Source organism: Brevibacillus sp. Leaf182 (genome assembly GCF_001423865.2).
In the GTDB taxonomy this organism is placed as follows: Bacteria; Bacillota; Bacilli; order Brevibacillales; family Brevibacillaceae; genus Brevibacillus; species Brevibacillus brevis_C.
Genome location: NZ_LMPN02000019.1, coordinates 57672 through 115342 on the forward strand (window position 1 = coordinate 57672; position 57671 = coordinate 115342).

Here is a 57671-nt window from a genome sequence, read left to right on the forward strand (position 1 = left end):
TTTTTTGGATTTCTGTTAAGTTGGTATTTATTTTTTTGTCAATCTGTTCTATTGGTGGTGAAATACTCATTTTCATTTTTTCCAGCTCCTAAATATAGTATGGGGACTTCTTTTTTAAACAAGAACAGGTACTTCTTAAAAGCTGGTTCAAAAACAAACTTAGGAAACTACCGACTCATAACCATTTGCTCTGCTTTTTTATCTGTTTTTATTTTGAGATCATCATCAGTATATTCAGACCAAGAATCCAATATCATTCTAGGCTCAGACTCAATAATATTTTTAACATTTTCTAAGTTCCCTTGCTTAAATAAATCAATGATTTCTATAAGATCTTTTCGGTCAAGTAATTTTACATAATTAACTCCAGCAAGAGTTTCACATGAACCTGTAAAAGTTGAGGAGGTAATGACAATAGATTTTTTCGCTTTGTAATATCTCATAGAAGAATAGACTTCTTGTACAGCACTAATACCGACAGGATTCTCGATGCTATACCGTTTAGCCTGAATTACATTACGTGTTCCCGAGCGATCAATAAAGACTAGATCAGCTCCGAAATCTCTACTTCCAACCGTTTTAAAAACTCCTTTGTAGCCTAATTCTAAAAGCAAGCGATAAAGATACATCTCAAATTCGGAGCCATCATCCATTTTATCTATATCACTGATGTCGAAAAATAAAGGATCAATTTCGCTTTTCTTTATTGGAATGGTAGCATTTTGTAGAGTATTCCTGCTGTGGAATATCAATGTGAGAATTAATGCTAGTATGATAATACTAGTTAAAATGTATATCATTTATTTCTCCTTTAATAAGTTATCAATATGTCTAATAAAGATTGTATTCCAAATTTGAGTAATTTTTTCGGGAACACATCGTCCAAGTTTTGAATGTCAGCATCCGTTAGCTCAATTAGATTAAATACGATTTAAACGTCTCGATTAGGCTTTTATTATTTAGAATAGTTTCTGGCCAAGTTACATAAGATATTCCGTTTTTTTCATACTCTAATTGTTTTCCTCCAATACTTTCACCTAACTTTGTCAATATCCAACCTTTTTTCTCCCTCTCTAACCAGCCTAGTTCGGAAAGAATCGGGTTAATACGCAATTTGGATACCTTAAGGATTTGACTTAATACAGTGGCGTTTAAATATTTACTATTCGTCGCCTTTGAGTCTTTCATAGATTCAAGTTCTCGGATTACTGTATCAGCCAAATAACCCAAGTTCCCCGTAGCGAATCAGATCTAACTTGCCCACATTAGTTTTTTCCTATATCCGTTAGTGTCCAAGAATTATAAACCCTTTCCATCCATCCAATATCGCTTAAGCATAAAAAATGTTCACTTGTAGAAACGTTCATCAACTTAGAGTGTGCCGTTATAGAGACGTATTTCTGATTGCTCATATTTCCCTCCTACGATACGAGTCTATATTAGTGTTTTTATATCCTAAGTAAATAAAAAGTGTAGTTCGAATTACCTTATTTGACTTAAAAGCATCAAAAACCTCCAAATTAGGACAAAAAAAGAAACCTACAGTATCTAGGTTTTATAAGTGGAGTTTAATTTTAAAAATACAGCTTAAAGGTTGATCCGTACATGATTTACTTTACCAACTAATTCAATAGAATTATCTGTTGCAATTATTGATCATAATTTAGCTTTTCACTAAGCAATACGATCTGTTCATCGATGAATAAACAAAGTCGTATCACAAAAGTATTGTCGTCAATTTTTGCAAGTATGATGTCAACTGATTTTAGATGCTCAAGTCCAACTAAACCTAGGTTGGTTCCTTTTGGTATTCGAGGTTCCATCGAATCATCATTCATTGTTACCCCATATACTAGATATGTTTGGTATTCATCTGTTTCACCATTAATTTTTTTCATAGAATAGATTTCTGCTTTTAAGTTAGGTAAGTCATCATTAGTCTTTTTTGTAAGCCTAAATATTTCTATATAGTCATGTTATTTAAATCTGATTCTATTCTCTGTAAATCTTCTATCCGGCAAAAGAAGCATATGAAAGAGGAACACAATCTGATATGGTGTGTAGTTTGTAAAACATTCCATGAGATGAACAATACTCATTAGAAAATGGAGGATTGCATATTATTATTCACTTATCGAGAGAGCAAGCATCTTTTTTTGAAACCATGATGGATCTAAATTATGAAATTGAGCTTGAACTGCTTATTTTAGCCTACCATGATATTTTACGTCTTGATTTTTCTTTACTTAGTGACAAAGACGTAACTAGCAGTGCAAAGCATCTAATAAAGCATTACGAAGCATTGGGCAAGGCTGTCGACCTATACGATATGAGGTGGGCAATTTTGGAGAAATTAGATTTAGATTATGCGGAATGGGAGTATTTGGGTTTATACAATAGAAGGGAGCTTTTATATGAGAGAGATGTTATTTGAAACAAGTGAAAGACATATAGGCTCATCGGGATATCAACTCAACCAACCAATGCTCAGCGAGGTTCGTAAGCAAAAAAGGTCATTTCTGGCGTCGAATGTGGTCAACGGCTATTTTCTTCCTAAATTGATCATCAAATGAAAAGGCTAAACACCCTATTTTATCAAGGGGTTTTAGCCTTTTCTCATACAACTATTTCAACGTCAACAAAGCCACCGACTCCACGTGCCCCGTATGCGGAAACATATCCACCGGCTGCACTTCCTTCACCTCATACCTCTCAGCCAGCACCTTCAAATCCCTCGCCAACGTAGAAGGATTACACGAAACATAAACCACTCTCTCCGGCTGCATCTCCAAAATCGTCGTCAACAACGCCTCATCACAGCCTTTGCGCGGCGGGTCAACGACAATCACATCCGCCCGTATGCCCTTCTCTTTCCAAGCAGGAATGACAACCTCCGCAGGCCCTGCCTCAAACGTCGCATTCTCCACGCCATTCAACTGCGCATTCCGATTCGCATCCGCAATCGCTTCCGGCACAATCTCCACACCGTATACATGCTTGGACTTCTGCGCCAAAAACAGCGAAATCGTCCCGATGCCGCAATACGCATCAATCACCGTCTCCGTCCCAGTCGCACCCGCATACTCCAACGTCTTGTTGTACAGCACCTCTGTCTGCGCAGGATTGACCTGATAAAACGAACGCGCCGAAATGGCAAATTTGATCGGACCGATATAATCGTAAATCACATCACTGCCCCAGAGCGTCACGGTCTTTTTGCCAAAAATGACATTGGTCTTGTCCCGGTTGATGTTCTGCACGATACTCGTCACGCCAGCTACCTGTGCACGAATCGCTTCCACCAACTGATCGCGCTGCGGAATCTGCTCCTCAGTCGTCACAAGCACAACCATGACTTCACCCGTCTTGACCCCTACCTTGACTACCACATGGCGGAGTAATCCGGTATTGCGTACCTCATCATATGCCGTGATATTCAGCTTGGTAGCCGCCTGCTTCACGGCTGCCACTGCTTCATCATTCGCCTGATGCTGGATGAGGCATTCGTTCATGTCGATGATCGAGTGGGATTTCTCCGCGTAAAAGCCGCCGACTAACGCCCCGTTTTCCTCGCCAATCGGTACTTGTGCTTTGTTGCGATAGCGCCATGGATCACTCATGCCAAGTGTCGGATGAACGGTAATCGCCCCTTCCCCCTCGACTTGGAAACCGCCAATGCGCCGCAGGTTGTCCCGCACGATTTGCTGCTTGTGACGCAGTTGTTCCTCGTATGCGAGATGCTGCAACGAACAGCCACCGCAACGGTCGTACAGCGGACAGGGCGGCTGGAATCGGTGGGTACTCGCTTCTACTACTTCTGTCAGCTTGGCAAAGCCGAAGTTTTTCTTCACATGGTCGACGCGCGCATGAACTCGCTCTCCTGCAAGCGCGCCATCTACGAACAGCGTATATCCTTCAATCCGACCGACTCCTGCTCCTTCGTGGTTCAGTCCGGTTATCTCCACTTCCACGGTTTGTCCGACACGTACAGGGACGTCCAGCTCCACTTTGGCTGTCGGGTGCGGACCGCGCCGCTTCTTTGTTGTCTTCGCCACTATCTATTGCTCCTTTTATCTTGCTCTATAGGTTTTCGTTTTCGCTCCTGGAAGCATGCAGGGATGCACAGCGAAAAGCGGCATCCCCACGGCTATTGCTATTCATTTTACTATCTTCTTACGGGACGAACAACTCGATATGCCCCGGCAATGCTTCCACCACGCAAGGCAACTGTCCGCCCAGCTCTCCGTCCAGATTGAGCTGAACCGTCTCTCCGCCCGGCGAAGTGGCTTTGATGTAATCTGCTTGGAAATACAGGATGTTCGGGTCCTTTAAGTGCTCGCCGCGAACTGCCTGTGTTGCCAAACGAATAAACTCCGCAATATTCATCTTCTTCACAACGATGACATCCAGCTTGCCGTCCGTTAGGTCTGCATCTGGGGCGAGCCTGTCGAAGCCGCCTACGGATCGGCTATTGGCGATGAGGAACACCATGATTTCTTCATCCAACAGCACCTCTTTGCGGCTCTCCAAACGAACACGGATCGGGTGCAGCGATGGCAGCTTCTCCAAACCTTTGACGTAATACGCCATTTGTCCGATTAGCGTTTTCAGCTTGCTCGGGACCTCGTAGGTCAAATTCGTCAGCGAGCCGCCACCCGCGATATTCATAAAATAGCGGTTGTTGATGCGCCCCAGGTCAATGCGTTTCTTCTTGCCCTTGGCGACAATCTCCGTTGCACGCGTGATCGATTTCGGTATACCGACCGCCCGGGCAAAATCATTACTTGTTCCGCAGGGGATTATTCCAAGAGATGGACGTGCTTTATGCTCTGCCATCCCATTGACTACTTCATATATGGTTCCATCTCCACCAGCGGCCAGGATGACGTCAAAACCGCGAGCTACTGCACGAGCAGCTTCTTCTGTCGCATCATCTTCCCCTCTGGTCGCATGGCATGAAGTTTCATATCCGGCCGACTCCATTAAATCGAGGATTTCCGGCAATCGCCGACGCACGATCTCCCGGCCGGAGCTTGGATTGTAGATTAATCTGGCTCGTTTCAAGGCAGATCCCTTCTTCCTTCCCTCGCTCAAGGGGGTACTCTCTTCCATCATATCCTGTATAGCCATTTTTGGGAATCGCTATGCTCCATATCGCGTGATAAGATAGAAAAAGATGGAAATCAAGGAGATAGGGGAGACGCTTGTGAAGAAGATCATCGTGGGAGTAGATGTGGGTGGCACTGCAATCAAGATGGCTTTGATTACGCCAGACGGCGAGCTGGTTACAAAAACGCAAGAACCGACGCCTGTTGCGGACGGCGAGGATGGGATTTTGCAAAAAATCGTAGACATGTCTCATGATCTTCTTGCGCAGCATGACTATTCTCTTTCACAAGTCTGCGGAATCGGTGTGGGAGTACCTGGCCCCGTCGATGGCGAGAAGGGAATCGTCTTCCAAGCGGTGAATCTTCACTGGCGCCAACCCGTTTTATTAAAAGAAAAATTGGAAGCCCTTACAGGTCTGCCAGTCGCGGTCGACAACGATGCCAATGTCGCAGCTCTCGGAGAAATGTGGCAAGGTGCAGGCCAAGGTGCACAAGACCTCGTTCTGATTACACTCGGCACCGGTGTAGGAGGAGGCGTCATTTTGAATGGAAAGGTCATCCATGGCATCAACGGTGTTGGAGGCGAAATCGGGCACATCACCATGACCCCGGATAGCGGTGCCCCCTGCAATTGCGGCAAAACAGGTTGCCTCGAAACATATACGTCTGCGACTGCTATCATTCGTGAAGGGCGATTTGCAGCTACAAATGGATCAAGCCCGGCGCTTGCCGCTGTACTAGCCGCCAAAGGAAACATTGCCGCCAAGGATGTCCTCGAAGCAGCCGTAGCAGGAGACGCAGCGGCTCTCGCGATTATCGATCAAGTGGCGCTCTATCTCGGTCTCGCTCTCTCTCATTTGGCGAATGTACTGAATCCCGCGAAGTTTATGATCGGTGGAGGCGTGGCTGCAGCCGGTGATTTCCTCTTTTCCCGAATTCGTGAATCATTCAAACGCTTTGTTCCATTCACCTACGTCGTCGAGTCCACAGAGATCGTTCCGGCCGAACTCGGCAATGATGCGGGTGTGTACGGTGCGGGCTGGTTAATCCGTTCACAGATGAACGAATCCTGATCAGGCCACATAAAAAAAGAAAATGGCGCTCCTGCACGTGAAGCCTCACAGCAAGAGCGTCTTTTTGGTATAGCTTTATGAAGAAGCCTGCCTGGGTACCACCTCTGGCTCCCCGCCTTTTCCCGAAACAATCAGCGCGGCACCGACGAGCACTGCACATCCTCCCAACAGTTGAAGCAAGCTAAAGGCTTCGCCAAACAACAACGCCGAAAACCCAAACGTGACAACAGGCTCCAGCGTGCTTAGCACAGACGCTTTGGTTGACCCGATCAGTTGCAAGCCGCGGAAGAAAAAACTGATGGCGACCACCGTAGAAAAAACCACGATCCCCAGCAGCGCCCACCACCCTTGTACCGCAAAAGACAGATCAACACCTCCGTCTTTTAGCGCAATGAAAAAAGTAGAAATGGTAGCAAACAGGGCGATGTACGCAGATGTTACATAGGACGAAACGCCTTTTACCACTCGATTCCCCACGACAATATAAACGGAGTAAAACAACGCCGCAGCAAGAGCCAACAATACGCCAACTGGCTGAATCCCGCCAAATGACAAGCCGAGCACCAGTCCAAGTCCGACGAGTGTAATCAGCATGGCGATGACAGTCTTTTTCGTCAACCGCTCCTTCTCGACGAAGTAGCTCAATATGGCAACAAACACCGGAAATGTGTACAGCAGCAAAGCCGCCATGGAGGTCGGGATGTACTGCACCGCCGAGAAAAAGCTAAGGGATTGCAGCGTGTACAAAATCCCGCCGAGACAAAACATCGCGAGCACCTGTCTTTTCTCCAAGCGAAGCGACTCCTTGCGCCAGAGCAACAAACCAAAAAACAGGGCAGTCGCCAATAAAAACCGCAAAAACAAGAGCGTCGAAACAGACACACCTGCATCGTAGGCGTACACAGCGAAAATAGACATGACACCAAAGCCAGCAGCCGATCCGAAAATATATAACACACCGACATACAGCGGATTCACAACATTTCACCAGCTTTCTCGAAATGACAGCGACCAAAGAAGCAACAAGGCAGGTTCATTTCCGTGTTCAGTGCTTTAACCCCGCTCCTTCTCTGCGGAATATGCGCGACGCGAGAAAAATAGTGAAAACCACATAGACAAGCAAGGAACCAATCCCCAAGAGCGCATGCATCGGGTCGACCTTGCCATAAAACACTTCCTTGGACAGTGCGACACCGTTGAACACAGGCATCACGTAGTAATGCGCAGGGATGTCGACCGGACTGACTGGCATCAGCATATACGACGGAACCATTGCCAAAAATAGGACAGCACTCATGTACGTCTGCCCCTCTTTAAAAGACTTGGCAATCGTACTCAAAACAAGCTCCAATCCTGCAAAAAGCGCCGCCAACAACAAAATCGTCACGATGAGCACCAACAAAGTGACAGGTGAGAAGAAGGCGAGTGTAAAATGATCTCCTTCCGTCCCCATTGGTCCCAGACGCATGGCCAGTGTGACAGAAATCAGCGACGCTACTGCCCCCATGGTACTCATCGTCATGACAGCTAACAGCTTTGCCGTGAGGATGTGCTGGGCTGCAATCGGCGCCGTCAACAGCGATTCGAGCGTTCCCCGCTCTTTCTCACCAGCGACGAGATCATTCGCTGCTGCCATTCCTGCGGATGCGAGTGAGACCACCAACATTAACGGAATGATGCCAGCCAGCATCCCTCCCGACTTCCTTTCCTCAGAGGCTGCATTTTGAAAGGTGGAGACAATCGGTTGAATCGTCTGCTCGGACAAGCCCGCTTGGTTCAACCTTTTCGCTACGACATCTTTGCTGTAAGCCTCTACTGTCTGCTCGATCAACGTACGGGCATAGACAGACTTTTGATTAGTCGAGTCATAGGCAACCGATAACTGTGCTGTCTTTCCCGCCGCGATCTCCTCATCGAAGCCAGCAGGAATTGTCAAAACAGCGCGTAGCTGACCTGCTTGCAGTGCTTGCTCTAGATTGGATGGTTCCAGGATTTGAACGGCAGGATTTTTTTGCAAAACCGTAATCAATGAGGATGATCCTTGAACAGCTAACGGGATGTACTCCCTCGCTTCTTTTTCCACATTGCTATAGGACGTTCCTAGCAAAAAGAAGACGAACGGAATGACGAGCAATGGCACTAGAAGCGTCCCCATCCACGCCTTGCGATCGCGAAACAAGTCCATCAGTTCTTTTTTCAATACGGTCCAAACGACATGCGAGCCCATCAGCCTTCGCTCCCCTCCACGACAGCCATGAAAATGTCGTCCAGATCCTCTGTCCCAAACTGCTCGCGTAAAGCATCCAATCCCCCCGCGAACCGCAGTTTACCGTTGTGAATGAGCGCAACCCTTTTGCACAGCTTGTTAATCTCGCCCATGTTGTGACTGGAGAACAGAATCGTCTTCCCCTCTTCTTGCAGCTTTCTGACCATTCTTCGAAAGATGGTAGCAGCCGTTACATCCAATCCTGTTGTCGGTTCATCCAACAAAATGACATCCGGATCGTGTACGAGCGTCCGGGCAATCGCTACCTTTTGCTTCATTCCCCGGGAAAAGGCCCCCACTCGCCTGTCGATAAAATCTTCCATCTCAAGCATCCGGCTCAGATTGTGAATCCTCTCTTCAAGCCTCGCTTGCTCTAATCCGTATAGGCGACCGAAGTACGCGATATTTTCCCTCGCTGTCAAACGGCTGTAAAGACCCACATCTCCCCCGAACAAGATGCCGATTCTGCGGCGCACTTCAAGCGGTTGCTGTCGAACGGAAAACCCACTAATCTCGATGTCTCCCTCAGTCGGGGTCAAAACCGTCGCCATCATGCGCATCGTCGTTGTCTTACCCGCACCGTTTTCGCCGAGAAGTCCATATACCTCGCCTGCCTCGACCCGAAACGATACATGCTGGACCGCTGCGATCTCCTTGAATCGCTTGCTAACATTCTTGACCTCAATCAACAGCAGCCCCTCCTCTCCCGTTTTTCTCTAGAATCGTACCTTCAGCAAGTACGACGCCCGCTTTTTTCCCGTAAACGTCACCTGTACGACACCCGTCCGCCCGCGCAAAACCCGGGGTATGGCGCCAGTGACATGAAATTCCCGCCGCTTCTCATCGACTCGCGCGACAGACACGGATCCTGGGGGCGAAAAGACCTTGTCGCCTTCCAGTGTGTAAAACGAAAGGGTGATTTCTCCCGCTTGCCCGTGGGCCTCTCCCGAAAAACGGATGATCTCCATCATTCCTGACACCGCTGACACTTCCGTGAGATCAAAAAGCGGGTGACGCAGGTTCGCAAGCGTCTGCCCTTCTTTCCAGTCCTGCAAAAACGCATCAAACTCCTGTACAGCTACCATCCACGCCGCCGAGGAAGTCATAGTCGCAGGGACATGCGAAGATATGGCACCAAACACAAGCGCAGAAGATGTCATCACCAGTGGCAGCCAAATAGAAAACATGCTAATTCCCTCCAATAATTGGTTGCCCTTAGCATGCCCTCACAAAAGTTACCCGTATGTGTCGTTGGCGAATCAGAATCTTTTGACTTTAAAAACGGTAACGCTCGTATCCTACAGCGGATAACGCTCTTTCCACTTAGTCAGGGAAAAGCCTTCAAACAGCGCGACGAAAGCCTCCGTATCGTTAATATAATGACGGGTTTCTTTTACCTCTGGATGCTTTTCTAGAAACAGCGTCGCTACCAAATGGCTGACAGGAACACCTTCTGCCTCTTGATCGTAAATGCCCCGCTCAGCGAGTACTTTGCCAAAATAACGTACATAGGTGACGGTTATGGTTTTTTCTTGACCGTTTTCTTGCCACGTAGCAATGGAACGATCAAATGTATCAGACGGTGATCCACCTTTTCCAGGTGCCACACTTTCTCCTGCAACAGAAACGAGCTTCATGTACTTCCATCCTCCTTTTTATTCCTGTACGTTCATTATAGGGGAGAGTGGAAATTGTTACAAATTGCTTTGTTGCCTGACGTACAGGCCCCCGACTATAGCCGAGCCGTTTTTTGACACACAACCACGATGGAGTAGCAATCGGGATTCAACGGTTTCTCTTCCCAGCCGTCAAAACAGTGAAGCAGCTTGAAACCGTTCAGCGCTAATGTTTTTTCGATTTCCTGCGGGTACGTATAGCGCAAATCGATTGTCGTTACCTTTTCTTCTTGCAGCTCCTCCTGCTGATAGAAACGGCGAATCGTCTTGTAATGCTGGATTTGATTGATCGGATCGTATTCCATTTTGTAAGAAACTTTCACATTCCGATTGTTTTGATCCACAAACGTATGGTCATGCTGCTCTTCCACTGGCTGTAATAATTCGACCACAGATGGAAAGGAACTCAGGAGCCCCATCGTTTTCAATGTCGTAGAGTAACGGGTCTTCATATTCTTCCAAACTCCATGGAACACGCATAAGCCGCTCCCCTTTCTATTCTCAAACTCCTTTCATTTTACATGGTCAGCGAACCTATTTCCATTTTCTGCATTCCCCTGCAACATTGGAAAAACCACTGCCTTTATTTGTCTGATACACTAAACAAAACGGTTAAAAAAACTCCGAAATTTTTTCGCATCCCGTGTCAGAAAATCCGTGAACCCCAAGTCTACACAGTACATCAACAAATCACGAGGAGTTTTTGCGATGGATCACTTGATAATCAGGCCCAAGACTCATGAGGAACACACCCAGATCAAAGACGAGACTCTGGTAGAACAGGCAAAAGCCGGAGATCAGGAGGCGTTTAGCGAGCTAGTCAGGCGTCATCGCTCCAAAGTATACGGCTATGCACGGTCGTACACACAAGAAGCCTTTCTTGCCGAAGACATCGTTCAGGATGCTCTTATTCGCGCCTTTTTGCACCTTGGAACGCTGGTGGACAGCCGCCGTTTCCTTCCCTGGCTGCATCGAATTGTGCGCAATCAGGCGTACACACGACTTTCGAAGGGTTCGCAAAAAAGGGAAACCGTTTTCTCAAGTCTGGGCAAACAAACGCAGGAGCAGGAACCGACTGACTGGGAGGACCTCGACAGTATTCTGCACAGGCTGGGACGGTCCTGGTCACACTCTGCGCAGAACACTAATCCCGAAGAGGTCATGGTGCGGCGTGAACTGTTTGAGACGATCAGGAGCCTGTTGCACTGCCTCAATCCTCGGGAGAGGCGCATTGTGGAATCTCACTTTTTTGATCATTTGGCCCCTCATGAGATCGCCCACATGTTCCAGATGTCCCAGGCGAATGTCTACCAAGTGCTATCGCGTTCTCGCAAAAAACTGATTCAGGAAAAAACTCGTGTCGTTGTTGATCAATACATGAAGACGAGAAAGGTTGCAGGGAGTATGAAACAAGCAGTATTGAATAAGCCAGAAGCATTCACGATGCCTACTTGGGTTACTTGCGCAGCGGCACTATACGGATTGGTAGAATCGACCGAACGAAAAATGTCTTTGCCGATGATACTTGGCCTGAGCGGCCACGCCTTTCGCTTGACGATCGTTCCTGGAAATATCCATATTGCAGGTCCGACGATGTTTCACTTTCAGCGCGTCTTGCAGCAGGGTTTGAAAAACATGGGCTTTGAATCTCGTGCCGTCACCTCGTATCATCTTTCCTGTGAACCAACCATTAATGCCAATCAAGTTGCTCCCTCGCTATTGAGCCCGGAGGCACGCGAAAAACGCCAGTTGTCTGTCCTCCTGCCAGAAGCATTGGAGCTGGTACACCGCTCCATCGACAAAGGGCATCCTGTGCTTGCTTGGGACCTGTTCATGCCAGAGTTCGGATTGATCTACGGCTATGATGATGAAAAAAGAGTGTTTTACGCAGGAGACAACTGCCGAAACGACAGTACCATTCCCTATGAAAGCTTGGGGCGGGGTATCCTCGAGGAGTTGTTTGTCCTTGCCATCGATCATGCGATTCCGATCGATCAACGCACGATGCTCGCAAATGCTCTCCAATCTGCACTCGTTCATTATCGTGGAGAAGAACCGCAGGACCCGAGCTGCGCCAATGGTCTAGCTGCCTATGCTGCTTGGCAGGAAGCCTATGAAAAGGGAACGGTAGAGCCGAATGGCAACGCGTATACGACCGTGATAAACGGAGATGCACGTCGCTACGCCTCTCTTTTCTGGAGCGAAGTCGTTGATACGTGGACAGATTCTGTGTTTGATGAGGTTCGTCCGCTGATGAAAGAAGCAGCTAGCTTGTACGGAGCGATTGCCGATGACTTTGACAAGCTAAGCAAGCTCTTCCCGTTCCCGGCTGGAGGCGAGCCGAACGATGCGGAGCAGGGTAAGCAGGCAATTGCGTTGTTGCAGGCGATTGAGCGAAATGAGCGCGAGGCTGTATCCGTCCTGGAACAAATTCAGGCGGGGCTTGAGAATAAAGCAGGAAAGTAAACCGAAAGAAGTAAGGCGATTTATGGTCGCCTTACTTCTTTTAGGTTATTGCTCCATTCAAACTTCCCGCTTACTGCATCTACGGTTGGCCAGCCCTTATAAGTATCAATTGTATAGACGAGCTGAAGATAAGGAGATTTTTTGCCATTGTAGGTTGGCCAGAAGTAGGACAGCTTGAGCGGAAGATTCTTTGCTGCCAAATCAGCAGCTTGCTGTGCAGTCACAGATGGTTTAAGTACTGGAAGTCCGCCTTCCTCGTTCGGTATAGTTGGAGAGAAATATACGACTTGGCCGCTCTTCATTTCGATCACGACCCAATAATTGTGATCGAGCACAGGCAGACCATTTTGGAGCCTATGAAACATGAATGAATAATTATCTGTATGTCTTTCCTTAACCTTATTTAATTCCATCATCCAGTCGGCCAACACTGCAGGTTTATATGGATCGAATATCTCTACTTGCCATTCATTAGCCGAATTCGAAGCATACGATTCAAGGACGGCAATCGCTTTTTTTAGTGCTTCTTCCCTCGTCAATGGAATAGATAGGTTTTCCTTTCGTGTCCAATCCATAGCATGGATAACCTGTCCAGTAGATTCGTCCACCTTAAGGAGAATATCCACCCCACCACGATCTGTCCAAGAATAAACGAAGTCTCCCCAACTATTCCTTGCATCATAGGGCATATTCGTGAACTTTTTATCTGTTCCAAACAAATTCGTAACAATTTTCTCTGCATCAGCCCGGTTTGAGACAATAAGTGAGTTCTCTTTTGGAGTGATCGTAATGTTCTTCACATTGACAGGATTTCGTTTTCCATCGTCTATGATCCCTAATCCGCTAGGCGCTTCAATCTGCTTTCCTGTTACAGCATCTATCAATGGTGAAGTTCTCCATGCATATTGTATACTCGGTTTGCCGCCGCTCCCTTCCTGAACATATCCGTAGTCGAAATGATCGGGGGTGAATAACTGCTCTGTGACGGCTTTTGGTGTCAATGCCGATTTTGGATCAGGAACCTTGGTATCTTCCAAATCAAGTGGATGAAAAGACAAACTTACAAGATGACCTTCGTAATCCGTAATCATGTATATGCCTGTCAGGATCCCTCTATCTACTTCCAAACCATTCAGCATAGCAGGATATTCTATGTACCGAAATCGGACTATCTCGGGACGCTTCTCCTCCATTTGCGATAATTTAGGAGTACCTGTTATTTTCCGTTTATCTGACCATTGTACGGCGAGAAAAAGTTTTTCTGCACGCTGCAATAAAACCTCGTCCGTTACTCTCCCTTTAGCATTCCAAATTTCCAGGGCTGCGTTATAGCTGAGCATTTCCCCGGTTTCCCTATCAAAAACGAGAGAGGCTCCAACGTACTCATCTTTTGGATGGCTCATGTACAAGACTACTTCATTACCCGTCCTCAGTTTAACGGTTCGCACTGTCAACGTTTTTAATTCGGGCTCCAGCTCTTCTAAAGCAGCCACGATTTGAGCGGCGCCTTCCGGGAGGTTGATTTCTTCTGGAGCTGGGGCTGCTGTGCTTTTCAGGAGGATTTCAGGGCTTGCAGCCAATGCCGGTCCACTTGTTCCAAAGAGTATCGTTGCTACTGTTAGAACAATTGATAAGCCTTTTATCAACATGTTGATCAAGCCTTTCTCTCTTCCTGTCTCGTATTTCTATACGGGCTACTATTCCTCGGACTCACTCCATTTGAACGATCCGTTTACAGCATCTACGGTTGGCCAACCTTTGCTGGTATCGAGTTTGTAGGCAAGAATAGGAGCATCATAATCACTGGATGTCGGCCAGATGTAAGTCAGCTTTACCGGTACCTGTTTGGCGAAAATTTCAGCAACCTGCTGGTCTGTTACGGATGGTTTGAGCACAGGATATTTGCGATCCTCTGTGGGAACTGAGGCTAGGAACTCTGCGACTTGTCCTTTCATTGGATCAATAACTACTCCATAGGAATACTCCATGACTGGTATACCGTTTTGTTTCTCAAAAAATAAAAAGCCATACTGCTCGATAGATTTCTTTTCTTCTGTCTCTTGCTTGTTATCCTTATTCGATAGAATCTTCATAGCCAGTGGATCTTCTGGTTTGATCTGTTCGTACATTTCCACTTGCCATTCGGATGTTTTAGCATAAGGCTCCAAGAAAGCAATCGCTTTTTGTAACGACTGTTCTTTGGTGAGCGGAGCAGGAAGGTCTGCGATATGTGTCCAATTCAGATAACCGCCAATCTCTCCTGTCATTTTGTCCTCCACTACCGAAGCGTAATTCACTTCAACATAGTTCGCCCAATAATGATTGAGTATGCCGTCCTGCTCTTCCTTTCGATAGGTCGAATACGTCTTCTTCGTATCAATTCCAAACAACCGCTCTAAAATTTGTGTATCCGTAGCATTTTTCTCAATGAATGGCTTTGTCTGAGGCTTCAAGGAAATATTTTTTAGATCGTCAGCATTTACCTTGCCTTCCCCGTTTTCTTCCCCCCATCCATCAACGATCTGCTTGCCTGTCAGTGCATCAAATACTGGAGATGTTCTTAGCTTATACGCTAATTCAGGCTTACCTTCACTGCCTTCCCACACATAACCATACTGGATCCGTTCAGGTGTAAAAATCTGCTTCTGGATCGCCTCTTTTGTGACAGCTTTTTTCGGGTCAGCAACCTGAACCCCCTTCAAATCGAGCGGTTCAAACGAGACTCCGATTAAATGACCGGCGGAATCCATGTCTACGTCTATGCCAAAACGCATTCCTTCTATTTCCAGACCATTTAACAGAATCGGATAATAGACATTTCGGAATTCAAACGGCTCTTCCTGATCTTCCACGAATGTTGACAATTGTGGGGCATCCGTCATGCTCCGTTTCTTCGATCCAAGCAACTCCTCAACGGCTTTATCGGCTTTTTGCAAAATGGCCTTATCTGTTGCTTTTTCTTTTTGATCCCAAATGATGGTGGCAGCCTCGAAACTAACCATTTCACCGCTATTGCGATCAAAAAGGATATACGCATCCTCGTGTATGTTGTCTGGATGGTTCATCGCCAGGACCACTTGATTTTCATCACTCTCGGAAATGAACACTTCCCGAACCGTCAAAGCTTTTAGGGCAGGCTCCAGCTTCTCCAATGCAGCGACAATCTCTACCGCACGAGCAGGCAGTTTGATTTGGTCTTCAGATGGAGTTCCTGCATTTTTCAAGATCATTTCCGGGCTTGCAGCAAATGCCTGGGAACCTGTTCCCAATAGCATCGTTGTTACTGCAAAAGCAGCCGTCGCACTTTTCCATTTTTGTGTCATGAACATTTCTCCTAATCAATTATGATAATAGCTACGCATTCTATCTTACTTTTTTTCCACTATTTAGCATAGATAACCGTACAAAAAAAAAGCACTTCCTCTACAGAGAAAGTGCTGTCGTATGTTTTGCCCTACAGGCTGTTCAATACTTCCTGAATCAACTTGTTGACCATTCCCGGGTTTGCCTTACCTTTGGTTTGCTTCATGACCTGTCCAACAAAGAAAGCAGCTGCTTTTTCGTTTCCGGCCTTGAAGTCTGCCACGGCTTGCGGGTTGGAATTGACCGCATCGACGACGACTTGACGAAGAGCGCCTTCATCGCTGATTTGGACGAGTCCTTTTTCTTCGACGACCTGCTTCGGCTCTTTGCCGGTCTCGACCATCTCTTTGAAGACGGTTTTGGCGATTTTGGAGGAAATGGTTCCGTCCCCGATCAGCTTGATCATCTCACCCAAGCCTTTTGGTGTCATTTTCACATCAGCAAACACCAGGTTGTTGGCGTTGAGGTGTGCCAACAGGTCAACCATCAGCCAGTTCGCTACTGACTTTGGCTCTGCTCCTGTTTTCACAGTCTCATCAAAGAAATCAGCCGTCTCCTTGGAGATCGTAATGACTCCAGCATCATCCTTTGACAAGCCAAACTCGTTCACATAGCGCGCCTGACGAGCGTCTGGCAGCTCTGGAATGGTTGCGCGAACCGCTTCAATCCACTCCTCGGAAATCTGCATGCGAACCAGGTCCGGGTCTGGGAAGTAACGATAGTCGTGCGCTTCCTCTTTGGAACGCATGGTCAAGGTCTTCTTGTTCGCTTCGTCCCAACGACGAGTTTCCTGAACGACCTTGCCACCGGAAGAAACAACCTCCGTCTGACGCTGTACCTCGTACTCCAAGCCCATTTGCACGTTGCGGAAGGAGTTCATGTTTTTCAGCTCAGCCTTGGTTCCGAATTCTTCTTGACCATACGGGCGGATGGAAACGTTAGCGTCGCAACGCAGGGAGCCTTGTTCCATGCGAACGTCAGATACTTCCGTGTACTGAATGATCGCTTTCAGCTTTTCCAGATACGCACGCGCTTCTTCCGGTGTGCGGATGTCTGGCTCAGAAACGATCTCCACGAGTGGTACCCCGACGCGGTTGAAGTCTACCAAAGACTCTCCGCCAAAATCGCTGTGCGTCAGCTTGCCTGCATCCTCTTCCAAATGCAGACGAGTGATCCCAATGCGCTTCGTCTCACCGTTTACTTCGATGTCGATCCATCCATTGTAGCCGATCGGCTGGTCAAACTGCGAAATTTGGTACGCTTTTGGCGAGTCTGGATAAAAGTAGTTTTTGCGGTCGAACTTGGTCTCGCGGGAAATCTCGCAGTTGAGGGCGAGTGCTGCTTTCATCGCGAATTCTACCGCTTGCTTGTTCGTTACAGGCAGTACACCTGGATGTCCCAAGCAGATTGGGCATGTATGTGTATTCGGCGGTGCACCAAATTCAGTCGGGCAGCCGCAAAAGATTTTACTGTTGGTCGATAGCTCGGCGTGAACCTCCAAGCCGATGACGGTTTCGTACTTGCTCATGCTCTTACCCCCTCACCCATTCCGGTTTGCGCCCGTAGAAGCCCGCTGTTTGCTCATACGCATGGGCTACACGCAATACGGTGGATTCGTCAAATGCACGACCTACGATCTGCAAGCCGATCGGCAGACCGTTTTTGGAGAATCCGCACGGCACGCTGATTGCTGGCAGACCAGCCAAGTTTACAGGAACGGTACAAATATCCTCCAGATACATTTTCACCGGATCATCTACGTTTTCGCCTACTTTGAAAGCCGTAGAAGGCGTGGTTGGGTGCAGGATGACATCGTAGTCAGCAAAAATGTTGTTGAAGTCCTGAATGATCAAGGTGCGTACTTGCTGCGCCTTTTTGTAGTAAGCATCGTAATAGCCAGACGAGAGCGCGTAGGTTCCGAGCATGATGCGGCGCTTCACTTCTGGGCCAAAGCCTTGGCTGCGAGATTCCTTGTACAGCTCAATCAGGTTTGCCGCATTGTCTGCACGCACACCATAACGTACGCCGTCAAAACGAGCCAGGTTGGACGAAGCTTCAGACGAAGACAAGAGGTAGTAAGCTGGCACTGCGTATTCTGTATGCGGCATGGAAACCTCGCTCCATGTAGCACCCATGCTCTCCAACTGCTTCAATGCTGCCAGAACAGCATCGCGAACCTCAGGGTCAATCCCTTCTCCGATCAACTCTTTCGGTACCCCGATACGCAGTCCTTTTACATCTCCAGTTAATGCGGACAAGTAATCCGGTACGTCCACATTGGCAGAGGTAGAGTCGTATTCATCATGTCCCGCAATTGCTTGCAGCACATAGGCGGAATCCTCTACGTTTTTCGTCACCGGCCCGATTTGATCCAGCGAGGACGCGAACGCAACCAGACCGAAACGGGATACACGTCCATACGTAGGCTTCAAGCCGACAACGCCACAAAAAGCAGCAGGCTGACGGATGGAGCCACCTGTATCAGAGCCTAGAGTGAAATAAAAATGACGCGCAGCCATTGCCGCCGCTGAGCCACCGGAGGAGCCTCCCGGAACGTAGTCGGTGTTCCACGGGTTTTTCGCTGGGAAAAAGCCGGAATTTTCGTTGGAGCCGCCCATCGCAAACTCGTCCATGTTCAGCTTCGCAACGATGACCGCATCGGCATCCTTCACCTTTTTGGAAACAGTTCCGTCATGGACAGGATCGTAGTTCGCCAAAAATTTGCTCGCGCAAGTCGTGCGAACATCTTTTGTAACCAGGTTGTCCTTCAGTCCGGCAGGCAAGCCGTAGAGAAGACCCAGCTCCTCATTTCCCTTGACCAGACGCTCGTCCAATTGACGGGCATGAGCCAAGGCTCCCTCTTCATCTACATGCAGGACGGATTTGATTTCTCCGTCATGCTCCTTGATGCTAGCGATGGAAGCCTGCACCAGATCCGTTACCGAAATCTCTTTTGCGCGCAGGGCGCTATGTATCTCAGACAATCGCTTGTCAAACAGCGACACAGTGGGTTCCTCCCTTCTCGTTATCCAGTAAGTAGGTTATTCGAATACAGCCGGTACTTTAAACTGTCCGTCTTCGTGATCTGGTGCGTTTTTCAGCACGTCTTCACGCGGCAGGGACGGTCTGTTTACGTCTTCGCGCATGACGTTTTTCACATCTGTCGCATGGCTGGTTGGCTCAATATTGGATGTATCGAGCTCATTCAGCTTGGCTGCAAAATCAAGAATCGCATTCAGGTCTTTTGTGTACCGCTCCGCTTCTTCCTCAGTGAGCTGCAAACGGGCCAAATTAGCTACGTGTTCTACTTCTTTGCGAGTAATGGCACTCATTCTTTCCACCTCCGAATCGTATCACATAACTTTGATCTTACTTGAAAAGAGCAGGTTCAGTCAATTTTCACAGGGATTTCGCCAGGGAAAACAAATAATGTTCTCGACCAAAAAAAGTTGATCGATTATTAGACAATTAAAAACTTCGTCCGGCTGTTGTGGTGGGGAGGAAACAGGAGAAAACGCTCAGCTTCTAGGTACACCCGCTGTGGGATTGACTGCCCGTCTCCATGAAAAAAAGCGAAACCCGCGTCCAAAGTCGTCCATTCAGGGGGTATCTCAGAGGTGGACGCTAAGGGCTTGTTTCTCTTTTTTTCATTGCGCCTCGGTCGGTGTCCCTAAGATCTTCGCTTATTTCTCCTGTTTCCTCTACGAGCTTTCCGTGTTATTCGATGTTTTAATGCTTTATAAAGATGAAAGAATGTGAGCAGTTACGCTAGAGAAGAATATTTCCAGACGTAGCGACTTGTGGAGTCCTACCGAGCGGAGAAGGGATTTGCGGGAAAAAGAAACGCAACGTGCACCCGCGACGAAGCGGCTACCACTTTTGCGTTTCCCCGCAAGTCCCTTCGGAGCGGGCAGTCTAACCCACAGCAGGACGGAGCCTGGAGCCTAGACTGGAAATATTCTTCTCCCCACCACAGTCGCATCTTCAACTACTAAGAAAAAACAAGTCCAAGGCATTTGCCCTGGACTGTAATCTCTTCTGTCGTTTGTTATTCTGGCTTCTTTTTCGCGAGCGCCTGCCCCATCAAGAGAGACTTGCCTTTTTCAATGCCTGTTGCCCATTCGAGCTCGTTGGACTCCAACAGCAAAATGACGGTTGATCCAAATTCGAACCAACCCAGCTCCGCCCCTTTTTCATAACGAGGTGTCCCAGCAATCTTCTCGTGGGTTTGGCGACCGTGCTTGATATTCGTGGTAGCTGTGTTGTAGCAAACCTTCACACTGCCTACAAACAAGGCTCCTACTTTGACCAAAGCCATGTCGCCCAGGCTATCTGTTTTGATGTGAGTTACCAAACGTTCATTGCGGGCAAACAAACGGTCTACGTTTTCAATCCCGAGTTGGTTGACTGGATAGAGTCTGCCAGGCAAATAGCAGTAACAGCTCAAATCGCCCGTTACTGGCATATGAATCCGGTGGTAGTCCCTTGGACTCAAATAAATGGTGATAAATTTACCACCATAGTAACGCTTGGCCTCTTCCTCCGAACCGCCCAACAGCTCAATCACATTGAACTCTTTTCCCTTTGCTTGAATCAAGGTACCTTCGCAAATATCTCCCAACTGCGAAACGGTTCCATCTACCGGGCTGACGATGGTATCTGGGCCAGGTGCAATCGGTCTCGCTGCGGGCTTCAGGCGCCGGGAAAAAAACTCCTTCAGCGTGCGGTATTCCGAAGCTGGCTTTTCTATGATGGACGTATCAATTTGATAGTGCTTTATGTATCGTTGAATGGCTAATCGACTAAAGGGAGTAGCGGTAATTTTGCCCATCGTCCGTGACATCGCGTTTTGTGGCAAGCGATGAATGAGACCTGGGAGCAGCTTTTTGCCCATAAGAAATGCTCCTTCGTAAAACAACAATACCCTTACTTTACCACTTCTGCTAACAGCCAGTAAACCCCGCACTATTACCAGAGGTTCATCATTTTCTTCGAGAGTCTTGCTATACTATAATCATTCTAAGAAGCCACTTATCAGGAGATATCGGTTATGGTGAAGAAACTCGATATTACTACACTTATCAGTCAACATGGTGATATCCTAACCAGTCTATTCGATCATATGTCGGACATGTTCTTTCTCATGGCTGTCGAACAAGATGCGGAAGAGGAGTATCAGTTTCGCTATGTCTTGATGAATCCATCCGCTATGCACGTCGCCCAATTGTGCGAGGAAGCATACGGAAAAACGTTTGAGGACGTGTATCCTCATGAAAAAGCCAGCTTATTACAGCACATGTACACACAGGCAGTAAAAAGCGGGAGTCCGATCCACTTTACTGCGAATGGTGACATCATTGGCGAATCCATTCTTTCTCCTGTCTATGATAACAATGGGGTATGCACGCATGTCTTTTCCATTACCCGCGATGTTACCGAGCGCACAAACCTGGAGTCTCAATTGGCCTATATGGCGTATCATGATGTGCTCACAGGATTGCCGAACAGACGCCTACTCTCCGAAAAGCTTCAGCAAGCTCTACGTGCAGCCCAATCAAAAGAGGAGATGGTCGCTGCCCTCTATCTGGACTGTGACCGCTTTAAGGAAATTAACGATACGTGGGGTCATGACACCGGAGATTTGTTTTTGCAAATGCTAGCTACACGCCTCAAGTCATCCGTTCGAGATGGAGATATCGTCGCACGTTTGGGTGGAGACGAGTTTGTCATCGTCCTGACCGGCATACACTCCGAACGTCAGGTTGAAAAAATTGCGAATCGTATCCTGCTTGCGACTCAAGAGCCGTGGATGATCGAGGAGCGAGCCATCCCGTTTTCGACGAGCATAGGCATTGCCCTCTACCCGGCATCTGCAAGCGAAGCCGAACAACTGTTGAGCAATGCAGACAAAGCACTTTATCAAGCCAAAAATACAGGGCGCAATCGATTCTTTTTCTTTGACCACATTTGATTATTGACTGTAAAACAAAAACACTGCCAAGACGGAGAACAGCAAACTCACCACATATAGAATGATGACCGTCTGCTTCGTAGACAACCCCCGGGACATGAGCCGATGATGAACATGTCGACGATCCGCTTGGTACATGGGGGAACCTGCCAAAAGCCGACTGATCATGACCTGTACAGTGTCTATAATGGGTAAGCCTACTGCCAGCACAGTCACAACTAATGAAATGAGCGTAGCCCCTTTCATCGTTCCTTCCAACGAAATCACGCCGAGAGCGAATCCCAAAAACATCGATCCCGCATCACCCATAAAAATTTTCGCCGGATAGAAATTAAAGCGTAGAAAAGCGAGTGCAGCACCTGCCAGTGCAACTGCCAATAATGCCGTTAATTCTTGACCCTTGAGCATCGACAAAAAGAACAAGGTCACCGCTGAGATCACCGTAGCACCGGCAGCAAGGCCGTCCACCCCATCCAAAAAATTCACCATATTGATCAAGCCGACGATCCACAGCACGGTCATCAGCAGGGAAACCAGGATTGGAAATGAGACATACATCCCTTCCTCTCCCCCCAGCCACATGAAATTAATTCCCCGAAAGCGAATATCCATGAGGAATGTCATCGTCGCTACCAATAACTGCACCATCAGCTTCGGTAGTGCCGGAAACTCTTTTTTCTTCGACTTGTAGGTATCGTCTACCCATCCAATGACCACCAGTATAGCCCCTCCAACTGCCAAAACTGCAACGGTTTTTTGCGCCCCTGCAAAAAAAGTTGACACCAACAAGAGACCGACGAACATCGCCAAACCACCAGATAATGGGATTGGTCGGTTATGTCCCTTTCTCCCCTTGGGCATATCCAGCAGCTTTGTTTTCCAAGCTAACCAATTTGCTACTGGCATTAACAAATACACAACAAAAAACGAGGAGAGTCCTGACACGATATAAGTAAACAGCTACCCTCACCTGCTTTGCCCTTTCATTTTGTCCTTAGTGTGGACAAAATGGGAACAAAAAAGCCGCCTCTGTAAAAGAGGCAGCTTTTTTATTGCGTAGCTTACAGTTTTTCGGAAACCATTTTTGCTTGTGTGAAGAGCAGGAGGTAGTCTGGTCCACCCGCTTTGGAGTCAGTACCGGACATGTTGAAGCCTCCGAATGGATGTACGCCCACCAAAGCGCCTGTGCACTTGCGGTTGAAGTACAGGTTACCTACGTGGAACTCTTCGCGAGCGCGCTCCAGGTTCTCACGGTTGCGGCTGATAACAGCGCCAGTCAAGCCGTACTCGGTGTTGTTCGCGATTTCCATTGCATGATCGAAATCGTTGGCTTTCGCGAACGCTACCACTGGGCCAAAGATTTCTTCTTGCATGATGCGAGCTTGTGGATCTACATCTGCAAATACAGTTGGCATGATGAAGTAGCCAGATTCTGGACCTTTTTCGCCACCCGCAACCAGTTTGCCTTCTGTTTTACCAATCTCGATGTACTCGAGGATTTTGTTGTATGCTTTCTCGTCAACCACAGGACCTGTGTAGAAATCGTTGGTTCTGATGTCGCCCACAGTCAGTTGTTTGGTCAGCTCTACTACGCGGCCCAGTACTTGGTCGTACACGTCTTGGTGAACGATAGCACGGGAGCAAGCGGAACATTTTTGACCGGAGAAACCGAATGCAGAAGCCACGATGGACTGTGCAGCCAACTCGATATCGCAGTCGTTGTCAACAACGATGGAGTCTTTACCGCCCATTTCAGCAACCAGACGCTTCATCCATTTTTGACCTGGACGATGTTTCGCAGCCAGTTCGTTGATACGCAGACCTACGTCACGGGAACCTGTGAAGCTGATGAAACGAGTCAGGTTGTGCTCTACGAGGTAATCTCCTATTTGGCTACCGGAACCTGGTACGAAGTTTACAACACCAGCCGGTACGCCAGCGTCTTCGAGAATCTCCATGAATTTCGCAGCGATTACTGGAGTGGTAGAAGCAGGCTTCAATACGACAGTGTTACCCGCTACGAGAGCTGCTGTCGTCATACCAACCATGATCGCCAGAGGGAAGTTCCAAGGCGGGATAACGATACCTACACCGAGTGGAACGTAGTACAATTCGTTGTCCTCATCCGGGATACGTGGCAAGTCATGGCGCTGGGACAGCTTATCCATTTGACGGCCATAGTATTCCATGAAGTCGATTGCTTCTGCTGTGTCAGCGTCAGCCTCTGCCCAGCTTTTTCCTGCTTCTTTTACGAGCCAAGCAGAGAACTCATGCTTACGGCGACGCAGGATTGCTGCTGCTTTATACAGATAGCGTGAACGTGCTTGTGCAGGCACCTTTTTCCATGTTTCGAAAGTGCTAGCAGCTGTTTGGATCGCTTTCTCAGCCAGTGCTTGGTCAGCCTGGGAAACAACGCCCACTACTTGTTCTTTATTAGAAGGGTTGAAGGAGTTGGATTTCTTTTCAGTTGTGATGCGTTCTCCGCCGATGATAAGCGGATACTCACGGCCAAGCTCACTTTCTACCTTAGCGAGCGCTTCTTCAAATGCCTTTTTATTTTCTGGCAGACTAAAATTGGTAAACGCCTCGTTTTTGAATTCCACTTGCATCTGTGACGCCTCCTTATCGATATCTTCCATGTTCGGATCACTCATAAAACATATGCAAGGATCATACCAACAAAACCATTAAAGGCTCGACTCTATTAGTGTTTGCATTTTTGCAGAAAAATCACCGACAAGTTTCAAGAAGTATTCCGAACACTTTTGTACACACATCGTTCAACATTTCACACATTTGTTCAAACCACTATCTTTTGTGTACAAAAAAACACCCGACCTCCTCACCTTCTCAGGCGATCATTCGGGTGTTTGATGTTTGATGCTTTTCCTTATTGTCTGTAAATATGCATATACGGCTCACCACTTGTCGGTCGAATGTAAAGCGACAATGGTTTGTTCATCGACTGTACGTACAGGTTCACGTGAACGCTTTTGTCGAAGAGCTGATTAATGCTTCCTGCTGCAAATTGCGTAAACTGCAATACCTCTGTTCTGGAATCATACTCTGCCGTGGCGGTAATCGTGATTTCCGTGAGCTTGCCGTCCATGAAACGTCCCAGACCCGTCATCCCGATATATTCAGGGAAATAGCCCTTGGATTGGCGCATCAGCTTGTCGTACTGCAACGACTGCTCTGGGTATTTCTGCTCAACCTCTGGACTTGGGAACAGGAAATATTCCTCTTCGATCGGCAGCCACTTTGAGATCGCTGCTTCATTCGCCCCTACTGTTCCTGACATGATGAAGTGCCCCGGCACCAGAGTAGAATTCGCCTCCGGTACTTGATACATCAAAACCAGGATCGGGACTTCCGGACTGGTACCGCGCACAGACTGCACGATACGAGCTGCGACCTGCTGGCCTTTTGCTTGCAGTTCTTGCGTCGTGTACACCTTGTCCTGGCCGGTTGCATCCTGATAGTTCGGCGAAAGCGACAAGCCCAACACCATGCCAGCCAGGCTCTTATCCTTCTTGCTCAGGTAATCATGCTCCAATACGTGCACGAGAATTCCGTTTTTCTTTTTCCCGTTAGCCCCAGCCGTCTTTTCCTGTGCGATCCACTGGGTGACTTGCTCTTTTTTAATCACTTGACCTTCTTGGAAATAATAATCGGACGTCGGGAATGTCTCCCGAGCGAACTCCATTAGGCCTAATTCAAGGTGGCTGAAATCGATGCGATATTTCGTATCAGCAAGCATTCCTCGTGTCTGGTTTGGCTGGTACGGAGTAATGCTGCCGTAGTAATCCTCGGATACTTCCACTACCTCCGACAAGGACGGTGTAGTAGGCTCAGGAGCTTTGTCCTTGCCCCCAGGTATCAACGAGCAGCCAGTCAATGCCATCACAAGAAGTACAGCTGTCAAGAACCTGCATCCTGTCAAAAACTTCACTTTCATAGATTACTCCTTTTCGTATCCAAAAGTGGGCGATGTACAAATCATTCGTTCCACTTGATCCATCGATTGTCTTCGAGTTTGTAGATCAATGCCGATTCGCCAATTCCCACCCATTTTGTATCCTCGCCACCTGAAGCAAGGACAATCAGCTTTTCCGGTGAACGAGCATCAAGCAAACGCCATTCGCCCTTGATTTTCTCATAGATACCTTTTTCGGTTGCGACAGCGAGAGTGCCAGTTCGTCTGTTAATGGCGAGCGAATAGATCTGCTCTGCTCCGGGAATCTCCTCTGTCTTCCACTGCCCCTCTTCATTATAGAGCAAGCTGAATTGGGCCGCTACATAGAGTCGGTCTTGTTCGGGATCAAAGTCCATGGCAAATACTTCCTGATCCATCGGCTGCCACAGGCTCCAAGATTGGGCCTCGTCCGTCGATTGATAAATGCCTTCACCCGAGACAAAGGCAAACAGACGTACTTCGTCTCCTTGGCGACTCCCCACAAAGCTGCTGATATTCGCAGGCTCTGGCAACCCGTTGTTGACAGTAGCCCACTTTTTACCGCCATCTGTCGAATGAAGAACCCCATCAATCCCACCGACAAATATTTGCTTCGGATCATCCGGGTCCACAAACCAACCTTCGATCGTATACTGCTGTAAATCTGTCGAGAGAGATCCCCACGATCCACCCCCAACCGAGCTATACAGCCCTGAATTGGTACCAACCCATATTTGCTTATCATCATCGGTCATCATCAGATTGTGGATGGTTGCTCCCTGCTCCAATACGTCCTGATAGGTCAAGTTCCCTTGTAGAGCAGCAGCTGTAACTGTTTGAGGATTCGTATTGGATTGTTCACTGCCAGTACTGCTGTTATTTCCACAGCCAACCAATTGCAGCATGGCTATTACACCGATTCCCCATTTCAGGAAGCTATTCATGCTCTTCACGTCCCTTCCCTTACTCATCCGTTGTCGCCACCGTTTTCTTAGGCGTTGCTCTCCAATACTTGCAGGAAGCCTGCTTCGTCCATAACAGCCACGCCTAGTTTTTCTGCCTTCTCCAGCTTGGAGCCGGCTTTTTCGCCTGCAATCACCAGGTCTGTCTTCTTGCTGACGCTGCCTGTTACCTTGCCACCCAAGCGCGCAATCGCTTCCTCTGCTTCCTGTCGCGACATTTGCGTCAAGGTGCCGGTCAAAACGATTGTTTTTCCTGAGAATGGAAGGTCTGCGCCACTTTCAATGCGGATTCCTTTGTACTCCATGTTCACTCCGGCCGCTCGCAGTCTCTCAATAACTGCCTGAGCCTGCGGCTGTGCGAAGTAGTTCACGAGACTCGCAGCCATTTTCGGCCCGATCTCATCGATTTGCGTAATTTCTTCTTCGGATGCCTGCATAATGGCATCGATAGTGCCAAAATGCTCCGCGAGAACGCGTGCCGCTTTGGCTCCGACCAAGCGAATACCAAGACCGAACAATACGCGCTCCAGCGAGTTCTCCTTGCTCGCTTCGATAGCCGCAAGCAAATTATCTACGGACTTTTCACCCATGCGCTCCATGCCCAGTAGAACATCGCGCTGCTGGTGCAAATAATACAGGTCAGCGACACTGTGGATAATATCGTCACGATACAGCTGGGCTACGACTTTTTCTCCCAAGCCGTCAATGTTCATGGCCGTGCGGGACACGAAATGAATCATGCCTTCACGGATTAGTGCCGGACACATTGGATTGATGCAGCGCAGTGCCACTTCTTCCTCCAAGCGTACCAGCTCACTCCCACATTCGGGGCAATGCGTTGGCATGGCAAACGGTACTTCATCTCCAGTACGACGCTCAGGCAAGACCGCGATAATCTCCGGGATAATGTCCCCGGCTTTTTTGACGACAACATGATCGCCGATAAGAAGACCTTTTTCCCGAATAATGTCTTCATTGTGCAAGGAAGCTCGCTTCACGGTCGTACCTGCCAAACTGACTGGCTTCAATAAAGCAGTCGGGGTGACATTGCCTGTGCGCCCCACAGATACTTCAATACCTTCGAGAATCGTAACTGCTTCTTCGGCAGGGAACTTGTATGCGATAGCCCAACGCGGACTTTTCGCAGTAAATCCTAGCTCCTCCTGCTGAGCGTAACTGTCGACCTTGATTACCATGCCGTCGATTTCATAAGGCAAATGAGGGCGCTTCTCTGTCCAGCCCGCAATAAAAGCGAGCAATTCATCAACGTCGTTGAATACACGTCGCTCCTGATTCACCATGAAGCCGAGCGTCTCCAGCAAATCAAGCCCTTCACTGTGAGATTCTACTGTCTCCCCTTGCAAATCACCAATGCCATAAATAAACGTATCCAGTTGACGGGATGCGGCAATTTTCGGATCGAGCTGTCGGAGCGAGCCTGCCGCGGAATTGCGCGGATTGGCAAATAACGCTTCTCCTCGCTCCTCGCGCTCTTTGTTCAGCTTTTCAAATGCTCCCTTGGACATGTAAGCCTCACCGCGAACCTCCAAGGTTAACGGCTTCGTCAGCCGCAAAGGAATGGAACGAATCGTTTTCAGGTTTTGTGTGATGTCTTCGCCTGTTGTTCCATCTCCACGGGTAGCCCCGCGAACGAACAGCCCATTTTCATAATGAAGTGACACGGCCAGACCATCAATTTTCAGTTCAGCTACATAGCGGACAGCCTGACTGCCAACGGCCTGACGCACCCGGCGGTCAAAATCCCTGATGTCCTCCTCATTAAAGGCGTTGCCGAGACTGAGCATCGGTGTCTTATGAACAACCTTTTCAAAGAAGGGCAACGGTTCTCCCCCTACACGCAAGGAAGGAGAATCAGGAGACTGCAAATCAGGGAAGCTTGTTTCTAGCTCCTTTAGCTCCCGCATCAATTGATCGTATTCCTGGTCAGAAATCTCAGGTCGATCCTCTTCATGGTAAAGACGATTATGCCGCTCAATTCGTTTCGCTAATTCTTTAATTTTTGTTTCCGCCGTCAATCGATCCATTTCGTTCATCCTTTACTTTTGCGATTGGCTGTATTGCACATTATCCTTTTTGAATAGGAGCGAACTTCGCTAATAGCTTTTTAATGCCAGTCGGACTTGGGAAAGCAATGTCGAGCTCCATGTCGTCACCCGTTCCTTTTACTTTGACGACCGTACCGTTCCCCCATTTTCCATGCGCCACTCTGTCGCCAACCTTCCAATCAACACCTGCTCCTTGACCATGTCCAGGCAGTTTTTCACCCGCCGGACGAGTAAACGTAGCAGGTGTGCTGCCCGCGGTTCGCTGACCCATGCCAAATTTCGGAGCAGAGCCTGCTTGTGAGGAGGACGCTCCAAACGGTCTCGCTCCTGTGTCACGTCCGAATGCACTGCCATCCCGCTGTCCAAACGCACTGCTGCGTCCACCGCCAAAGCTTCGGTCCGCTGCCGCTGGATTTCCTTCCAACAACTCAGCCGGAATTTCTTGCAGGAAGCGAGACGGCGCATTCACATTGGTCCGTCCAAACAACGTCCGCATACGGGCACATGTCATGTACAGACGCTCCTCCGCCCGTGTAATTCCCACGTAAGCCAGTCGACGCTCTTCCTCCATCTCGGCATCGTCAAACAAAGAGCGGCTATGCGGGAAGACACCTTCCTCACAACCAACCAGGAACACGACAGGGAACTCCAGCCCTTTGGCGCTGTGCAAGGTCATTAATACAACCTGTCCCTCTGCCGATACTTCCTCCTGGGCACCGTCGTCTCCCAAGGAATCGATGTCTGCCACCAGCGCGAGGTCGGTCAGGAAGGCCAGCAAGCTCTTGTCTTCATTTTTGCGCTCGAACTCCTGGGTTACAGACAGGAACTCCTCGATATTCTCCAGACGAGCCTGTGCTTCCAGCGTTTTTTCTTCTTTTAAAGAATCTCGGTATCCAGAGCGCTTCAGCACTTCTTCCACCAGCTCTGTCACACTCAAGTAATCAGTCATTTGCATCAAGTTCGAGATGAGATCATTAAAGGACAGGATCGCATTCGTCGTACGTGAAGGCAGCCCCATATAAGCCGTCTCCTGAATCGCTTGGAAAAGGGACTGACCATTTGCGTTCGCATACGCTTGTAGCTTGTCTACTGTCGTATCCCCGATATTACGCTTCGGTACGTTGATGATGCGCTGCAAGCTGATATCGTCATCCGGGTTGGAGATGAGACGCAAATAAGCCAAGATGTCCTTGATCTCTTTGCGATCGTAGAACTTGGTTCCGCCGACGATGGTGTACGGCATATTCGATTTGATGAAAACTTCCTCGACCACACGAGACTGTGCATTCGTCCGATACAGGATTGCGAATTTGTCATAGCGCTTGTACTGTGCCATCTGCTTGCGGATCGTATCGACGATAAAATACGCCTCATCGTGCTCGGAATCACCCTGGAAGCACATGATCCTGTCGCCGCCCGGATTCTCCGTCCAGAGCTTCTTTTCCTTGCGCAACTTGTTGTTGGCAATGACCTGGTTCGCCGCCTGCAAAATCGTCTTGGTAGAGCGATAGTTTTGCTCGAGCTTAATGAGCTTGGCTTCAGGATAGTCTTTTTCAAAGTTTAAAATGATCGAGATGTCGGCACCGCGCCATTTATAAATACTTTGGTCAGCATCCCCCACGCAGCATACATTTCGATACTTGTCTGCCAGCATGGAAATCAAAAGGTATTGCGCCCGGTTCGTATCCTGATACTCGTCAACGTGTATATAGCGGAATTTCTTTTGATAAAACTCCAATACTTCCGGCACTTCTTTAAACAGACGAACCGTCGTCATGATCAGATCGTCGAAGTCCAGCGACTGGTTGTTTCTCAGCTTTTTCTGATAAGCCGTGTAAACCTTTGCTGCCACTTGTGCAAAGGGATCGCCCGCCAGACGCGTATAGGTTTCTGGATCGGTCAGCTCGTTTTTCGCTCCGCTGATCGCAGCCAAAATCGAACGCGGCTCATACTGCTTCGGATCGATGTTCAACTCTTTTAAACATTGCTTGACGACAGACAACTGGTCACCCGCATCCAAAATGGAAAAGCTGCGATTGATACCGAGTCGGTCGATATCCCTGCGCAAAATCCGCACACACAAGGAGTGAAACGTCGACAGCCATGCATCCTGCGCTGCCGCTCCGCCAATAATGGCAGCCACACGGTTTTGCATCTCCCGCGCTGCCTTGTTGGTGAAGGTGATCGCCAAAATGCTCCAAGGCGCTACCTGTTTTGCACTGATCAGGTATGCGATGCGCTGAGTCAGTACTTTGGTCTTGCCGCTACCCGCACCGGCCAAAATCAAGACGGGGCCTTCTGTTGTAAGGACTGCTTCCCGCTGCTCCGGGTTCAGTCCTGCTGTGATACGATCTGCAAAAGACATATGTATAAATCCACCTTTCCACGTTCCCTAGACGAAAGCATATGTTCCTATTTTCGCACAGATCGCAGTGGAGTTCCAGTTCGTATCCCGAACAGGAAACATCATCCTTTCGGTAACAATGGCTCGTACATCAAATAAGCCCGATTCTGCGTCAGCCATTCTTGCTCCACCCATTCTCCTTCCAGCGTATAAACGTCACGATACAATTCATTCTTCCGTTCATACCCTCCCCAAATCGATGGATGTATCTCATGTTCTTTCTCGATAATGACATACGTCCGTGTCGGTGGCATGTCTGACCGCCATTCCCCTACCAAATGCGTATCGGTCAGGTAGACATGCAGTTGAAAGGGTTGGGTCGTCCGGTTGGCGATTTGCAAATCCAGATAATTATAGAAACAAGTCGCTCCACTTCCGAACGGCTGTGTCCGATTCGAATCAGGAAAAACATCGTAGCTATGACGATGTCGTTCCGTGATTGTCAATGGTGTATGCAGGGTCATCCAGTACAGCAGATTCGAGAGCTGACAAAGCCCTCCGCCAACTCCGGCCGTGACGCGTCCCTGCGAGAGCAGCATACCCTCTACATAGCCTTTGCTACGGGTCGGCTTGCCAATCTGCTTCCAGTACGAAAAGGTTTTTCCAGGATGGATGAGCAATCCGTTTAGTCGTGCAATGGCCAGACGCAAATTGATCACTTTGTTGTGCTGCATCCACATTTCCACGTTCTGTAATGGGCGTAACAAAATCGTTTGGTGAGAATAATGGACATAACGCAACAAATCGCTTCTTTTCTCCTGAGCGAACCTCGTGTGACCAAATGTCCATTGTACATACCTTTTCCAACGAAAATAGGCCATGCCTGCTGCCAGACGCCACTTTCTCCGTACGATCGGTTTCATTGTGCACCCCGACTTCCTGATTATTACAATAGACGCATGAATTTGGGATGAAGTTGCGGTCGAATACGGGAGATCCCCCCACTTCTTACACTTTTGTAAGTAAGACGTAAGCAAATGCCCTTTCTCCTCCATCCCCGGATGAGCTAGGATAGGAAAAGTGCGCGAATCGGACGACGAACAACGAGAGAAGGAAGTGATGGGATTGAAAGAAAACGCACCGACCATGAATCAACGAATTGATACATTAGATACCGTACGAGGCTTCGCCTTAATGGGCATTCTCCTCGTCAACATCGTGGCATTGCTGTATGCACAAACACCTGAGATAGGAAGTGTGGACCACTGGCTGTTCCAGTTTTTCAATTTCTTTGTGGAATCTCGCTTCTTCGTGATCTTTTCCTTCTTGTTTGGCGTGGGCTTCTATATATTCATCAGTCGAGCAAAAGCAAAAGGCGCCAACAGCACCGTTTTGTTCATTCGGCGTCTGATTGCGCTACTCGCCCTTGGCTATGTGCATAAAATGTTCCACCCTGGCGAAGCACTTTTCATCTACGCCATCTTCGGCTTCATCTTGCTGCCTTTTTATCGATTGAAGGCGCGAACCAATCTGATCATCGGCCTTATTCTGTCGATGGCTGTCTGTGCTACCGGCTTCAAGGCGCTTTTGGTGCTCCCGTTGTTTATTTTGGGACTGGCTGTCGGGCAGTACGGGGTCTTTCAGGACATTCCGAGATTTTTGCCAGTGATTAAAAAAGTACAGGGCGTGACCTTCGTCCTTTCGTTAATCGGCTTGTTTATCCAATACCGACTGACTCCGGAAGATCCGGGAATGGGTGGGGCGAATCTGATTGTAGACGATACCGTGTCAGAAGAAACCCTTCAGCAGTTAATGAATTACACGATTGCCTTGACCTCCACAGGTCTTGTCATGGCTGCCTTTTACACGACGACCTTGATTCGGCTGCTGCAAAATAAAACCGTCCAGACCGTCCTCTCTCCGCTGACCAGCTATGGTCGCATGGCTTTGACAAACTACGTCGGACAAACCGTATTGATCCTTGTAGGAAGCTATTTGTTCGATTGGTTTGGCAATCTCGGCTACCTGCAAACGACACTGATCTGCCTCGGTATCTACGTATTGCAAATGGTAGTTAGTATACTTTGGCTGTCTGTCTTCCGCATGGGGCCCCTTGAGTGGGTATGGCGATTATTTACGTATATGAAAGTCACACCACTGCGAAAATAAACAATCAAAGACCCCAGAAAAGCTGCCTTGGTTGACAGCCGACTGGGGTCTCTATTATTTTTTCGCCAAGTATTTGCGAATGTCAAAAGCAACGGCTGCTACAATGATGAGTCCTTTGATGATGAGCTGCCAATACGGGTTGACTCCGATAAACGTAAGTCCGTAGTTGATGACACCAAAAATAAGGACACCCGCCAACACACCTGGAACGGTACCAATTCCGCCGGAGGTCGATACTCCACCTACCACACAGGCTGCAATGGCGTCCAGCTCGTACATGTTTCCGTAGTTGTTCGTCGCGCCACCTGTCCGGGCTGCCTCCAGAACACCTCCGAGTCCATACAGGGCACCAGCAATGGCATAAATAATCATGAGGTTGAAAGCGACGTTGATCCCGGAAACAGTGGCGGCCTGCATGTTGCCTCCGATGGCGTACATGTTTTTACCAAGCCGTGTTTTGTTGAAGATCACCCAGACGATGAACGCAACCATGATCGCAATGATGACGATATACGGAATCGAATACGGGCCACTCGGGCCGATGTACCCGGTTCCAAGCTGATTGAAATCACTGCGCAGTCCAGCAATTGGCTGAGATTGATTGGGCTCCATATCAAAATAGATGGAGTTGAACCCGTACACAATGACCATCATGCCCAACGTGGCGATAAAAGGGGGCACACTAAAACGAGACACAATAATGCCGTTGATCAGGCCAACCAGCAAGCCCGCAGCAATCGCGATGAGAATAGGGATAAGCAACGGCAAATCGGGTAAATCCGGGAAAAACCTCCGCGGATAGTCTTGGCTTTGCAGCATCGAGGCGGAGATGACAGCCGTCAATCCGACCACTCGCCCGGCTGAAAGATCCGTTCCGCCTGTAATAAGAACAAACGCAGCACCCAAGGCAATAATGGCGCGAGTTGAGGATTGCAACAAAATATCCCGAAGCGTTGTAATCGATAGAAAATTGGGATCGTAAATCGCGATTCCCGCAATCAACAAAACCAGAACGATATAGATGGCATTTTGCGTAACAAAGCCTTGCACCTGTTTAGCAGACAACGAAGACATGCCTGTTCCCCTCCTTTCTCATGCAAGATGCTTGGTAGCCAGCCGCATGATCTCTTCTTCGGTTGCCGCTGTACCTGACAAAAAACCGGAGAGCCTACCCTCGCACATGACCATGATTCGATCTGACATTCCCAGCAACTCCGGCATTTCCGAGGAAATCATGATGATGCCTTTTCCCTGACTCGCCAGCTCCGCGATGATGGTATAGATTTCGTATTTGGCGCCGACATCGACTCCACGCGTAGGTTCGTCCAGCAATAAAATATCCGGATCAGTCAAGAGCCACCGCGCCAGCAGAACCTTTTGCTGATTGCCTCCTGACAGGTTTTTGATCAGTGCTTTCATAGAGGGAGTCTTGACGCGGAGCATCTCAATACTGCGGTTGACATCCGCTCTTCGCTTACGTTCATTGAGAAGTAGAAAAGGTGTTTGGTAACTGGCCAAATTCGCAATGACCGTATTTTCCAGAATCGATAAGACAGGAATGATGCCGGTGACTCGCCGCTCCTCCGTCAAGAGCGCCATTTTGTATTTCTTCGCATCCTTCGGTGATTTGATCCGTACCTCCTGACCGTTGATCGACACTTTTCCTGCTGACACCGCGCGTAGTCCAAACAGCGCCTCAATCAGCTCTGTTCGTTGTGCGCCTACGAGGCCACCTACTCCTAAGATTTCACCTTTGCGCAATTCAAACGACACGTGCTGAAAGGACTGGGAAAATGGAGAGCTCAGCCCCTCTACCTTCAAGATCGGTTCTCCTGGCATATTGGATCGACTCGGGAAACGCTGTGTCAGGTCCCGTCCAACCATTTTGGAAATGATCAGATCTGTCGTCAACTCGGCTGCACGCCATGTTCCAATGAGCTTGCCATCGCGCATGATGGTTACGTCATCCGCAATCTGCAAAATTTCTTCCATCTTGTGTGAAATATAGATGATGGCGACACCTCTGCTCTTCAGTTCGCGGATGATCGCAAATAGCTGCTCCACCTCGTTACCCGTCAGTGAAGACGTCGGTTCGTCCATAATGATCACTTTGGATTGGTAGGAGACAGCTTTGGCAATTTCAAGCGACTGTACCTTGGATACAGACAAGTCACGGACAACAGCGTGCGGATTCAGGTCCATCCCCAGATCAGCAAACAGCTTCTTTGTATCCACAAGCATTTTTTTCTCATCCACAAACGGAAAAGGCCCGATTCTTTTGACAGGAAAACGTCCTAGCCATATGTTTTCCATGACATTGCGAAAGGGTACCGGATGCAGCTCTTGATGAATCATGGAGATGCCATGTGCCAGCGCGTCCTTTGAGCTGCTCATCGTCACCCGCTCATTGTTTAATACGATTTCCCCCGCATCTGGCCGATAAATTCCGAAGAGACACTTCATCAGGGTCGATTTACCTGCTCCATTCTCTCCCATCAGTGCATGGACTGTTCCAGGACGGACTTGTAGCGTGACATCATCGAGTGCCTTGACCCCCGGAAATTCTTTATGAATGTGGTTCATTTCCAACAAAAACGCATGCTGGGCCATGCGAATGCCCTCCTTTTTGCAAAATCATCCCCATCACTGAAACAGGAGAGTCGGATTCGTCTCTTCACCGACTCCCCTGCTTTTTATTTCGCGTCGTTCATGTTTTCCTTGGTGATTTTTTTGTAGGGCACCCACACGTACTTGCCGTCCGTAATGTCAAAGCCTGTGGAATCTTTCGTTGGCGTTTCACCCTTCGCCAAAGACGCCGCGATGCTAAGCGTTGCTTTTCCCTGGTTATTCGCATCGTTGAGAACCGTTCCGAGCAAGGTTCCCGCCTCCAGCTCCTTCAGTGCAGGCGCTGTGGCATCCACGCCAACAACGGGCATGTACTTGCCATTGGCAAAGTAGCCGGATGCCTTCAGCGCTTCGATTGCCCCCAGTGCCATATCGTCGTTGTTGGCAAGAACGGCCTCGATCTTGTCACCGGAAGCTGCGAGGAAGGCGGCCATCTTTTCCTGCCCTTTTACGCGATCCCACATGGCCGTATCTTCCGCGACCTTCTCTACTTTAATCCCTGCATCTTCAATCGCCTTCACCGAAAACTTCGTCCGCAGCTCAGCATCCTGATGCCCTGGCTCGCCTTTTAACATGACGTATTGGAGGACACCATCCTTGTTTTTATCTGCTTCCGGATTTGCCTTCCAGTAATCGACGATCAACTGCCCAGAAATCGTGCCGGATTCCTCTGCTTTTGCTCCCACGTAGTAGACCTTATCCCACTTCTGCATATCCTCTGGCATCGGCTCACGGTTGAAGAAGACGACAGGAATATTGGCTTGCTTTGCCTTGTCGATAAGGACGCCAGCCGCTGTGCGATCCACCGGATTGATGGCGAGGGCATTTACCTTTTTGTTAATGAACAAATCCACTTTGTCATTTTGCGTAGGCTGGGCATTTTGGCTGTCTACAATGTCCACTTCTGCTTTGCCCTCCGCGGCCTTCGAAATCGCATTGCGCACTCCCGTCATGAATGTATCATCGAACTTGTAGATGGCGACTCCGATTTTGGGATTCCCCGCAGGAGCAGCTCCTCCCCCTGACGCTGCCGGCTGCGAACCGCCTGATTGTGAGCATCCAACCACCGAGAGTGTAACAGCGGCCACCAGTGTAGTGGCAATCAGCTTTCTCATTCGATAATCCCCCTTTATCCCCTATGTTTACATCTGATATACACCAAATGTAAGCGTTTTCCTGAATGTCTTCCATCGAAAATCCTGCGCATTTTTATCAAAATTCTCATCTGTTTTTCGGTGGCTTATTTTACGAAGGGGAAAAGGAGCTTTTGATTCTCCGACCAGAACATATTCTCCCGATCGATTACTTTTGTTCCCGTGTCGACCAGACTGGGCACTGCTTCTCCGTTGCTCGCTTCGACTGCGTACTTGACGCCGAGATATCCCATCGATAGCGGCTTCTGGATGATCGTTGCGGAAATGATTCCTTCCTGCAAATACTCCAGCACTTCCGGCGGACTGTCGATTGCTACAATCTTTACTTTGTCCCGCAGCCCACTGTTTTCCATTTCCTCGGCCACACCGATCGCTGTACTGGCATTGAGTGCAATCACTCCCTTCACTTGCGGATGCTTGCGGATCAATTCGCGCGTCCACACACCGATCTGCTTTTTATCCAAGGGAACATTTTCGTTGGCAATCAGTTCAATCTGCGTTTCCCGTGGGAGTAAATCGAGGACGCCCTGTTCTCTTCGTTTGGCATTTGTCTTTACCCGATCTGTGCCGAGCAATGCGATTTGTCCCTTTTTTTCAATCAGGTACACCATTTTTTCGAATGCCTTCATGCCCATATCGTAGTTATCTGTCCCAATGTAGCTTTTGACGGCTGAATCTTTTCCGACTGTATCAAGTACAAGGATCGGGATGGCCCGCTCTCTGGTCAGCTTGATGGCTTCTCGCAAAACTCGATCGTCACTAGGTGCCACCACGATTGTCTCGGAGCCATCTGCGATTGCCTGCTGCACCAGCTCCATTTGCCTACTGGCATCTTCCTCATAGTCCGGCGCGTAAAAATTCAGGTTACGCTCATATTCCTTGGCAGCCATCTCCGCCCCGAGCTTGACCGTTCGCCAATAATCGCCATGCTTCATACGGACGATCAGCGCCACTGTCTTTTTCTTGTCTACTTCCCCATCCGTAAGCGGAGCACTGCACGAGTAAAAAAGCGTCACCGCTGTCAAAACGACCAATCCGTATACGCTCAAACGTTTCACCGCTGCTGTCCTCATAAACGATCTCGCTCCTCTGCAAGCTGGCGCGGAATCCATACACGCACAACGGTCCCCTCTTCCTGTTCGCTCGCGATTTCCAAACCGTACTGTTCGCCGAAGGTCAAGCGGATGCGCTCCTGCACGTTTTGAATCCCGACGCCCGAGCCTTCTTCGCTTTTGTAAAAGCCAGCTTTTACTTGTGCGAGAACATCAGGGGACATGCCCAAGCCGTTGTCACTAACCTGAAGTAACACCTTATCGTCGATGAGTGCTGCAAATATGCGAATCCGGCCCGGATCAGCCAAATGCTCAATCCCGTGGTAGATGGCGTTTTCCACAATCGGCTGAAGCAGTAGCTTCAGCGTCAGACAGTTGAGCACCTCATCCTCATCCTCGACCACGATCTCGTACTCAAATTTTTGCTTGTACCTCATTTTTTGAATAATAAGATAATGACGCACATGCTCGAGCTCTTCGCGCACCGTGATAATGTTCTTCCCTCTGCTCAGGCTAATCCGAAACAGCTTTGACAACGAGGTAATCGTGGTGATGACATCCTCGTTTTTTCCGTTGCCGACCATTCTGACCACAGAGTTCAACGTGTTGTACAGAAAATGCGGATTGATCTGTGCCTGTAGCACCTCCAGCTCGCTTTTTCGTTTGGCTTCCTGTTCCCGAATGATCTGGTGCATCAATTCCCTGACCTTCGCGACCATCAGATGAAAACGCAAGGAAAGCTGTTCGACCTCATGGCTTCCCCGGATCGGTTCATTCTCCGAAAAGTCTCCCTGCTCCACCCTTTCCATGGACCGCTCCAGCAGCTTGATCGGTCGTGATATTTTCGCTGAAAGATAGTGCAGTACGAACAACACCATAACAATCACAAAGATGAGCAGCCAAAAAATGAAGCGACTGATTTCTGTTTTCGTCGTCACGATCTCGTCCATGTAGGACACCCCAATGATTTTCCAGCCTAGCTGATCAATCGTCTTGATGGTGATCAAACGCGTTTCATCCTGCGTCTCTTCTACATAGCTGCCATAGGAATGCTTCAGCGGTAAGGAACGGTTTTCATTTTTCAATCCGGCGTAAATCAACTGCTGCTGCGGATGGTAGACGATGTTCCCGACCAAATCGATGATGTAGACGTACCCCTTTTTCCCCAAGCCCACCCTCTGGCATAGGTCGTCGATCTCTTTAAAATTCACATCGACTAAAAGTACAGCAGGAAATTCTCCGTCAGGTCCGTGGAGAAGAATTTCCCGACTCATCGAAACGACCCAGGTGTACTCCCCTTTAAACAAGTTCTGGATATGCGGGAGCGAAAAGTTCAGGTTCGTCGGGTCCTCGATCGCCTTCTGGAACCAGCTCTGTTCGGTCAAACGAGTGTTTCTCCTCAGTATTTTGGAAGGAGTTGTGGCCAATAGCGTTCCGTCTCGTGTAAAAACCGCGATGGAGACGATGTCCTTTCTCGTTTCTACGATGGTCTCGAGCTGTTCGCTCAGCTTGTCTGCCGTGAGCCCCTTGCTTCTTCTGATCTTGTCATCGACGAGTTCAAAAATTTGCGTCATCCCGTTCAAATAGCTGTCCAGATTGTATTTTACCTGCTCCAGAATTTGCTGCGTGTGCAGATAGGCGTTTTGTTCTGCCGTCTGCGCAAATTTTCCGTACAGCATCACCCCGACAAACAGCATGACGAGTACCGTCACGAGTGTAAAGGAAGTGGTAATGATAAATTGAATGCCTTTTACCTTGATCACCGCGAGCAATCTTTTCATGGATTAACCTTCCTGCTCGCTCTGACTTCGGTACTCTTTAGCGGACATCCCTGTATACTTGCGAAAGCTGAAGCTAAAGTAATTGGGATCGGTATATCCGACTTTCTCCGCGATTTCAAAGGACTTCAAATCGGTCGTCCGCAAAAGCTCCTTGGCCTTTTCCATGCGCAATGACAGGAGATAGGACACAAAGGTGGTTTTCGTCTCTTTCTTGAAAATGCCGCTAAAATAACCGAGGCTGATGTGCAGATGTTCGCATACCTTGTGGATGGATATGTCGGGAGAATGATAATGCGCGTGGGTGTAGTCCAATGCCTGCGTGATCAATCGCCTGTACGTCGTTTGCCGTCCGCTTGCGATACTCGCCATGAGGCGCTCACAAATATCTGTGATCTGTTCTCGGGCATCCTCCATACCGGTAAAAGTCGTCATGACCTGCAACAGATAACGTTGCCCGCCAAACAGTTGATCCATGTCAAGATCGGCACGATGGGCAGTCTTCAAAATGGTCGTCATAATCTCCAACAAATAAATTCGGTAGTCCTCGAGGGATACGGGTACACCCGCCACCTGAGCAAACAATTCATCAATCACGTTCCGAAGCTCCGCACTCGTCCCCATTTTGATGCACCGAACCAATTCATGCTCCCTTCTCTCATCGAGGCGTATTTGCTCACTCGCTTGTTTTTCCACATCATGGATCACAATCATCCTGTTGCAGCCGAGGATGCTTTTGTAATCGAGTGCCTGCATGGCGTCCTCATACGAGTAAGGGAGTGCCGCTATATCTGTCACGACGTTGCCAATTCCGATCGTTACCGTGATGCTCATATATTTTTCAATCGTTCGCCTGATTTCTTCTGCGATATTTTGTGTTCGCACTTCGATTCGCTGCGTGTCGTCTACTTTTGTTCTCATAAGCAGTACAACCTGATCTTCACGGAGAAAAACGATACCCGCCTGTTTGCCTGCGTTCAGTTGCTCTTCTGCGATATTTTTCACTGCGAAAAGAAAAAGCTGCTGCTCCTCCTGCTTGGGCTGGTCTACACAGATGACCGCTACGAGATATTCGGGACTCCTGAGCTCTATCCCGTATTCGCAAGCTTTTGAAAAAACATCGTTCTGTACGAGCTGACGACTCAGCAAAGATGATAAAAAAACTTCCCGCAACACCGGCAAGCTTTTTCGATAGCTATCGCGCAGCAACTGAACGTTTTCCCGATGGGCCGCCTCTTCGTCCATCCGTCGCTTGACCTTATCCAGTGCTTCCATCAGCTCGCTCGCGGAAAACGGCTTGAGTACATATTCATCAATTTGCAGCTTCACGGCCTTTTGCGCGTACTCGAACTCATCAAACCCAGTCAGGATAATGATACGAATGGCAGGGTAATCGCGCCCGATGGACTCCGCCAACTGCAGTCCGTTCATAAAGGGCATCTTGATGTCGGTTACGACGACGTCCGGCCGCAGTCTCTCAACCAGCTCCAATGCCTCTCTGCCGTTTTCTGCTTTGGCAACCACCTCGTATCCGTGGCTATGCCAGTCAATTTCTTGGCTAACCCCTTCTCTTACATCTTCTTCGTCATCTACCAATATCAGCTTATACATAGGCACCTCCCGCTGTTGTACTTGTACAACGGGAGGCAACTGTTTTCCTGCAAATGGAAAGGTATGGCGCTACCACGTCTTATTCAGATCATCTGCATAGAACAGAATCGCTTTTTGATAGGCCAAAATCGTCGGATCGCTTGAGGTTTCTGCGAGGTTTTTCAGGAGGAGATTCATGGCTTCGTGGTGCTTCCCGAGATTGTAATACGCCATGGAAAGAAAAATCGGAAAGGAACGATCATCGGGGAACTGCTGCATCCCCTTCGCTAGTGTATCTGCTGCCTGCTCGTATTGTCCCAGTGTGCGATACGTACTGCCCAGACCGAGTAAAGCCCCTTGCAGGTCGTCTTCGACAGATAGTCCGAGCTCAATCGCTTTTTCGTAAAAGGGAACAGCTTCCTTCTCCATTCCGGCTGCGTCGTGGCACCAAGCACATTGATAGTGGGCGACAGGATCAGTCGGGGAGTGGCTAACGAGCTGAAGGGCAAGCTGGATCGCTTCGTCCAGATGCCCCTCTTTTCGCAGATGAATAATATTTTGGATCATCGGGTTCATGTGAGCACTTCCTTTGCCTCGGTATCTCTCTTCCCCCTAGCGTAACAGGACAGCTTGGCAAGGTGAAGACGCAACTTATGTGCCCTGCAAGGATTTTGTTCGCTCTCTTTCGCTTCTCCGTTGTCGATATGCTCTCATCCACGACCAGCCTAATATGAGAAACGGAACCAGAACCAACAGGATCAACATGATGCCGTCCCAAAACTCCCACGAGTGAAGCGGAGCGTTTTTCATATCGTCGGCGATAATCCAAATGAAATCAACCGCCATGCGTAGCTGATACTGGACAAAGAACCAGATTCCCCACACCGATCCAATCAAGTAGACCCAGCTATACCAGCGGATGACTCTTTTCTCATGGTCGGCTACGTACTCCCATTCCTCCTGCTCATCCTGCGTCAAGGAACGGAATTTCGCTTTTAGAAACAGGCGTGTATTCACCATCAGATTGGAGCATTGGAACTTTGTGGCCAACACGTAATACAAGTCGGTCTGCATGAAAACCATGAACTGAAAGGCCAAAGCCATGAGCAGGATCACATTCAGCATACGAATGAATGCCGCCATGAAGGGCACAAGCGTCAGCCAGCCTTGATCGTTGGCAAACAACAGAATCACACCGATTCCCATAAACATCGCATCCCAGGACATTCCCGCCAAAAACGCCCTGTATCTGCGCTGTGGCTCGACGAGAACAATATTGGACATATTCGTCTCTGCTACGGCAAAAACAAGTCGATGCCCCAGACCGATACGACTACCGATCCCCAATGAGCGGGCCGCCATCAAGTGGGCCATCTCATGGAAAAACAGAAAAACCCACGTGGCCAAAAAAGAAACCACTACCGAAACCGTCACGGAAGAAGAAACAAAAATATCGGAATAGACCGGGATATACTTGCCCGTAAACAAACAAATGAAAAGACCCGTGATAAAAAAGATACCGTATACTCCAAAGGCAACGCGATTAAAGAAAAACTGCCCTGTACTCTGCTTGATCCAAGAGAAATGATCCACTACTGGCACTGACTCGTTGACAACTTCTCCATCTACCATGTAGACAAATTGATAGGAAGCAATTAAATCCTGCGCAAAGTCAAGCACATCTACCGGTTCGCCCAACTGTTCTTCCATGATCGTCGCGACTTCATGGATGCTCTTCCCTTCATCCAGCATATCGATGATTTCGACACCAATGGCCGGAAGCACAATGAAATTGCTGATATCCGTTCGTCCAATGAGGATCCCTTCCTCGTTTTCCGCCCGACGCGCAAGCGGGTGCATCTTGAGAATGCTATTTCCCGAGATATTCAATTGACAGACACCTTCCTCTCTTACAGGAACGACTCCTTACGTTGTGAGCACTTCATTTCTCTTGATATGAAAAATCGGTTCCGTTCCGCTGCCACTTCCACAAGTCGGGCATTCGGCTTCATTTCGCTCCCACTCAAAAAACACGCTCTTTTCCAACGTGTTGAAATCGAAAATGATAAATTTGCCCGCCGATTGTACCGGAGCAATTCCTGTCAAATACCTGATTGCATCGGAAGCCATCATTCCCGTAATCATCATGGTGTTAGGTGCAATGGTGGCGGTAGGCAGAATAAAGTTGGTATCGAGCAGCCTTTGGATCAACTGCGAATAGTCCTCAATCTGTCTAGAACGATGCAAATGCATGCACTCGATACAGCCTGTCTTGCCCGGTTCTACCATGAAGAACTGTCCTTCAATGAGGTTGAATCCACCAGCAATGAACGGGATTTGCAGCTTGGTGCAGGCATGATTCACCCATCTCTGCAAAAAGAAAAAGGGCTGATCGGCTGCGAGCATCACGAGGTCACTTCCGGCAATAACCCGCTCCACGTCTTTGCTGGACTTGATTTGCATCGTCTCCGTTTCAATCAATACCTCAGAATGAAGCCTTCCGATGAAATCACGTGCCGCTTCCACCTTCAAGCGACCAATATCATGCTCGTTAAAGACCATTTGCCTGTTCAAATTACTGAGCTCTACTCTATCAAAATCCACGAGCTTGATATGCTGGATTCCGGCTCCTACCAGATTGACCAGTAGCGTAGAGCCAAAGGCACCCATCCCTAAGATCGTCACTTTTTTTCTACTGACCTGTTCCTGTAGCTCGCTTGGACTTTGATTGAGATCGGTAAACAAGGAGAAGTAACGGATATTCGCTTTATATCTTTCCTTTTGTTCCGAAGTCAGGACGGAAGCCTCTTCCTTCGCCTGATCCATCAGGAAGCCCAAGCCACTCAGTGATTCCACTGCTTCCGATATTTCTTCATACGTAATTTCAGGATAATCGACAACCAATAATGTATGTATGTCACCGACAGTACGAGTGCCATCCATCAGTTTGATCATCTTGCGGATGGACCCATTCTCGTCTTCCAATTCGAAGGTATAGCCAGGTGCCTCTCCCAAGCGGATCATCTGCTCTGTCACTTCATAGACGGGATGCACTGGTTTAAATAAAGGACGACGTTCCATAAAACTCCTCCCAATAGTGGGGTTCGCTAACCCGGCTCATTTTAGATGAAAAAAGGGAATAGCTCGTGTGCTACTCCCCCTCTTCTTAAGAGAATTAAGCTGCTACTGCAGTAGTGCGAACGCTTTCAACTTTTTTCGCTTGGATTTTCATGGATAGTTCCTCCTCTCTATGATCGAAAATGAAGACAAGTTCATTATATTTCATGAATTTACAGAAATCTACAAATATTAGCAAAATATTATATATTTCGGTAATATTTGACTATTTATTTCGTATGCAATAGGATTTTCCTTCCATTTTCTATTAAAATTCTTAAAATTCCTTCTTTTTGGAAAAGATTTATATCCTTTTTGGAAAATCGCCCTGATTTTGGGACGCTTTCCTTTTGGGATTCGTAGTACTAGTATGTATTAGGAAAATTTCACCAAGATCACTTTTGTTTGATCAAAAAAGGAAAAGCTGCGCAGCGAGCCTTTTTTGCCTAGGGGGAGCACAAATGGAGGAAGATCGAGTGATCATCGGGCGAGTCTTGCAAGGAAACAAAGACTCCTACTCCGAGATCATTTCCAGATACCACGGAAAAGTAAGTTCCATTCTTCGTAAAATGCTGGGACACACACCAGATGCACAAGATATCGTGCAGGAAATTTTCATCAAGACGTACTACCATTTACCAGAATATAAAACAAACTACGATTTTTCTGCATGGTTGTACCGGATAGCAGCCAACCACTGTCTGGACGAGCTGCGTAAGCGCAAGCGAAAGCAGCAGCTCACCGCCAGCGAAGAGATAGAACCAGTGGATAGTCATACACCGGAGGTTGCCTTTCTGAATAAGGAGGGTCAGCGCCTGTTGCGTCAAAGGATGATGTCCGTCGAAGAAAAGTATCGGATCGTCCTCGAAATGCGCTACTTCGAATCATTGAGTTGTGAGGAAATCAGCCATCGACTGTCGATTCCGTCGAGTACTGTGCGGACGCGCCTGTCTCGTGGAAAAGACAAGCTCAGGGAAGCAATCGGGCATGCAGGGCAAAGGGGGGACTTTCATCTATGAAATGCTTAGATAAAGGGCAAATTGCTTTGTATCTATACGACCTTCTTGAGCCAGAGGAAGCCGAGGTCATGGCCGCCCATTTGGAAGACTGCCGTCATTGCCAGCGTAAGTTGAAGCAGGAGCTGGATGAGCTGGAGGACCCGGAAGAATCACTGGCGACAGCCGAACCGTCCGAAGCAGTCATTCATGACATCATGGCGAATCTTCCCCCTTACCCTATACACGTTCTGAAACGATCAGAAAGACAAAAATTACAAAAAAAAATCAATTGGAAAAAAAGGAGTCTGGATATCGTGAAAAAAGCAACGATCGCCGTAGCAGGAATAGCAGCAGTCGTCTATTTTGGAACACTTACCTCCCCTTCTTTTGCAACGTATGTACATGGTTTGTATGCCTCTACCATCAAACCTCAGATGAAGCAGACACAAGAGAGCAGCCTTTTTGAAACACTAGCATCCACAAACCTCCTCATCCAACGTGGCCTTCAAGAAGGCTATAACAAAAAAGTGGATCTGAAAGCTGTCGATAATGGAATGACCCTTGAAGTAAAAGAAGTCATGGCGGACTCAAGGGATGTCAGAATTTTATTTACCATCAAGGATCAGAATGGAAAACCAATTGAGGATCTGTTCTCTCGTGTTTTGCAGGACGAAGGTACATCCTATGAATTGAAAATAACAGATAAGGATGGCAAGACGTATACAAACTACGATGAGGAATTTCAAAACGGTCATAATGATTTGATATCAGTAAAAGGACAGAGCGAGCTAGTTATGCTCAGTCGTCCCATCCAAACGTTTTTTAGTGATACCAGCGAGATTCCAGATGAATTGATCATCGATCTTGTGATCAAGGACGTCGAAGGCCTTGACGGAAAATGGAAGGTTACCTTTCCGGTTGACATTTCCAAAGCGAAAAAAGACACAAAAATTGTTCCCATCCATAAACAATACACCGCTCCAAATGGCGAATTGATTGATCTCAAACAAGTCATGGTGACACCAGGCCAGATGGAATTTGTCATCGAGAACACCTTGGCAGAGTATACCTCTCAGGATCTTACCTATGAAATTGTGGATGATACGGGAGCGGTGCTTGCGAAATGGAGCGAAATGGACAGAGGGAACAAGGAGAGGTACCCGCAGCCATATTACAAGAATGTAGCCAGAAACTATGATGTCCGTATTGTCGATGACTCACCTACAGGCAAAATCATTAACTTTCTCACATTTCACTCCTTGCCAACGGATAAAGACCTGACCTTTAGAGTGGGAGCAACGTATCAAACCACATCCGCAGACTTTGAGCAAAAGCTGTCCATTGATGAGATGAAAAACAAGCCCGTCACAACAGAACATGATGGAAACGTGTTCACCTTCTCGAATTTTACGGTAAAAGAAGAAACGATTAGGAACGAGAAGAGAATGAGTGCAACGATGCAACTAGATGCAACCTTGGCACCAGGTGTTGCGGACGTAAATAAATTTGCAGCAGTTGATGAAAATGGCAATAAATACATCGGCTATTTCGAAGGCTCACTCACAAGAGATGCAAAAGGCAATATTGTCTTGAGCGGTCCACTCGATTTGGTGAAAGATCTGAAAGCTATCCCGAAAGAACTGACTTTTACAATTAAAGAGCAATTGATAGAAAACAAAGATGTCGACTGGAGCGTAACCCTTCCCTTGAAAAACTAAAGCAGACATGAAAAACCACCTCACCCAATCATAAGTTGGGGAGGTGGTTTTTTAGTTGCTTGTTCCCTTAACGGCCTTCACAGTAGCCAATGCAGCAGTGAGATCATCATAAATAACATTCCCTACAACAACCGTATCAGCGATCGCAGCCATTTCTGCCGCTTGCTCAGGGTTACGAATCCCACCGCCATAAAAGAGGTGGGCTTCTCCCGCGCCTGCTTTGGCAGCCTTTACGATTGCCGGATCGCCGTATGTACCGCTGTACTCCATGTAGACAATCGGCAAACGACAAATGTTCGTCGCTACCTGCGCATACGCTTTGGCCTGCGAGGCATCCGCAATCGGACGTGCTTTCGTCAGCTTTGCTACGCCCGCTTCTGGATTGGCGATGATATATCCTTCTGTAATGATCTCATCCCAATGAATATAAGCGCCAAACGCTTGAAGCCCCGATACATGCGGAGCAAAAATCCAGTCTGGATCGCCAGCGTTCAGTACGAGCGGGATCAAGTACGAATCAAATCCCGGCACAACAGCATCCAGCGAGGAAATCTCCAGGACAGCCGGTACTGCGTAACGACGCAATCGCGACATCAATTCGAGTGTATTGTCATAGGTCACACCGTACGTGCCGCCTACAATGATCGCATCTGTTCCGGACTCGCAAATCGCCTCCAAGGCCTCGTCATCGATTGTTTTATCCGGGTCTAGTTTAAATGTATGGCGCCAGCCACGATAGTCAATCAACGTTGCCTGCCTCCTAGCTATTTTCCGATCCGCTCAAGCGCCATCTGATATCCGTCATTTCCATAGTTCAAACAGCGTTTGACGCGAGAAATGGTCGCCGTACTTGCGCCGGTTTCTGCTTCAATCTGATTGTAAGTAAAACCTTTGCGGAGCATTCTCGCCACTTCCAGACGCTGTGCGAGCGACTGCATTTCGTTCACCGTGCATAAATCGTCAAAAAATTGATAGCACTCTTCCATCGTTTCCAGGGAAAGAACAGCTTCAAACAACTGCTCGAGCCCTTTTCCTTTTAATTTTTCCAATTGCATGTCTGTCACCTCTGTTATATAGTCCGTCTTTCGAGCGGTTTCTCACTGTACAATTTTTAAGCACTAAAGCTTCAACAATTATCTTAGAAGAAACCGCCTTCATCCGCAAGCCCTAATCCTTACTGGAACTTGAGCGACTTCGACAGACCCGGTGAGTTCGGCAATATGGACACCCATGTATTTCCGGGCAAAAGCGGTACTTCTTGCGTCAAAGCCGCGTCCTCATAGGCACGGATAACTCCATTGCTTCGCTTCCATTTTATCTTGCGCGCTTTTCCTTGCTGGAATATATAACCGTCGCCCGGACCGATTACATCAACCGATAGACGCCCTTCTTTATCCAGCACGCGGTGTTTGGCAGAGATGACCAACAGATTGGTCGTGGACAACTGTTTCTTGTCACTCAAGTCCAAATGCGGCTTGCCTGCCGTAAAGCGCATGTATTTCTTTTGCTCGGCATCATATGTAAAAGCAGCTTTATTCAATGAGTGGAAAGTCAGATCTACCTGTGTAGCAGGCTCGCCTTCCTTGACCTCGGCATCCTCCGGCAGGAACGTGAAGTGAGGCACCTCTGCCGTTTGACGCATCCCTTTATCCTGCATCGCTTTTTCCAAGAGTTCTGGCTTGGTGTACAGGTTATGTGGCATTTTGCGGAACTTTTCTCTCCAAAAGTATTGACCGTTCGGGATTTCATCCAGATGACTGAGGTCTTTTCGCGCCAAGGTTTCCAGCGCATCCGGGCTGCCTCCCGCGTGAACGAGGACAGCATCAAAGCCGTTTCCGATCTGGATAAAATAAGGCCGGATACTGCGGACAGGTCCGATTACTTCCGGTTTTTGGCTTTGGAATATCGCAAGAAAGCGAGTCATTTCCCCTTCGGACAGTACCTCATAAATCATGTCTGCTTTGTTGATGCCTGTTTGTGGACGGGCGGGCGGAGCATTGTTGATCATCACCATGATCGGGCGTTTGCTCCCCAGATTTTCGTGACTGCCAAGTCCTGTCATCGGTGCCTTATACGCATATTCGATGGGCTGATTCGTTTCCGGTGGCGTTTGCACAATCGGATCAGGTATCTGCGGACTAGGTTGGGTGTCCACCGGCTTTTGTCCGCAAGCGGTTGTTACGAGCATGAAGGCTAGTACCATGAGAGACGATTTGACTGTTCGTTTCATATGAATCGCTCCTTTCCATCTCTCGTCGTCTTTTTTTCCCTGTTTCTTTTTCCAGAACGATACAGGGGAATCCTGCTTCCACACGTTTTCCACGATTCTCATACGTCCGTGCCACACATCTTGTTTTTGGCTATGCTACAATACGGATATAAAACAGATGCAAAGCGAGGCCACAATCTATGAATACCCCCTACCTCGTCTATCTGGTGGACGATGAAACGAACCTGTTGGAGCTCTTGCAATCGTATTTGCAAAGTGCCGGATTGCAAGTGAAAGCGTTTTCTAATGGCAAGGACGTCTTGCCGTTACTTGATGAAGAAACACAGCCGCATTTGTGGATATTGGATATCATGATGCCTGACATCGACGGCTATGAGCTCTTGCGTCTTATCCGCGAAAAGTCGAATGTCCCGATCATCTTCATCTCCGCTCGCGATCAGGATGTCGATAAAATCATCGGATTGGAACTGGGCAGCGATGACTATTTGGCGAAGCCTTTTCTCCCTCGCGAACTGGTCATCCGTGCGAAAAAGCTGCTACAGCGCACTTATGAGAAGCCCGGTGCTAATGCTGCCTCTACCCAAACCTTCCAAGATTGGGTAACGGTTGATCCTTATATGATCTCAGAAAAAGGCAGACAAGTAAAAGAAGGCGACGAACTTATTGATTTAACCACAAAAGAATTCGAGCTCATCGTCTACCTTTTGCACAATCAAGGCTTGGCCTTGAATCGCGAGCAAATTCTGACCTCCATCTGGGGAGAAGACTACATCGGCTCAGACAGAGCTGTCGATGACTTGGTGAAGCGCATCCGCAAGAAAATGCCCAAGTTTCCATTGGAGACGGTCTATGGCTTCGGCTACCGAATGACGCGTATATGAGCAAATTCCGGCTGAAAAATCTGCCGATATCCAGGCAAATCCTCATTTTGTTCATGATCCTGACAAGCGTCCTCGGGGTTGGCCTTGGCATCGGGTATCCGATGGCTGTCAAACAGTATCTGGTCTCCAACACTTACTCGCTCTTGGAAGAAGAGTTTTACACCTTATCTCAGCATATCTCCTTCAACGAGCATAATGAGCTGCTGCCTGTTCCGGCTGCGGCCCCTTACTTTTTACAGCTCTTGCTCCAACGTTATGAGTACTCATTTGATATGATCGTCTATGCTGAAAATGGTCAAGAGCTGGGTCGCCGAAGCAATAGCAATGGCCGTATTCCGTATGAGGATTCCAAGGAGCTGTTCCTAAAAGCAGCCACATACCCAAGCAACAAGCTCCAGCATGGTTCGCTGGATCGTGGAGCCGAGAGCTATTTGTTCGTCAGCAAAAAAATGGATTACCATGGCTTCCCCTACTACATGGTGCTCTTCTCCAAGGAACAGGAGCTCAACCAGATTAATTCGATCCTGACTCGTCAGTTTTTGCTCGTGTTTGGTCTGCTGCTGCTCGTAAGCTGGTTGTTGGCCGTGTGGTTTAGCGGGTATTTGAGCAGACCTTTGCGTACACTTGAAGAGCTGTGCAAAAAAATCGCTCGTCGTCAGTTCGATATCCCGCTTGCGATGGATCGCGGAGATGAGATCGGTCAGCTCGCCCGCTCATTCGATATGATGAAAAACCAACTGAAGGAATACGACGAGTCACAGCAACATTTTGTCCAAAATATTTCCCATGAGCTCAAAACACCGATCATGGCAATTCAAGGATACACACAAGGGCTCATCGAAGGCGTTTTCCAGGGCCCTCAGGCTGAAAAAGGGCTTTCCATCATCATGGAAGAGAGCAAGCGCCTCGAAAAGGTCGTCGGACAGCTCTTGTACATCACGAAGATCGAGTCTGTCTCTCAAATGATGCAAGTCGACCGCGTCGACCTGTCAGAGATGATGCACCTGTTGAAGCAGCGGCTATCCGTGCTCAATCCGCAAATCGAGTGGGAGTTAAATCTGGCAGCCGACTTGATCGTGGAGGGAGACGGCGAGCAATTGAGCACTGCATTCGTCAATATCATGGAAAATCAATTGCGCTACGCCAAAAGCCGACTTACCATCACAGGTAGACACGCGGGAAAAAGCGTAGTCGTCGCGATTTCCAATGACGGGCCACTTATTGAGGAGGCGCTGCTGCCGAATTTGTTCCAGCGTTTCCGCAAAGGAAAGTCGGGCAAGCATGGGCTTGGACTCGCGATTGCCCGTGCCGTCTTGGAAGCACATAAAGGGACGATTGATGCCCGCAACGATCCAGATGGACCTTGCTTTACAATGATCGTACCCGTTGAGTTCAAAGGCCGATTGAATTGACAGGAGGGGACACTTGTCCTCTCTTTTTCTATTCTAAAAGAGAAATTCAATAAAAGCGTAAGAAGATACCGTAACAAAACCGAGCTTCTCATACACGTGTACCGCCGTAGGATTATAGGTGGCGAGTATATTCGGAATCTGTACGCGCGTTAGGAGAGGCTCTGCTAATGCTAACACGCCCTTTTGTCCATCTGGCAGGCTGCCATCTAGCACTTCTTTCAGATAGGAGAGCATCGGCTCCACTTCGTAATTTTCCTCCCCCTCTACCACATGAAGAGAAAACGCGTGAAAAGGCATCCCTTTTAAGTAAGACCCGATGGCGATTAATTCTTTTTGGGCGCTGTCCGTTACAACGACGCTCCTGTCCGTTCGCAAATACATATTTCCGTATAAAATGTACGAATCTTCTAACGAAATTTGCTCCAAAAGCTGGCGTTGTTCATGACCTGTTCGCAATTTTAGCAAAGAAATCACTCCTTCTAACGATTCCCTATTGACGTTGTCGTACTTCACGGTTACCATGGTAAAAATTTCTCTATTAAAGAGGCAGTTCAAAAATCGAGACCAACTTCACCTAGGAGGAGAGAATCGTGGCTTTTTATTACACAGAACCATCTCGAACGTTTAATGAGTTTTTGTTGTTGCCAAATCTCACCACAAAAGAATGCACTCCGAACAATGTGGACTTATCCACTCCGATTACCAAGTATAAAAAAGGTGAAAAGCCTGCCATCTCACTAAACATACCGTTCTCATCCGCAGTCATGCAAGCAGTTTCCGACCATCATATGGCGGTCGCATTGGCTAGATGTGGCGGTATTTCGTTTATTTTTGGCTCCCAGTCCATCGAGAGCCAGGCAACCATGGTGCGCAAAGCAAAGGGCTACAAGGCTGGTTTCGTCGTGAGCCGTTCCAACCTGACACCAAGCCATACGCTGAAAGACATTTTGGAATTGAAAGAGGCGACAGGTCACTCCACCGTTGCCATTACGGAAGATGGTACGGCAAAAGGCAAGCTGCTCGGAATCGTAACAGGTCGCGATTATCGCATCAGCCGTGACTCTCAGGACAAACTCGTCAGCGATATCATGACGCCATTCTCGAAGCTGATCTATGGCAAATCTGGCATCTCGCTCTCCGAAGCCAATGACCTGATCTGGGAGCACAAGCTCAACTGCTTGCCAATCGTGGACGAAAATCAAAATCTCGACTTCCTCGTTTTCCGCAAGGACTACGATTCCCGCAAAAACAATCCGCTGTCCCTCTTGGACGCGAACAAGAGCTATATCGTAGGTGCCGGTATCAATACAAAGGACTACAAGGAGCGCGTCCCTGCGTTGGTGGAAGCAGGCGTTGATATTCTGGTCATCGACTCCTCCGACGGCTTCAGCGAATGGCAACGCGAGACGGTTCAATATGTAAAAGAAAACTTCAATGTTCCGATCGGTGCAGGTAACGTCGTCGATAGGGAAGGCTTCCGCTATCTCGTGGAATCAGGTGCAGATTTCATAAAAGTAGGGATTGGCGGCGGCTCCATTTGCATTACCCGCGAACAAAAAGGAATCGGACGCGGCCAAGCCTCTTCCCTCATTGAAGTGGCAGCAGCTCGCGACGAGTACTTCAAGGAAACAGGCATTTACGTTCCGCTTTGCTCGGACGGCGGAATCGTACATGACTACCATGTGACACTGGCTTTGGCTATGGGTGCAGACTTTGTCATGCTGGGCCGTTACTTCGCTCGCTTCGACGAAAGCCCGACCAAAAAAGTGAAGATCGGCAACAACTTCGTGAAAGAATACTGGGGAGAAGGCTCCAACCGCGCTCGCAACTGGCAACGCTATGACACTGGCGGCAAAAGCAGTCTCGTCTTTGAAGAAGGCGTAGACTCCTATGTACCATACGCAGGAAGCCTGCGCGAGAACATGGATCGCACCTTGAGCAAAATCAAATCGACCATGTGCAATTGCGGGTCGCTTTCTATCTCAGAGCTTCAACAAAAAGCGCGAATCACCGTCATCTCTGCTACCAGCTTGGTAGAAGGCGGCGCACATGACGTTATCTTGAAAGAAAGCAGCATGGCTGCTGAGTAATACAATCGACGCGTAATCACAAAAAACCAGTCTGCGGCTCACAGTGCTAGCAGACTGGTTTTTTTCTTAAAACCCTCACGCGATGAGGGCTGGATATCCAGGCATCTTTTTAGTGGTAGCAGGAATGTTAGTCGACAACTGTCATCATTGTTACGGCAACCGATATTCGGCAAACGGTTCCCCGTTTCGATACGTGTCACTCAATCGATCCAGCTCTGCCAATGTCGCTTCATCCAACGTCAAAGCTGCACTTTGCAAATTATCCGTAAGCTGCCCTACACGGGTCGCGCCCACGATCACCGAAGAGACAGCGGGCTTGTGCATGAGCCAAGCCAGGGACAGCACACTGGGGGATACGCCTAGCTCCGCCGCTACCTGACTGATTTTGCGACCAAACTCCAGCTTGTCTTCACTCAGCAACCGGATGAAACGCGGCTCCTTGTCCGCACGCGAACCAGCCGGAGCCTGTTCTGCGGAGGTATATTTTCCTGTTAAAATTCCGCCAGCGAGCGGGAAGTACGGAATGATCCCCACCCCCTGGTCAAGACAAAGCGGTACGAGTTCACGCTCGGGTGTCCGATCGGCAAGCGAGTAGCTGACCTGCGTTGATACGTAACGATTCAGCCCTTCCCGCTGACTAATACCGATTGCCTTCATCAATTCCCAGGCCGCATAGTTGGAAGCCCCGATGTAACGAACCTTCCCGGACCGAACCATGTCATCTAGTGCGCGGAGTGTTTCTTCCAAAGGCGTCTCTGGATCAAACGTATGAATTTGATATAAGTCCACATAATCGGTGCGTAAACGCTTCAAGCTGTTCTCCAGCTCCAGCATCAGGTGATAACGCGATGAGCCTCTCTGATTCGGTCCTTCGCCTTTTACCAAACCAGCCTTCGTCGCCAAAACGACCTCGTGCCGCTTCCCTTCCAATGCCAGCCCGATGATTCGCTCCGATTCTGTTTGCGTGTAAATATTTGCCGTATCAATAAAGGTAATGCCGTTTTCGATTGCGGTATGAATGATGTTTACAGACGTTTGCTCATCCGCACGCCCTCCGAATGAGTTCGTGCCTAATCCCAATGCTGATACCTTCAATCCACTGCCACCGAGTCGGTAGTATTTCATATTGTGATCGACCTCTTTTCATAATAGGAGTGCTCTTCCATTATCTCCTATTTGGGAGGGATTGAAAAATAAGATTAGGAAAGTTTACTTTTCGAAATATTCTGTATTTTTTTCATAGTTCTTGATACACACATTTGGGATACATTTAAAAAATCTGCTGTTTGCGTCTGATTGTAGCCTGCCATCCTTAGTTGCAGGACTTGCCACTCTTTTGATGAGACTTGATTTTGCAGTTGCGCAAGCAAAGCAGTAACATACAGCTTGTCCAGCACGTACTCTTCCACGTCTCGTCCTTCGTCCTTCAAGACGTCCATAGCGGTGGCAGCTTCATGGCTCGAAGCAGATGCCTTTAAGTATGGCTCCTGTAAATACTTCACAGGTCTCCCGACATCCAGCGCTTTTTTGATCTGTTCCTCATTTTCACCCAACAGTGCAGACAATTCTTCTAGGGTAGGGAGATATCCCAGGTCTGCCTCTATTTTACTGATGTGTTGGAGAATCGTTGTTGCCGTTCTAGTCGGCCGTACAATATTTCCGCTATCTCGCAAAAAGCAGTTGATCTCCCTCACAATCGTTATGACTGCAAAGGACGAGAACTTCACACCTCTTGCTATATCAAAACCTTTGATAGCCTTGATGATTCCCATTCTCCCCAATTGCAAGATATCCGCTTTTTCCAAGCAATATTGCTTCACTAATGTCTCTGGCTTTCCGATATATTTGTGCACAGAATGCCAAATGAGATCTTCATTTGCGAGTATCACTTCACCAAGATACTCACTGTCTTCCTTGCAGCGGCGGATATTCTCCATGTTATACAAGGAATATTGTGCTTGATTCTTGCCCACTCTCTGTTTTACGAACAGCGCATGCTCACTCATAATACCTCCTCCCAGCCTATCTTTCTGATTTACTTAATAAGCCGTTCATTTTTTTGTAATGGGTCATGACTTTTGTATAGTAGCCATCGTGATAACGATTTCGGTCGACATTTCCCTCGCCCTGGTTATAGGCGATGATACTTAAACGACGGTCTCCATATTTCTTTTGCAAGAGATCCAAATACTTGATACCCGCTTGCAGGTTGATCACTGGATCAAACAGGTCATCAGGATGAACTCCCAGCCAACTTCCTGTGCGTGGCATGATTTGTAATAATCCTCTTGCGCCTTTGCCAGAGATCGCGTCGTGCTGAAAACGGCTTTCCTGCCAGATCATCGCCATGATCAAAACCGGATCTATTTCGTATTGCTTGGATAATCCCAAAATCGTTTCTGTATAAAGCTCGACTGTGGCCTTATCAAGTCCCGGTGCAACCTGTGTGATTACGTTTGCAAGCTCCTTTTTTCTATGCACCTGCCTATCTGTGTCCCTGGCCGGTTTCAGCACAGGCTGAATGTCCGGCAGCCCCTTTTCTACGGCTGGCAGTACAGCATTAGCGGGAATGAATACTGCGGCAACAATGCCGATTAGTTTTGTTAGCACGTAACTCGCCTTTTCAGATGTAGCTGATGGACTGCTTGCAGAATGTTTCTCTGCATTCTCTCCACCCCGATTGCCGTATCCAATGTAAGTACCGATCGTCGCGAAGCTTGGGCAAGGGACAGATAGGCTTCCTGCACCTTGAGCAGCATGGCGTTATTCGCATCTACTTCGGTTCGCAGAAAAAAGGTTGCGTCGGGTCGCTTCGTCAAATCACTCATCGTGGAATACCAGGAAAGAGGAGTATCCTTTATATAGAAGTAGTAATAATTGGACAGTTCGTAATGATCAATGATGATAAAATCAACGTTCTCCTTCGAAAGCCTCGCCATTTCTCGTTGATAGTCCAGAAAATCCGCTTCAAAAAGCTTTCCTACCGCTTTCTCATCCAGCTCAATTTCGCAGCGAAGCCACATGCCAATGACTGCTCCAATTGGAGTATCTAAACGCGGAAACGATACTCTTTTCACTTTATATCCGAGGCATCTCAAATTTTCTTCTAGTAACGCCGCTTGGGCTTCCTTCGCATTGGCGTCAATTCCTTCGAAAGCGACAATCGTGGGCTGTCTCATGGCACTACATCGTCTCCTCATTTGTCGAGATTTCCTCTGCTGCTTCACGAAGCTTTTTCTCTGCTTCCAGCTCAGCCGCCTGAGTAGCCAGATGATCTGCTAGCATTTGTTCGAATTCTTCCTTTGTAATCTCATAAATCTCGGAATGGAGTCGGTTCACCGTGTATCCCATACCGTCGGTCAGTAAAAAGTTTGTGTAGGTCAACGGCTCCTCACGAAACTCCTGCTTTTCGTAATCGAAAGCAATGAGTGCTTTTTCAATGCCCGCTACGCAACCGCCGAACCAGATATTTACCTCTTCTTCTCCACCCTCGGCTGTAGGTGTTGTATGCATATTGGTCGGAACGTGTACATATTTTCCAATGACCTGATGGGAGAGCTCCTCGGTCAATTCCTCATTCATCTTTTTCAACAAAACTGCCATGCTG

The 57671-nt window shown here is 48.2% G+C and carries 53 protein-coding genes (1 of these 53 only partly in view); 10 read left to right on the forward strand and 43 right to left on the reverse strand.

Annotated features, from left to right (window positions below; translation table 11 throughout):
- The 4 genes from ASG16_RS09410 to ASG16_RS31620 form a co-directional block, all read right to left on the reverse strand.
- A protein-coding gene (locus tag ASG16_RS09410) for a hypothetical protein (RefSeq protein ID WP_056494937.1) crosses the window boundary here: on the reverse strand, window positions 1–76 show its beginning. The gene continues 677 nt to the left of window position 1, outside the view; 76 of the gene's 753 nt are visible here — the first part of the coding sequence; it begins with the start codon at window positions 74–76; the stop codon falls past the left edge of the window.
- A gap of 91 nt (window positions 77–167) precedes the next feature.
- Entirely contained in the window at window positions 168–800 is a 633-nt protein-coding gene (locus ASG16_RS09415; RefSeq protein WP_056494934.1) for a restriction endonuclease, read from the reverse strand.
- A 115-nt stretch (window positions 801–915) separates the two neighbouring features.
- Entirely contained in the window at window positions 916–1221 is a 306-nt protein-coding gene (locus tag ASG16_RS31210) for a hypothetical protein (protein ID WP_056494931.1), read from the reverse strand.
- 428 nt (window positions 1222–1649) lie between these two features.
- Entirely contained in the window at window positions 1650–1898 is a 249-nt protein-coding gene (locus ASG16_RS31620) for a S24 family peptidase (RefSeq protein ID WP_056494928.1), read from the reverse strand.
- A gap of 215 nt (window positions 1899–2113) precedes the next feature.
- Between ASG16_RS31620 and ASG16_RS09430 the strand changes: the two genes are divergently transcribed.
- Window positions 2114–2434 carry a hypothetical protein gene (locus ASG16_RS09430; protein WP_056494925.1) on the forward strand — a complete coding sequence of 107 codons (321 nt, stop codon included), beginning with the start codon at window positions 2114–2116 and terminating at the stop codon, window positions 2432–2434.
- Window positions 2435–2624: 190 nt separating this feature from the next.
- Here the strand turns inward: ASG16_RS09430 and rlmD are convergent, their stop codons facing one another.
- Together rlmD and ASG16_RS09440 are read right to left on the reverse strand one after the other, a co-directional pair.
- Window positions 2625–4055, reverse strand: coding sequence for a 23S rRNA (uracil(1939)-C(5))-methyltransferase RlmD (gene rlmD / locus ASG16_RS09435; protein ID WP_056494922.1), 1431 nt, complete (start codon window positions 4053–4055; stop codon window positions 2625–2627).
- 118 nt (window positions 4056–4173) lie between these two features.
- Complete coding sequence (locus ASG16_RS09440; RefSeq protein WP_056494920.1) at window positions 4174–5064, reverse strand: diacylglycerol kinase; 891 nt, start codon at window positions 5062–5064, stop codon at window positions 4174–4176.
- A gap of 112 nt (window positions 5065–5176) precedes the next feature.
- On the opposite strand from ASG16_RS09440, the gene ASG16_RS09445 reads away from it, so the two are divergent.
- Window positions 5177–6181 (forward strand): ROK family glucokinase, encoded by a 1005-nt coding sequence (locus ASG16_RS09445; RefSeq protein ID WP_198674207.1) that lies wholly within the window; start codon window positions 5177–5179, stop codon window positions 6179–6181.
- A gap of 75 nt (window positions 6182–6256) precedes the next feature.
- Here the strand turns inward: ASG16_RS09445 and ASG16_RS09450 are convergent, their stop codons facing one another.
- The 6 genes from ASG16_RS09450 to ASG16_RS09475 form a co-directional block, all read right to left on the reverse strand.
- On the reverse strand, window positions 6257–7159 hold the full coding sequence (locus tag ASG16_RS09450) for a DMT family transporter (protein ID WP_056494917.1): 903 nt from the start codon (window positions 7157–7159) through the stop codon (window positions 6257–6259).
- A gap of 67 nt (window positions 7160–7226) precedes the next feature.
- A complete protein-coding gene (locus ASG16_RS09455) occupies window positions 7227–8408 on the reverse strand; it encodes an ABC transporter permease (protein WP_056494914.1) in 1182 nt (393 codons plus the stop codon).
- Window positions 8408–9136 carry an ABC transporter ATP-binding protein gene (locus ASG16_RS09460; RefSeq protein ID WP_056494911.1) on the reverse strand — a complete coding sequence of 243 codons (729 nt, stop codon included), beginning with the start codon at window positions 9134–9136 and terminating at the stop codon, window positions 8408–8410. Before ASG16_RS09460 ends, ASG16_RS09455 begins: the two co-directional genes overlap by 1 nt.
- A gap of 27 nt (window positions 9137–9163) precedes the next feature.
- A complete protein-coding gene (locus tag ASG16_RS09465) occupies window positions 9164–9634 on the reverse strand; it encodes a hypothetical protein (RefSeq protein ID WP_056494908.1) in 471 nt (156 codons plus the stop codon).
- Between the two features lie 111 nt (window positions 9635–9745).
- Window positions 9746–10084, reverse strand: coding sequence for a hypothetical protein (locus tag ASG16_RS09470; RefSeq protein WP_056494906.1), 339 nt, complete (start codon window positions 10082–10084; stop codon window positions 9746–9748).
- A gap of 95 nt (window positions 10085–10179) precedes the next feature.
- Window positions 10180–10575 (reverse strand): hypothetical protein, encoded by a 396-nt coding sequence (locus tag ASG16_RS09475; protein WP_056494903.1) that lies wholly within the window; start codon window positions 10573–10575, stop codon window positions 10180–10182.
- 256 nt (window positions 10576–10831) lie between these two features.
- Here ASG16_RS09475 and ASG16_RS09480 point away from each other — a divergent pair, with 256 nt between their 5' ends.
- Window positions 10832–12589 carry an RNA polymerase sigma factor gene (locus ASG16_RS09480; protein ID WP_056494901.1) on the forward strand — a complete coding sequence of 586 codons (1758 nt, stop codon included), beginning with the start codon at window positions 10832–10834 and terminating at the stop codon, window positions 12587–12589.
- Window positions 12590–12609: 20 nt separating this feature from the next.
- On the opposite strand, the gene ASG16_RS09485 is transcribed toward ASG16_RS09480, so the two are convergent.
- The 6 genes from ASG16_RS09485 to asd form a co-directional block, all read right to left on the reverse strand.
- Window positions 12610–14238 carry a YcdB/YcdC domain-containing protein gene (locus ASG16_RS09485; protein WP_056495090.1) on the reverse strand — a complete coding sequence of 543 codons (1629 nt, stop codon included), beginning with the start codon at window positions 14236–14238 and terminating at the stop codon, window positions 12610–12612.
- 48 nt (window positions 14239–14286) lie between these two features.
- Window positions 14287–15912: a hypothetical protein gene (locus ASG16_RS09490; protein ID WP_056494897.1), complete on the reverse strand. Its 1626-nt coding sequence runs from the start codon at window positions 15910–15912 to the stop codon at window positions 14287–14289.
- A 131-nt stretch (window positions 15913–16043) separates the two neighbouring features.
- A complete protein-coding gene (gene gatB, locus ASG16_RS09495; RefSeq protein ID WP_056494894.1) occupies window positions 16044–17480 on the reverse strand; it encodes an Asp-tRNA(Asn)/Glu-tRNA(Gln) amidotransferase subunit GatB in 1437 nt (478 codons plus the stop codon).
- A gap of 4 nt (window positions 17481–17484) precedes the next feature.
- The gene (gene gatA, locus ASG16_RS09500) at window positions 17485–18957 is read right to left on the reverse strand and encodes an Asp-tRNA(Asn)/Glu-tRNA(Gln) amidotransferase subunit GatA (protein ID WP_048031142.1); all 1473 of its coding nucleotides are present in this window, start codon (window positions 18955–18957) and stop codon (window positions 17485–17487) included.
- A gap of 36 nt (window positions 18958–18993) precedes the next feature.
- Window positions 18994–19284 (reverse strand): Asp-tRNA(Asn)/Glu-tRNA(Gln) amidotransferase subunit GatC, encoded by a 291-nt coding sequence (gene gatC, locus ASG16_RS09505; RefSeq protein ID WP_007717539.1) that lies wholly within the window; start codon window positions 19282–19284, stop codon window positions 18994–18996.
- 716 nt (window positions 19285–20000) lie between these two features.
- A complete protein-coding gene (asd, locus tag ASG16_RS09510) occupies window positions 20001–20846 on the reverse strand; it encodes an archaetidylserine decarboxylase (RefSeq protein ID WP_048031141.1) in 846 nt (281 codons plus the stop codon).
- Between the two features lie 156 nt (window positions 20847–21002).
- On the opposite strand from asd, the gene ASG16_RS09515 reads away from it, so the two are divergent.
- Window positions 21003–21923, forward strand: a complete 921-nt coding sequence (locus ASG16_RS09515) for a diguanylate cyclase domain-containing protein (protein ID WP_056494890.1) — start codon at window positions 21003–21005, stop codon at window positions 21921–21923.
- Here ASG16_RS09515 and ASG16_RS09520 read toward each other — a convergent pair whose 3' ends face one another.
- The 7 genes from ASG16_RS09520 to ASG16_RS09550 all read right to left on the reverse strand — a co-directional run bounded on the left by ASG16_RS09520 (window position 21924) and on the right by ASG16_RS09550 (window position 32173).
- Window positions 21924–22727: an MraY family glycosyltransferase gene (locus tag ASG16_RS09520; protein WP_056494887.1), complete on the reverse strand. Its 804-nt coding sequence runs from the start codon at window positions 22725–22727 to the stop codon at window positions 21924–21926.
- Between the two features lie 257 nt (window positions 22728–22984).
- Window positions 22985–24532: an L-glutamate gamma-semialdehyde dehydrogenase gene (gene pruA, locus ASG16_RS09525; RefSeq protein WP_048031138.1), complete on the reverse strand. Its 1548-nt coding sequence runs from the start codon at window positions 24530–24532 to the stop codon at window positions 22985–22987.
- Between the two features lie 281 nt (window positions 24533–24813).
- Entirely contained in the window at window positions 24814–25881 is a 1068-nt protein-coding gene (locus ASG16_RS09530; RefSeq protein WP_048031137.1) for a CamS family sex pheromone protein, read from the reverse strand.
- 41 nt (window positions 25882–25922) lie between these two features.
- Window positions 25923–26849 carry a WD40/YVTN/BNR-like repeat-containing protein gene (locus tag ASG16_RS09535; protein ID WP_048031136.1) on the reverse strand — a complete coding sequence of 309 codons (927 nt, stop codon included), beginning with the start codon at window positions 26847–26849 and terminating at the stop codon, window positions 25923–25925.
- Between the two features lie 20 nt (window positions 26850–26869).
- The gene (ligA, locus tag ASG16_RS09540; RefSeq protein ID WP_056494884.1) at window positions 26870–28885 is read right to left on the reverse strand and encodes an NAD-dependent DNA ligase LigA; all 2016 of its coding nucleotides are present in this window, start codon (window positions 28883–28885) and stop codon (window positions 26870–26872) included.
- 40 nt (window positions 28886–28925) lie between these two features.
- Window positions 28926–31271 (reverse strand): DNA helicase PcrA, encoded by a 2346-nt coding sequence (gene pcrA / locus ASG16_RS09545; protein ID WP_056494881.1) that lies wholly within the window; start codon window positions 31269–31271, stop codon window positions 28926–28928.
- A gap of 101 nt (window positions 31272–31372) precedes the next feature.
- Window positions 31373–32173 (reverse strand): VanW family protein, encoded by an 801-nt coding sequence (locus tag ASG16_RS09550; protein WP_056494878.1) that lies wholly within the window; start codon window positions 32171–32173, stop codon window positions 31373–31375.
- A gap of 196 nt (window positions 32174–32369) precedes the next feature.
- Between ASG16_RS09550 and ASG16_RS09555 the strand changes: the two genes are divergently transcribed.
- Window positions 32370–33419 carry a DUF418 domain-containing protein gene (locus ASG16_RS09555; protein ID WP_056494875.1) on the forward strand — a complete coding sequence of 350 codons (1050 nt, stop codon included), beginning with the start codon at window positions 32370–32372 and terminating at the stop codon, window positions 33417–33419.
- A gap of 54 nt (window positions 33420–33473) precedes the next feature.
- Here the strand turns inward: ASG16_RS09555 and mglC are convergent, their stop codons facing one another.
- From mglC to ASG16_RS09600, 9 genes are all read right to left on the reverse strand, one after another.
- Entirely contained in the window at window positions 33474–34493 is a 1020-nt protein-coding gene (mglC, locus tag ASG16_RS09560) for a galactose/methyl galactoside ABC transporter permease MglC (RefSeq protein ID WP_056494872.1), read from the reverse strand.
- 18 nt (window positions 34494–34511) lie between these two features.
- On the reverse strand, window positions 34512–36029 hold the full coding sequence (locus tag ASG16_RS09565; protein ID WP_056494869.1) for a sugar ABC transporter ATP-binding protein: 1518 nt from the start codon (window positions 36027–36029) through the stop codon (window positions 34512–34514).
- Window positions 36030–36112: 83 nt separating this feature from the next.
- Window positions 36113–37159, reverse strand: a complete 1047-nt coding sequence (locus ASG16_RS09570; RefSeq protein ID WP_056494866.1) for a galactose ABC transporter substrate-binding protein — start codon at window positions 37157–37159, stop codon at window positions 36113–36115.
- A 125-nt stretch (window positions 37160–37284) separates the two neighbouring features.
- Window positions 37285–38256 (reverse strand): substrate-binding domain-containing protein, encoded by a 972-nt coding sequence (locus ASG16_RS09575; protein WP_241970726.1) that lies wholly within the window; start codon window positions 38254–38256, stop codon window positions 37285–37287.
- An 11-nt stretch (window positions 38257–38267) separates the two neighbouring features.
- Window positions 38268–40031: a cache domain-containing sensor histidine kinase gene (locus ASG16_RS09580; protein ID WP_056494860.1), complete on the reverse strand. Its 1764-nt coding sequence runs from the start codon at window positions 40029–40031 to the stop codon at window positions 38268–38270.
- Window positions 40032–40034: 3 nt separating this feature from the next.
- Window positions 40035–41639 carry a response regulator gene (locus ASG16_RS09585; RefSeq protein WP_056494857.1) on the reverse strand — a complete coding sequence of 535 codons (1605 nt, stop codon included), beginning with the start codon at window positions 41637–41639 and terminating at the stop codon, window positions 40035–40037.
- A 69-nt stretch (window positions 41640–41708) separates the two neighbouring features.
- Window positions 41709–42194 (reverse strand): tetratricopeptide repeat protein, encoded by a 486-nt coding sequence (locus tag ASG16_RS09590; protein WP_056494854.1) that lies wholly within the window; start codon window positions 42192–42194, stop codon window positions 41709–41711.
- Window positions 42195–42269: 75 nt separating this feature from the next.
- Window positions 42270–43508, reverse strand: coding sequence for a hypothetical protein (locus ASG16_RS09595; RefSeq protein ID WP_056494851.1), 1239 nt, complete (start codon window positions 43506–43508; stop codon window positions 42270–42272).
- Between the two features lie 36 nt (window positions 43509–43544).
- Window positions 43545–44699, reverse strand: coding sequence for a HesA/MoeB/ThiF family protein (locus ASG16_RS09600; RefSeq protein ID WP_056494848.1), 1155 nt, complete (start codon window positions 44697–44699; stop codon window positions 43545–43547).
- Between the two features lie 497 nt (window positions 44700–45196).
- On the opposite strand from ASG16_RS09600, the gene ASG16_RS09605 reads away from it, so the two are divergent.
- Together ASG16_RS09605 and ASG16_RS09610 are read left to right on the forward strand one after the other, a co-directional pair.
- The gene (locus tag ASG16_RS09605) at window positions 45197–45754 is read left to right on the forward strand and encodes an RNA polymerase sigma factor (RefSeq protein WP_048031122.1); all 558 of its coding nucleotides are present in this window, start codon (window positions 45197–45199) and stop codon (window positions 45752–45754) included.
- Window positions 45751–47451, forward strand: coding sequence for a DUF4179 domain-containing protein (locus ASG16_RS09610; protein ID WP_056494845.1), 1701 nt, complete (start codon window positions 45751–45753; stop codon window positions 47449–47451). Before ASG16_RS09605 ends, ASG16_RS09610 begins: the two co-directional genes overlap by 4 nt.
- 51 nt (window positions 47452–47502) lie before the next feature.
- Here ASG16_RS09610 and pcrB read toward each other — a convergent pair whose 3' ends face one another.
- From pcrB to ASG16_RS09625, 3 genes are all read right to left on the reverse strand, one after another.
- On the reverse strand, window positions 47503–48198 hold the full coding sequence (gene pcrB, locus ASG16_RS09615; RefSeq protein ID WP_056494842.1) for a heptaprenylglyceryl phosphate synthase: 696 nt from the start codon (window positions 48196–48198) through the stop codon (window positions 47503–47505).
- 17 nt (window positions 48199–48215) lie between these two features.
- Window positions 48216–48506 (reverse strand): YerC/YecD family TrpR-related protein, encoded by a 291-nt coding sequence (locus ASG16_RS09620; RefSeq protein WP_007717484.1) that lies wholly within the window; start codon window positions 48504–48506, stop codon window positions 48216–48218.
- A 119-nt stretch (window positions 48507–48625) separates the two neighbouring features.
- Window positions 48626–49681 carry a DUF3048 domain-containing protein gene (locus ASG16_RS09625; RefSeq protein WP_056495087.1) on the reverse strand — a complete coding sequence of 352 codons (1056 nt, stop codon included), beginning with the start codon at window positions 49679–49681 and terminating at the stop codon, window positions 48626–48628.
- A 179-nt stretch (window positions 49682–49860) separates the two neighbouring features.
- Here ASG16_RS09625 and ASG16_RS09630 point away from each other — a divergent pair, with 179 nt between their 5' ends.
- Together ASG16_RS09630 and ASG16_RS09635 are read left to right on the forward strand one after the other, a co-directional pair.
- Window positions 49861–50562, forward strand: coding sequence for a response regulator transcription factor (locus ASG16_RS09630; RefSeq protein WP_056494839.1), 702 nt, complete (start codon window positions 49861–49863; stop codon window positions 50560–50562).
- Window positions 50559–51974 carry a sensor histidine kinase gene (locus ASG16_RS09635; RefSeq protein ID WP_048031118.1) on the forward strand — a complete coding sequence of 472 codons (1416 nt, stop codon included), beginning with the start codon at window positions 50559–50561 and terminating at the stop codon, window positions 51972–51974. Before ASG16_RS09630 ends, ASG16_RS09635 begins: the two co-directional genes overlap by 4 nt.
- Before the next feature lie 33 nt (window positions 51975–52007).
- Here the strand turns inward: ASG16_RS09635 and ASG16_RS09640 are convergent, their stop codons facing one another.
- Window positions 52008–52439, reverse strand: coding sequence for a GNAT family N-acetyltransferase (locus ASG16_RS09640; RefSeq protein WP_370444394.1), 432 nt, complete (start codon window positions 52437–52439; stop codon window positions 52008–52010).
- Window positions 52440–52564: 125 nt separating this feature from the next.
- On the opposite strand from ASG16_RS09640, the gene ASG16_RS09645 reads away from it, so the two are divergent.
- A complete protein-coding gene (locus ASG16_RS09645; protein ID WP_056494834.1) occupies window positions 52565–54064 on the forward strand; it encodes an IMP dehydrogenase in 1500 nt (499 codons plus the stop codon).
- Window positions 54065–54214: 150 nt separating this feature from the next.
- Here the strand turns inward: ASG16_RS09645 and ASG16_RS09650 are convergent, their stop codons facing one another.
- The 5 genes from ASG16_RS09650 to ASG16_RS09670 form a co-directional block, all read right to left on the reverse strand.
- Window positions 54215–55189 carry an aldo/keto reductase gene (locus tag ASG16_RS09650; RefSeq protein ID WP_056494832.1) on the reverse strand — a complete coding sequence of 325 codons (975 nt, stop codon included), beginning with the start codon at window positions 55187–55189 and terminating at the stop codon, window positions 54215–54217.
- Between the two features lie 74 nt (window positions 55190–55263).
- Complete coding sequence (locus ASG16_RS09655) at window positions 55264–56070, reverse strand: sigma-70 family RNA polymerase sigma factor (protein ID WP_056494829.1); 807 nt, start codon at window positions 56068–56070, stop codon at window positions 55264–55266.
- A 16-nt stretch (window positions 56071–56086) separates the two neighbouring features.
- Window positions 56087–56674: a lytic transglycosylase domain-containing protein gene (locus tag ASG16_RS09660; protein ID WP_056494826.1), complete on the reverse strand. Its 588-nt coding sequence runs from the start codon at window positions 56672–56674 to the stop codon at window positions 56087–56089.
- Window positions 56668–57243 (reverse strand): dTMP kinase, encoded by a 576-nt coding sequence (locus ASG16_RS09665; protein ID WP_056494823.1) that lies wholly within the window; start codon window positions 57241–57243, stop codon window positions 56668–56670. The genes ASG16_RS09660 and ASG16_RS09665 overlap by 7 nt, the downstream gene beginning before the upstream one ends.
- A gap of 4 nt (window positions 57244–57247) precedes the next feature.
- The gene (locus ASG16_RS09670) at window positions 57248–57667 is read right to left on the reverse strand and encodes a hypothetical protein (protein ID WP_056494820.1); all 420 of its coding nucleotides are present in this window, start codon (window positions 57665–57667) and stop codon (window positions 57248–57250) included.
- Window positions 57668–57671: the final 4 nt, after the last annotated feature.

Excerpts from the sequence above, each read along its gene's own strand:
- ASG16_RS09470 (WP_056494906.1), bottom strand. The coding sequence starts at position 10,084 with ATGAAGCTCGTTTCTGTTGCAGGAGAAAGTGTGGCACCTGGAAAAGGT.
- ASG16_RS09570 (WP_056494866.1), bottom strand. The coding sequence starts at position 37,159 with ATGAGAAAGCTGATTGCCACTACACTGGTGGCCGCTGTTACACTCTCG.
- ASG16_RS09600 (WP_056494848.1), bottom strand. The coding sequence starts at position 44,699 with ATGGAACGTCGTCCTTTATTTAAACCAGTGCATCCCGTCTATGAAGTG.
- asd (WP_048031141.1), bottom strand. The coding sequence starts at position 20,846 with ATGGGCAAAAAGCTGCTCCCAGGTCTCATTCATCGCTTGCCACAAAAC.
- ASG16_RS09515 (WP_056494890.1), top strand. The coding sequence starts at position 21,003 with ATGGTGAAGAAACTCGATATTACTACACTTATCAGTCAACATGGTGAT.
- ASG16_RS09565 (WP_056494869.1), bottom strand. The coding sequence starts at position 36,029 with ATGGCCCAGCATGCGTTTTTGTTGGAAATGAACCACATTCATAAAGAA.
- ASG16_RS09610 (WP_056494845.1), top strand. The coding sequence starts at position 45,751 with ATGAAATGCTTAGATAAAGGGCAAATTGCTTTGTATCTATACGACCTT.
- ASG16_RS09655 (WP_056494829.1), bottom strand. The coding sequence starts at position 56,070 with ATGAGTGAGCATGCGCTGTTCGTAAAACAGAGAGTGGGCAAGAATCAA.
- ASG16_RS09580 (WP_056494860.1), bottom strand. The coding sequence starts at position 40,031 with ATGAAAAGATTGCTCGCGGTGATCAAGGTAAAAGGCATTCAATTTATC.
- ASG16_RS09630 (WP_056494839.1), top strand. The coding sequence starts at position 49,861 with ATGAATACCCCCTACCTCGTCTATCTGGTGGACGATGAAACGAACCTG.
- ASG16_RS09445 (WP_198674207.1), top strand. The coding sequence starts at position 5,177 with ATGGAAATCAAGGAGATAGGGGAGACGCTTGTGAAGAAGATCATCGTG.
- ASG16_RS09620 (WP_007717484.1), bottom strand. The coding sequence starts at position 48,506 with ATGCAATTGGAAAAATTAAAAGGAAAAGGGCTCGAGCAGTTGTTTGAA.
- ASG16_RS09485 (WP_056495090.1), bottom strand. The coding sequence starts at position 14,238 with ATGTTGATAAAAGGCTTATCAATTGTTCTAACAGTAGCAACGATACTC.
- ASG16_RS09465 (WP_056494908.1), bottom strand. The coding sequence starts at position 9,634 with ATGTTTTCTATTTGGCTGCCACTGGTGATGACATCTTCTGCGCTTGTG.
- ASG16_RS09455 (WP_056494914.1), bottom strand. The coding sequence starts at position 8,408 with ATGGGCTCGCATGTCGTTTGGACCGTATTGAAAAAAGAACTGATGGAC.
- ASG16_RS09625 (WP_056495087.1), bottom strand. The coding sequence starts at position 49,681 with ATGAAACGAACAGTCAAATCGTCTCTCATGGTACTAGCCTTCATGCTC.
- ASG16_RS09670 (WP_056494820.1), bottom strand. The coding sequence starts at position 57,667 with ATGGCAGTTTTGTTGAAAAAGATGAATGAGGAATTGACCGAGGAGCTC.
- pcrA (WP_056494881.1), bottom strand. The coding sequence starts at position 31,271 with ATGTCTTTTGCAGATCGTATCACAGCAGGACTGAACCCGGAGCAGCGG.
- ASG16_RS09585 (WP_056494857.1), bottom strand. The coding sequence starts at position 41,639 with ATGTATAAGCTGATATTGGTAGATGACGAAGAAGATGTAAGAGAAGGG.
- ASG16_RS09635 (WP_048031118.1), top strand. The coding sequence starts at position 50,559 with ATGAGCAAATTCCGGCTGAAAAATCTGCCGATATCCAGGCAAATCCTC.
- ASG16_RS09415 (WP_056494934.1), bottom strand. The coding sequence starts at position 800 with ATGATATACATTTTAACTAGTATTATCATACTAGCATTAATTCTCACA.
- ASG16_RS09480 (WP_056494901.1), top strand. The coding sequence starts at position 10,832 with ATGGATCACTTGATAATCAGGCCCAAGACTCATGAGGAACACACCCAG.
- ASG16_RS09490 (WP_056494897.1), bottom strand. The coding sequence starts at position 15,912 with ATGACACAAAAATGGAAAAGTGCGACGGCTGCTTTTGCAGTAACAACG.
- ASG16_RS09590 (WP_056494854.1), bottom strand. The coding sequence starts at position 42,194 with ATGAACCCGATGATCCAAAATATTATTCATCTGCGAAAAGAGGGGCAT.
- ASG16_RS09555 (WP_056494875.1), top strand. The coding sequence starts at position 32,370 with ATGGGATTGAAAGAAAACGCACCGACCATGAATCAACGAATTGATACA.
- ASG16_RS31620 (WP_056494928.1), bottom strand. The coding sequence starts at position 1,898 with ATGAAAAAAATTAATGGTGAAACAGATGAATACCAAACATATCTAGTA.
- ASG16_RS09475 (WP_056494903.1), bottom strand. The coding sequence starts at position 10,575 with ATGAAGACCCGTTACTCTACGACATTGAAAACGATGGGGCTCCTGAGT.
- ASG16_RS09665 (WP_056494823.1), bottom strand. The coding sequence starts at position 57,243 with ATGAGACAGCCCACGATTGTCGCTTTCGAAGGAATTGACGCCAATGCG.
- ligA (WP_056494884.1), bottom strand. The coding sequence starts at position 28,885 with ATGGATCGATTGACGGCGGAAACAAAAATTAAAGAATTAGCGAAACGA.
- ASG16_RS09550 (WP_056494878.1), bottom strand. The coding sequence starts at position 32,173 with ATGAAACCGATCGTACGGAGAAAGTGGCGTCTGGCAGCAGGCATGGCC.
- pruA (WP_048031138.1), bottom strand. The coding sequence starts at position 24,532 with ATGCAAGTGGAATTCAAAAACGAGGCGTTTACCAATTTTAGTCTGCCA.
- gatB (WP_056494894.1), bottom strand. The coding sequence starts at position 17,480 with ATGAGCAAGTACGAAACCGTCATCGGCTTGGAGGTTCACGCCGAGCTA.
- ASG16_RS09650 (WP_056494832.1), bottom strand. The coding sequence starts at position 55,189 with ATGAAATACTACCGACTCGGTGGCAGTGGATTGAAGGTATCAGCATTG.
- ASG16_RS09530 (WP_048031137.1), bottom strand. The coding sequence starts at position 25,881 with ATGAAAGTGAAGTTTTTGACAGGATGCAGGTTCTTGACAGCTGTACTT.
- ASG16_RS09605 (WP_048031122.1), top strand. The coding sequence starts at position 45,197 with ATGGAGGAAGATCGAGTGATCATCGGGCGAGTCTTGCAAGGAAACAAA.
- mglC (WP_056494872.1), bottom strand. The coding sequence starts at position 34,493 with ATGTCTTCGTTGTCTGCTAAACAGGTGCAAGGCTTTGTTACGCAAAAT.
- ASG16_RS09520 (WP_056494887.1), bottom strand. The coding sequence starts at position 22,727 with ATGTTCGTCGGTCTCTTGTTGGTGTCAACTTTTTTTGCAGGGGCGCAA.
- gatC (WP_007717539.1), bottom strand. The coding sequence starts at position 19,284 with ATGAGTGCCATTACTCGCAAAGAAGTAGAACACGTAGCTAATTTGGCC.
- ASG16_RS09535 (WP_048031136.1), bottom strand. The coding sequence starts at position 26,849 with ATGAGTAAGGGAAGGGACGTGAAGAGCATGAATAGCTTCCTGAAATGG.